Genomic DNA, 51845 nt, shown 5'->3' with positions numbered 1-51845 from the left:
GGTAGGGGGGCAGGGGGGCAGGGGAGAATATTTTTTCACATTACCAATTACCAATTACCAATTACCAATTACCAATTACCTATTACCCATTACCTATTACCCATTACCTATTACCCATTACCCATCACCTATTACCTATTTTGCAGCATTGCGATGCTTCTGCAATTCACTTCTTAATAGAGCGATTTCTGCCCTTAATTCGTCAATTTCTGTCTGTAAGTCTACTGGATCTCCACCAGATGAACTATTACCTGTGGTTGTACCAGTTGCAGACGATTCCGCTGCTCGATTAGCTCGTGCCATCACTTCTTCTGTAAACTGGCGTAGTTGCTCTTTAGTTTCAGCATCAAATTTGCCTAGTTCACTCAAAGCATCAGTCAAGGCGACTTCTACGCGCTCATTAATCACTTCAGCGACTGCTCTGCCTACGAAAAAGGCTTGCACAAGGGGATTACTCATAAATTTTTGTAAAGTTGCTCCGCAAAAAGAATTATAACCTGTATATAGCCCGTAATGCTTCTATCTGAAAGTTTTCTGAGGGGAATACAGTCACTGTGGAAACATGGCATTAACTGTCTTTACATTAGCGATCGCACAACTAAATCTACGTAGACAATGTAATAATATAGTAATATAAGTTGGGTGAAGTGATCGCACAACCCAACAAAACTTTTAATAATCCATTTTTTAATTATGTCTAGACTCCTGGTAACTCAATATCAAGCCGAAGTCGAAAAAATCATTCAATATGGTGGTTCTCGCAAAGAAACTTCTATTCGTGTGGCTTTTCAAAATCTCCTCAATGAATATTGCAAACCGAGAGATTTTTTACTGATTCCTGAATTAGATTATAGATTACCAAATGGTAAACTTGTTTATCCCGATGGCACAATTAAAGATGCTTTGCGGTTAGATTGGGGTTATTGGGAAAGCAAAGACCAATATGATAAATTAGATGAAGAAATAGAAAAGAAATTAAATAAAGGTTATCCCGATAGTAATATTTTATTTGAAGATTCCCAAACTGCGGTTTTAATTCAATCTAGCACAGAAACTATGCGGGTATCTATGCGCGACGCTGAGGCAGTAGATGGAATTATTACCAATTTTATTAATTATGTGCGTCCTGAAGTTAAGGATTTTCGGGAAGCGATAGAAATTTTTAAGCAAGATTTACCCACTGTATTAAATTCTCTCAGAGATTTGATAGATTGTCAAGGGGAAAATAACACATCTTTTCAAACTGCGCGGGATAAGTTTTGGGGAATTTGCAAAGAATCAATTAACCCAGAAATCAGTTTATTTGATATTCGGGAAATGATGATTCAGCATATTTTGACGGAAGATATTTTTATCAATATTTTTAATGAATCGCAATTTCACAGAGAAAATAATATTGCGGGAGAATTACAAGGGGTAATTTCTACCTTTTTTACGGGAAGCGTGAAGAAAAACACTTTGGGAACGATTGAAAGATATTATGCAGTTATTCGACGAACCGCGGCTAATATTTATAATCATCAAGAAAAACAGAAGTTTCTTAAAGCGTTATATGAGAATTTCTACAAAGCATATAATCCTAAAGCTGCGGATAGGTTGGGAATTGTGTATACTCCCAATGAAATTGTCCGGTTTATGATTGAAAGTACAGATTTTTTAGTTCATAAACATTTTGGGAAGTTGTTAGCAGATAAAGATGTGGAAATTTTAGATCCTGCGACGGGAACGGGGACTTTTATTACTGAGTTGATTGATTATTTACCAAAGCAGAGTTTAGAACATAAGTATAAACATGAAATTCATTGTAATGAGGTGGCTATTTTACCTTATTACATTGCAAATTTGAATATTGAATACACCTATAAGCAGAAAATGGGGGTGTATGAGGAGTTTGAAAATATTTGTTTTGTGGATACTTTGGATAATACATCTTTTGCGGGTAAGCAATTGGATTTGTTTGCTATGAGTGTGGAGAATACCGCAAGAATCAAAAGACAGAATGATAGAACTATTTCTGTGATTATTGGTAATCCTCCTTATAATGCAAAACAGGAAAATTTTAATGATAATAATGCTAATCGTTATTATACTGCTATAGATAAGTTAATTAAGGAATCTTATATTAAATATAGTAAAGCGCAGAATAATATTGTTGTTTATGATATGTATACTCGGTTTATTAGATGGGCTGCTGATAGACTAGGTAAAAATGGGATTATTGCGTTTGTTTCTAATAGTTCTTTTATAAATTCTATTGCTTATGATGGTTTTAGAAAAGTTGTAGCTAAAGAATTTAATGAAATTCATGTTATTGACATGAAAGGTAATGCAAGAACAAGTGGAGAAAGACGACGCAAAGAAGGTGGTAATGTCTTTAGTGATGAAATTAGAGTAGGTATAGCTGTTTATTTTTTAATTAGGAATGAAAACGCGGAAGGTTTCAAAGTTTATTATAATGAAATTGATGATTATACAGATTCAGATGAAAAGAAAAAATATTTTAGTTCCCAAAAATTTAGAGATTTAGGTTTTACTCATCTTAAACCGGATAATAATGGTAATTGGATTAATCAATCTGATAATGATTTTGATAGTCTTTTACCTTTAGTTGATAAGGATGTAAAAGCGGGTAAAGGAGAAGAAGCGGTTTTTAAGTTATTTTCTAGAGGTATAGCAACACAAAGAGATGAATGGGTTTATGATTTATCAGAAACTGCGTTAGAACAAAAAGTAAAATTTTTAATTGAAGTTTATCAAGAAACATTAAAAGATTCAAATTACCCGAACAAGGATACAATTAAATGGGATAGAGAATTAAATAAATATTTAGATAGAAGAATCAATAAAACTTTTCAACCTGAACAAATTATAAAAAGTTCATACCGTCCTTTTTATAATCAGTATTTTTACTTTGATAAGCATTTTAATGGAATGACTTATCAATGGTTTGATATTTTAAATGAAAACGATACAGAAAACAAATATATAGCTTTTTCAGCGTCAGGAAATACAAAACCCTTTCATTGTTTAGGTAGTAACACAATTATTGATTTACATTTAACCGGTGATTCTCAATGTCTCCCCCTCTACCGTTACGACAAAGAAGGAAAACGCATTGATAACATAACCGACTGGGGACTAAAACAAATTCAAACCCATTATCAAGATCCAACAATTACCAAAATAGACATCTTTCATTATACCTACGCAGTCTTACATAATCCAGCTTATCGCAGCAAATACGAACTTAACCTCAAACGCGAATTTCCCCGTTTACCATATTATGAAAACTTCCAAAAATGGGTTAACTGGGGTAAACAACTCATGGAACTACATATTAATTATGAAACAGTTACACCTTATAACTTAACCCGTCTTGATATTCCTTTAAAAGACAATCAAAAAACACCCAAAGCAAAATTAAAAGCCGATAAAACCAAAAATAGTATTATCCTAGATGATGTTACTACATTAGAAAATATTCCGAAAATAGCTTGGGAATATATGCTGGGTAATCGTTGTGCGTTAGAATGGATATTAGATCAATATAAAGAAAAGAAACCAAAAGATCCCACCATTGCGGAAAAATTCAATACTTATCGTTTCGCAGATTATAAAGAACAGGTAATTGATTTATTAATGAGAGTCTGTACCGTGAGTGTGGAAACAATGAATATAATTAAAGAAATGGAATAATCATGTATTCTGGTAGGTTGGGTTTCAGTCAGATCCCCGACTTCTTAAAGAAGTCGGGGATCTTGTAATTCGATGCTATAATCAACAAATAACGACTTGGTGTCATATTATGATGATTACTCAAGAATTAGAATGTAGAGAAAACATCTCTCAAGATGTGATTTTTCCCCCCAGTGATTTATATAGTGATGAACCTCCCGTGGAAACAGAACTACATTTAAGACAAATAATTCTCCTTTTCAAATGTCTAGAATGGTTGTGGAAAGATAGATATGATTTCTATGCTGCGGGAAATCTCACCATTTATTATAGTCCTAATCAGAAAAAATCAGAATATTTCCGAGGTCCTGATTTCTTTGTTGTGCTAGGAACAGAACGCAAAACTCGGAAAAGTTGGGTAGTTTGGAATGAAGACGGTAAATATCCCAATGTAATTTTAGAAATTCTCTCACCAACTACAGCGAATACAGATAGAGAATACAAAAAAGAACTTTATCAAAATACTTTCCGCACACCGGATTATTTTTGGTTTGATCCTTATACACTAGAATTTGCAGGTTTTCATTTATTAGATGGAAAATATCAACCTCTAGAAGCAAATGAAAAAGGACATTTATGGAGTGAACAATTAGATTTATATTTGGGAATTCATGAGGGATTATTGCGGTATTTCACACCAGAAGGAAAGCTAGTTTTTACCCCTGAAGAAACCGCAGAACGTTTAGCAGCAAAATTGCGGGAATTAAATATAGATCCTGATACAATTTAATCTAAAATCAAATGTAGGTTGGGTTAAGCGATAGCGAAGCGCTCCGCAGGAATCGCGCAACCCAACAAAAGTTTTAATAATATGTTTTAATAATATGATGTTGGGTTTCGTTCCGATTGCTCCGCGTTCACGCAGTGTCCCGCAGGGATACGTTTACGTTCCACAACCCAACCTACGGAACTAAACTCTGTTTTTGTAGCAAAAATTAATTATAACTATGCCCTACAGTGATTTTACACTAAAAAAAGTCCGTCAGGATTTAGCGATCGCCATCCATGAAGGAGGACGGTTTTTTCCAGATGTGCCTGTTGTAAAACCTGATGATTTGCTACGTCAAGAACTAGAAGAAGGTTTACCATTGGTACTTGCAAGGGGTAGTGAAAAAGCCCGTTCTGAATGGATTATTAGCCCTGTATTAACAGCAGTTCGACGATTATTAGATCGTCAAATTAGCCTTTTTTCTGGAGAAGATTTTACCGTTGATTCTAGTATTGGACTCAATGGTATTTGTGACTTTCTGATTAGTAAATCACTAAGCCAATTAGAAATTCAAGCTCCAGTAGTTATAATTATAGAAGCAAAAAAAGAAAATCTTAATGGTGGTTTAGGTCAGTGTATTGCAGAAATGGTAGCTGCCCAAAAATTTAATGCTGCTAATAATGTCAACATTCCCATAATTTTCGGTTCTGTCACCAGTGGAACTACTTGGAAATTTTTAAAACTGGAGGGTAATTCAGTCACTATTGATATTACTGAATATCCATTGCCACCAGTTGAGCCAATTTTATCATTTCTAACATGGATGTTATCAGTAAATTAATATTGTATTTGCTGGATGTTTGAATTTGCATATCAACCTCATATTTTTAAGATCAATTACCCAGGATAATGCTTGGTTAGAAATTCTTGTGCTTCCGCTTTATCCTTAATTATACCATCTACAGTAGCAGTTAATAAATCATCAAGCATTTGCTTATATTGGGGACTAGGTTTATAACCCAATTGTTTTAAATCATTCCCATTTAATAGCGGTTGAATATTTCCCCAATTTGTTAAATATTGCCAAATCCGTCTTCTGATTTTGCGGGGACTTTGTAAAGCAATTAAAATTAAAGTCTGCAAATCATATCTTTTGAGTAAATAAATAGTTTGACTGGGTTTTTCAAAAGTCGGTAATAATGTAATTATCTCAGCTTGAATTTGAGATAATTTCTCTAATCTGACAATACTATCATCAACTAATTGCAGATTTTTAGCTACTTTTACCCGATATTCTGGTTGTAAATAGGCAATTAATACTTCTAGACGCATTTGCCAATTTATTAAAGTTTGTTTTTTGTCAAACTTCCTTAAACAGTGTTTTAATAAATTTAATTGTCGAGAAAGTTCCACATCTAATTTTAAAGTAGGATGAATACATTGTAAAGCCCCCAAATTATCCAATAATTCTAAAGCTGATTGCCAATAATCTGCTGCTAATATATATTTTAATTCAGTTTTTAGTCGAGTTTGCAAAGCCGGAGTTTTACTATTTTCTTGACTAGTGCGATCATAAACTCCACTATTTATAGCATAACGAATATAAGTTTCTGTTTGTGGTTCTAGAGAAAATCCAAACCGCACTGCAAACCGCACACCGCGATAAATCCGAGTCGGATCTTCAATAAAACTATTAGCGTGTAAAATTCTAACTTGCTGATTTTGTAAGTCTATAAAACCACCAAAGAAATCTAATAATTCACCAGCACGAGGAGAAGTTAACCTTAAAGCCATGGCATTAATCGTAAAATCTCGCCGATATAAATCTTGCCGAATAGAACTAGCTTCAACCTCTGGATTAGCTGCTGGGTAAGGATAAAATTCAGTTCTAGCTGTGGCAATATCCACCCATAAGGAATCTAATACTAAATCTTTATGCCATAACAAAGCCGCAGTTTGAAAAGCACCATGAATTTCTAATCTGGCATTTTGATAAATTTGCTGTAAGGCTTTAGCTAATTCTACCCCTGCACCAACGTCTGCGGTTTTATGAAAACCATCAACGACTAAATCAATATCATTAATCATCAAACTGCGATTTTCCGCTTTTGATAATAGCAAATCTCGCACTGCACCACCAACTAAATAAAGATGCCAACCGCGTTTTTCTGCTTCTTGCGATGCTGTAGTCAGTAATTGCCAAAGTTGAGGAGTAAGACGTTTTTCTAATTCCGTACTTAGTCCTAAATCCTGAGAATCTTTTTCAGTTATTGATTCTAGATTTTGAATTGTTAATTGATGTAATTCTCTTAAAATATCGGTGCGGGTGACAATACCAACTAATTGCCCATTTTCTAATACTGGTAATCTGCCAATATCATAAGTCACCATTAAAGACTCAATTTCTGGTAAAGAGGTGTCAGGGGTAATTGTCTTTAAATTACTTGTCATATAACCTTTAACTGGTGCATGACTAAATCCATGATGTAAGGCAATATCTAAATCTCGACGGGAAATAATTCCAATTAATAAATCTTGGCTATTCACTACAGATAAACCTGAATGTCCATAACGTAATAAAATCCGCTGGGCTTCGGCTATAGTAGTATCAGGGCGAATTGTCCGCACTGGAGAAGACATCAAATCTCTAGCTGTGGGAGGATGGGGAATTTGGGCTTTTAAACCATCTAATAATTGTTGTAAAATTGGTTGTGAATCTGTAGTGCGAAGATTAAAAGATGCGGCTTGAGAATGTCCACCACCACCATGAGGTTGAAATAAGGAATTAAGATTTGTTTGGGGAATTTGCGTTCTGCCAATTACTGTTAAGCGCCAATCATTTTCACCTAAAGGATATTCATTTGCTAACAGTACAGCATCGGTTTCTGTTAAATCAATAATTTCGGAAGCTAAACCTGATAAACCAGGGACAAAACCATCGGTTTTTAGTGTTAACCAAGCAATGGTATATCCCCGCAAACAAAGATATTGTAAATCTTCTAAAGCTGCACTTAACAATTGTTGTAATTGTGGTGATAAACCAGGATCACGATAAGTAGAAATAACTGATAAATTTGCCCCTTGCTGCATTAGCCAAGCCAACGCTAAAGCATCTCTGGCTGTAGATTGTTTATAGGTTAATGAACCTGTATCCACATGAATACCCAAAGCCATTACAGTTGCTTGGGCAGAATTTAAAGAAATATTATTTTTTTGCAATTCTTCTACCATTAAGGTAGTTGTCGCCCCCACTTCGTCAATATATAATTGAGTGCTGGGAATGTCTCTTTCCTGTCCAAAATGATGATCGTAAACAATGATTTCTTGGACATTGGGTAAATCGAACCAGATAGCAGCTTTACCCAAGCGATCGCGCTTTTGAGTATCCACAACCATTAAAGAGCGAATTTTTTCAGGATTTACCGAACGTCTTTCAATTAGCGGATACTCGTCACGATGTAACGCTAAAAAGTCCCGCACAGGAGGATGTGCGCCCCCAGTCAAGACAATTTTACTCCCTGGTTTGAGACAAGTTAACCCCACTGCTGCCCCCAAAGCGTCAAAATCCGCAGTTGTGTGACAAAGAATTAAATCCATATATTTTTAAGATAGGAGTCAGGAGTCAGGAGAAAGAAGGAGTCAGGAGTCAGGAGTCAGGAGAAAGAAGGAGTCAGGAGTCAGGAGTCAGGAGAAAGAAGGAGTCAGGAGTCAGGAGTCAGGAGTCAGGAGAAAGAAGGAAGAAGGAAGAAGGAAGTAGAAGTTAGAGAATATAATTTTTATCTTAATCAATTTCCCAATCACCAATTACCAATCACCAATTACCTAAAGAAAAAACAGATTGGCGGATCAGAAGTGAGCAACTGTTACAACCAGACGTAAAATATTAATTGATCAGGTGATGCCTTATGAGTTCATAAGGTTCACTGAAAACCCTAGACTGTTTATACAGCAGCAGTTCTGGGAAAACTAAGATTTAGTTATGTTGGGAAAAACAAAATGAGCATAGTATTTCAAATCGCTTTAATATCATTAGTCTTGTTCTCCTTCGTGCTTGTGATTGGTGTACCTGTTGTTTACGCCACTCCTCAAAACTGGGTAGAATCTAAAAAACTACTCTGGGTTGGTTCGGGTATTTGGGCGGCTTTAGTCGTGTTAGTTGGTATATTAAACTTTTTTGTGATTTAGTTGAATGCTTTAATCATTCACTAACGCATACCATATACTCTATTAAGAGCAGAAAAGCTTAGGTAAAGAGTTAAACAGAAAAAATTTTCTTTTTCTAAACGACTTTTTCCTGATTGTGCTTTCCTGCTCTTCTATTTTGATGGCAGAAAAGTATATTGGTAAAGCAGTTATTGTAAATTTATTTAGAGGCAGTTATGGCAGTTTTTGAAGGAAATTTTCAGCACACCGAGTCTTTGCGCTTTGCATTGATCATTGCTCGCTTTAATGATCTTGTCACCATGAAACTCGTAGAAGGATGTAAAGATTGCTTAAAACGTCATGGTATAGATCCTGATCCAGAAGGACAGCAAGTAGACTATGTTTGGGTTCCCGGTAGTTTTGAAGTGGCCAATGTAGCCCGTCAATTAGCAATGTCTGGCCGTTATGATGCCATAATTTGCCTGGGTGCAGTCATCAAAGGACAAACACCGCATTTTGATTATGTATCATCGGAAGTTTCTAAAGGTATTGCTGCGGCCAGTTTCCAAACAGGTGTGCCGGTAATTTTCGGGATTTTGACCACAGATACCATGCAGCAAGCCCTAGAACGAGCCGGCATCAAGAGTAATCATGGTTGGGAATATGCCATGAACGCCATAGAAATGGCGACTCTCATGCGGCAATTACGCCCGAATTTAGCAGGTTAATTGGGTAATGGGTGATAGGTAATGGGTAATGGGTAATTGGTAATTGGTAATTGGTAATTGGTAATTGGTAATTGGTAATTGGTAATTGGTAATGACAACTGTACGGGCGAAGCATTTGGAGAACTATTTTTGGCAATGACCGATAATTTATCTTCCAAATGCTTCGCCCCTACTGACTTTACGGGCGAAGCATTTGGAGAACTATTTTTGGCAATGACCGATAATGTATCTTCCAAATGCTTCGCCCCTACTGACAAAAAAAGAATTTAATTTGGGGGTTGACAAAGCTGAATATATCTGGAATAATAAGTTTATTGGTGAGTTCGCGGGTGTAGCTCAGTGGTAGAGCGCAACCTTGCCAAGGTTGATGTCGTGGGTTCGAATCCCATCACCCGCTTTCTAGTTAAAGTTGATATATTAAAGTAACACTAAAGATTTTCCATCTCTACTAAATTGGTAGATGATGGATTTTTAGGTTAGGAGTTTGTTAGTAGACTTTCCCAGCTATATCATTAGACGTAATTTTAGAGTTTCCCATACTGATTTTCAGGAAAATTGGGGAATAATGTAAAAAACCGCCCAAGTTATTCATCTTGCTTGTGCAACCTCAAAAACCAGATAAAATTGACTTAAATACGGAATACGCTTGTCCTTGTCGTCGCAAGGGACATTTGATTCCTATCACGCTAACAGAAGCTTTCGGATGCGATCGCTGTCAGCAGATTTTTGTTGTCGAAGAAAATGGATATGTATTAGAGCAACTTTCTACTACCTATCCATATAAACGTGCTTGGCGTTGGAAAGGTAATAATTGGCAAATTGTTCAACCCGGATTAGGACAAAACTATTTGCCAGTAGCACTCAGCATTATTTTTGTGTTAGTGATTATATGGCTACCATTAGCTCTACGATTGGCTAATAGTTCCAATATCATAGCTTGGACAATTGTAGCAGTGCTATTGGTAATTCTGCCAGCACTAATGGTCTGGCTTACTTACAGACGTTAACTCCATGACAGGTGAAGTGATTGATGATTACCCCGAACCTATGACAAGTGCTAACCGCGCTTTTCAGGCTTCCCTGAAATTGGGAACGACTAAGGGGATAGATAGGAGTCGCGCTGTGTTAGCAATGGCACAAGCGATAGAAAGTGATTTTGATGAAATTCTCGAAGCTAATACTCTGGATTTAGAAGCAAGTCGAGAAATGGCAGTTCCCGAATTAATTTTGGACTGGTTGAAGCTAACTCCCTCTCGGTTGGAGAATACAATCAAAATTCTGCAACGATTGGGAGAATTATCTGATCCTTTACGACGGGTGAGAACTGCTGATTATCAACAGGAAGACTCTCAAAGCTATACTCAATTAATGCCTTTAGGGGTGATTGCCTTTATTTATGAGGCTTTCCCCGATTTAGGGGCGATCGCTGCTGGTTTTTGCATAAAAACTGGCAATAGTATTATTCTTAAAGGTAGTACGGAAGCTAGTAACTCCAATACAGCGATCGCTAACGCCTTGCAAACAGCCATTACTAAAGTCGGATTACCCGCAGGTTGTGTAGAATTAATCACCGCTGAACATGGTGCTTCAGTGCGAGATTTAGTTACCCAAGATCAGTATTTAAGTTTAGTTATTCCCTACGGACGTTCCAGTTTAATTCAACAGGTGGTCAGACAAGCAACCTGCCCAGTGTTAAAATCAGCAATGGGTAATTGTTATCTGTATTGGTCAATCAACAGTAGCTTAGAAATGATTCGCTGGATGATTATGGATAGCCATGAAAGCGAACCAGATCAAGTCAATGCCATTGAAAAAGTTTTAGTGCATCGTCAAGCCTTACCATCTTCCTTATCAGTGCTGTGGAGTAGTTTAAAAGAAAAAGGTTTTCAACTCAAAGGAGATGCAGAACTAGTTGCAGCATTTCCCCAATTGCAATTAGCCAAAGATGAAGAATGGGGAACACCGTATTTAACCAAAACAGTAGCTTTTAAGTTAGTAGATAGTTTAGAAAGTGCGATCGCTTGGATTAATCAATATAGTAGCAGTCATGCTGATAGTATTGTCACAGAGTCTTACCAAGAAAGTCGCCAATTTGCATTAGGAGTAAATAGCGCCTCCACCTACATAAATGCTTCCCCTCGTTTTTCTCGTCACTCCTCACGGGGAGAGGCTGTATTTTTAGGAATGTCCAATCAAAAAGGACATCGCAGGGGATTTATTAGTTTGGAAACATTGACGACGGTGAAGCATATTGTTCAGGGAAATGGACGGTTTTAGGGAAAATGTCTGAATCAGGATATCCAGGATTTAAAGATGAACAGGATTTTATTATTTTCATCTTCTTCATATTCTTCACATCCTGAAAATCTGAACACGGATTTAGCGAATTAAAGGATGAACAGGACTTTTAGGGAAAATGTCTGAATCAGGATTTCCAGGATTTAAGGATGAACAGGATTTCATTATCTTCATCTCATTCATATTCTTAATATCCTAAAAATCCTCAAATCCTGAGTATCCTGATTCAGACAAATTCACATCCTGAAAATCCTAAAATCCTGGAAATCCTGATTCAGACAAATTCACATCCTGAAAATCCTAAAATCGGTGGAAATCCTGATTCAGACAAATTCCTATCCTGAAAATCCTTAAATCCTGGAAATCCTGATTCAGACAAATTCACATCCTAAAAATCCTAAAATCCTGAGTATCCTGATTCAGACAAATTCACATCCTGGATATCCTGATTCTGACAATTAAATAATATATAGTAATTTACAGGTAAAAACCATGAATACACTGTACAATTCTGATTTTTATAGCTGGACAAAAACACAAGCACAACTACTCAAAGAAGAAAAATGGGAAACACTAGATAAACTCAACTTAATTGAAGAAATAGAAACATTGGGAAGACAAGAAAGAAGAGAATTAACCAACCGTTTAGCCTTGTTATTAGGACACCTACTAAAATGGCAACATCAACCAGAAAAACGTAGTAATAGTTGGTTAGCAACAATTCGAGAACAACGGACTCAAATCAACCGAATATTAGCAGATAGTCCCAGCTTAAAATCCTATTTAGAAGAAGCCTTTTTATTAAGTTATCAAGATGGAATTAACTTAGCAGTCAAAGAAACAAACCTCCCCTATGAAACCTTTCCAGAAAATTGTCATTATGAAATCACACAAATATTAGAACCTGAATTTTTACCAGAATTGTAACCTTCTAACCTTCTTCCTTCGCGCCTTTGCACCTTAGCGTCTTTGCGCGAAACAAAATTAACTCAACCGTTCCCGCAACCACAAAGCTAACAAAGGCATAGCTAAACGATAACCATGTTCAGCATCATAAATCAAACCCTTATGCTGTAACCCAGTTAACGCACCTTGCAGACTCCCACCCCGTGAAAGTCCATGCTTTTGAATATACTCCTTACTCTGAGGTTTATCAGTAGGATCAATAGCCAAAGATTCTAATAAATGTACCTGATTTGCAGGTAACAACATCAGCAAAGATTCATAAGTCATAGATAAATCTTTCAATAATCCTGCAATAGCCTTTTGAACATCTTCCTCCCGAATTAAACCATCTGCACAACGGGACGCAGATAACCGCCGAATAATCGCCATCCCATCGCCAATATGTCCCTGTACCGCCTCTAGAAATAGCTGTAAGGCTTGACTATGACAGTCAAAGGTGAAACCTTGCGTATGTAAAATTTCCCTCGCCCACAAGGCTAAAATATCCTTAGCTAAAGGGGCTAATTGGATAGTTTCTAGGGGATAATTAGTATCATCTGAATGTTGGCTAGACTCAGCAATGGTGGCTATTAGTACATAGCTAACATGAGGATAAGCCTTAACTTCTTTCCTAAATGTAGTTTCCCATAAACCATGACGATCCCAAGAACGAATATGGGGAAAACTTTCTAAAATCAGCAATATGCGGTGATTTAAATCAACCGCCATTATTTCCAATAAGTCTAACAAACTGGCGAAAGCTTGCCATAATTGTTCTTGTTCCAAAGAACGAATTAGTTTTAATTGAGTTTCAGAATTAAAGGTAAAAAATGCCGATGAATTTTCATTCAGCCAAGTTTGAACTTTCTCTGCTTCCCAGTTTTGACTAATCGCTTCCGCTAGTAATTGCACAAATCTCTCTGCTTCTGTAGCGCGAATGCAGTCTATTTCCAAGATAACTGTATTCACCTCCTGTGCTGCACCTCTCACTAAAGTGCGTCTCCCACTACCAGGGACTCCAGTAATTAACAAATCACCATCCTTTGCCAGTATTTCAATAATCCGCTGAAACTCTACAGAACGTCCAATTAATTGTAAGGGAGTAGACAAATTTAAATTCACTCGATTCTCGCTTTTGCGTAATATATTATAATAACTATTAAGCTAAATTTAAGGGCAACTATGGTTAGTACAATCACTAAACCAAACAATATTACCCCAGAAACTACCCCCGCAGAACAGCGAGTAGTTTTCCACAATATCAGTTGGCAAAATTATCAGCAAATTTTAGCAGCATTAGGGCAAAGTCGTTCCTCTCGACTTATCTATGATCAAGGGACATTAGAAATTACCATGCCTTTAGAAGAACATGAAAGTGCTACCAGATTAATTGAACGATTCATCTGCATTTTGGTAGAAGAAATGGGTTTAAAAATTAAAACAATGGGTTCAACTACCTTAAATCGTGATGATTTACAAAGAAGCGCTGAACCGGATAACTGTTATTACATTCAAAATCAACCTCAAGTAGTTGGGAAAAAAGTTGATTTAAATGAAGATCCACCACCCGACTTAATTGTAGAAGTAGATATTACTCATACTGACATCAATAAACTTGCTTTTTATGCCAGCATGGGTGTACCCGAATTTTGGCGTTATAACGGTGAAATAGTGCTATTTTATCAACTTCAAAATCATCAATATGTTGAAGGAGAAAAAAGTCCCACATTTTCTATAATCACCAAAGAAAAACTTTATCAATTTTTGCAAGATTGCCAAATAGATGAAGTGCAAGCTAGTAAATCCTTTCGTACTTGGGTACAACAGGAAATACAGAATTAGAAATAATTGCATAGTAGGGGCGGGGTTTTCCCCACCCTGACAATTTGCTTAACTAGCTAACAGTGTCTTTTCCAAAGGAGTCCAGCGGAAAATGCGATCGCCACCTCTCTCAATTACCACCTTAACCCGTGGTTCTAACTTAGGCAAATTCATCAAATACTCAACTTCCTGATCAGAAAGAATATTTCCCTCAATAATCCACAACACCAACCCCTTAGACTTAGGAGGTAATTGTGCCAAATGAGAACTGATCATTGGTGGTAAATAATATACATCACCCACCGCCGCACCACTACTATTGCTTCTTTTGCCTAAATGTGGTGGTCTGACACCATGAACTTGCATCAGATACGCAGCCACATCACCCAGTCCTCTCGCAGTAATATGCAATGCAACATAGCCAGTCGCCCGTAATCGGCGCAGATAGCGCCCTTCATAGCCCCCCTCCAGAGGAACATAAACACCCAACGCCCCAAATTTCTCCAAATTGCGGATGAAACCGTTGCCAGTGGTAATTAGTGCCATAGATTTTTCTCCTATCCCACTTAGATATCTCTATTATTCACTCTCTAGTGGTAGATTAAGTTAAATGAAGCAGGATATTTTTCCCAATCTTGAAAATTCGGAACCGGAATATGGGTAATTTTTCCTACCTCCGCCTCAGCATCCCATCATAAAGCAAAAAAATACTGGACAAAAAGTCATGAATAGTTTATATTATTAGATTGTGACCGAATAGTATAATTAGCTAGGCATCTTTCTTATTTAGAGTTTCTAGTTAGTCCTAGCATCTGAGTTTCTAGTTAGTTTCCCTAAAAGAATAAAACTGGCTGACTCCATAAGAGACTGCTAAACTAAAAAAGCTTTCAGGTCAAATCAAGAGCCAAATTCATATTTAAGCTCTCACACCAAATCACTCCCGTAAATCCTAAAAAAATTAGGCAAAATCTTAAACAATAGTTTAGGGTATGAAAATAAGTAGTTCCTTAGCAATAATGTTGGTTTCATGGCATTATGTTAAGACTAAGGAAAAGGATACTGAGGGTCAATAACCACTTAAGTCCTGCTACCACGGTAGAGTGCCAAAGCAACTGCTTGGACAAAAGCATTGCTGCACACAGCGCAAAGCCATCAAGCCTCGCATTGGATTCCAGAAGTAATACCTTCTCCATAGAGTAGGCACTTATTCCTGTTATTGTGATTGAGTAAGTGAAAATAAACAAATTCACTAAAGCAAAAGGGACAAAAATTGTTGCGTCGCCGAGAATTTGCACTGTTTAACGCCAGTCCAAATTTCAGAGGTAAAGTTTACACTCAAGCGACAGTGACAAAAGCTGTCCCCATTCGACTTCCAAAAAAATAGAACGAAAGGAGAACCAGTAACTGTGTCTGTAGGTATTCTCGGCACCAAGCTGGGCATGACCCAAATATTTGATGAAGCAGGAGTCTCCATTCCTGTTACCGTCATCAAAGCCGGTCCATGCACCGTTACACAAGTTAAAACGAAACAGACCGACGGTTACTCTGCCATTCAGGTTGGTTATGGCGAAGTTAAACCCAAGTCACTGAACAGACCATTGTTGGGACATTTGGCTAAATCCTCCGCCCCACCAGTCCGTCATCTGAATGAATATCGCACCGATAGCACTGGTGATTATGCTTTAGGTCAAGAAATTAAAGCAGATATTTTTAGTGCCGGTGAAATTGTAGATGTAGTTGGTACAAGTATTGGTCGCGGTTTTGCCGGTAACCAGAAGCGTAACAACTTTGCTCGCGGTCCCATGTCACACGGTTCCAAAAACCATAGAGCGCCAGGTTCTATCGGTGCTGGGACAACCCCAGGTCGTGTTTATCCCGGTAAAAGGATGGCAGGACGTTTGGGCGGTACTCGTGTCACAATTCGCAAACTGACAGTAATACGAGTAGATGCAGAACGCAACTTAATCATCATTAAAGGAGCTATTCCTGGCAAACCAGGAGCTTTAGTGAGCGTCGTTCCTGCAACTATAGTTGGCAAAAAATAGTCATTTAGTCATTGGTTAGGGGCAAAAAAAGACAACTAACAACTGACAACTGACAACTGACAAAGGACACAAAGATGGTAGAGAGTGTAATTAAAAATTGGCAAGGAGAGCAAGTCGGAGAGACAAGCTTCGACCTCCGGGTTGCCAAAGAAACAACAGCGGCGCATATCGTACACCGCGCCCTAGTCAGACAAATGACCAATTCTCGCCAGGGAACTGTCAGCACTAAAACTCGTGCAGAAGTTCGTGGTGGTGGTCGTAAACCTTGGCGGCAAAAAGGCACAGGTCGCGCCCGTGCTGGTTCTATCCGTTCACCATTATGGCGTGGTGGTGGTGTGATCTTTGGACCAAAACCCAGAGATTTCGACCTAAAAATGAACCGTAAAGAACGCCGTTTGGCATTGCGGACAGCATTTGTTGGCCGTGCTGAAGATCTAATAGTTGTTGAAGAATTTAGCAACGAGTTACAGCGTCCTAAAACCAAGGATCTCGTAGCAGCATTAGCTAGATGGGGTGCAACATCAGAACAAAAGACACTGTTGATTTTGTCTGAAATAGCAGAAAACGTGCTTTTATCAGCCCGTAACATCGAAAACTTAAAACTGATTCCCGCCGACCAGTTAAACGTTTACGACTTGCTCCACGCTGACAAAATTATCGTCACATCATCAACCCTAGATAAGATCCAGGAGGTCTACAGTGCCTAAAGTAGTTGCCACCCGTGATCTACCGGATTTAGTGCGTCGCCCCATTCTCACCGAAAAAGCGACCATGCTCATGGAACAAAACAAATACGTATTTGAAGTCATTCCTAAAGCCACTAAGCCACAAATTAGAGCCGCCATTGAAGACCTATTTGCAGTTAAGGTCGTCAAAGTCAATACCGCTAACCCTCCACGCAAACAAAAACGCGTAGGTAGATTTATTGGTTATAAACCCCAATACAAGCGAGCTATTGTCACCGTTGCTCCTGGGGACGAAGAAAAAATCAGAAAAGTTCTCTTCCCAGAAGTTTAAGAATTTTAGATTAGAGATTTGCAATTGGGCTAATGAATAATTGCCAAAAAACAATTAAAAATCGAAAATCGAAATCAAAAAAATTCTGAATTAAAAATTCAAAACTCCAAAATCACTTATGGGTACTCGTTCTTATCGCCCTTATACCTCCAGTACTCGCCAAGTTATCATCTCCGATTTTGCCGAAATTACGAAAACTGAGCCAGAAAAATCATTAACTGAATCAGTTCATCGTCCTAAAGGTCGGAACAATCAAGGGCGGATAACCAGCCGTCGTCGGGGTGGCGGACACAAACAACTATACCGCATTATCGACTTTAAGCGAGATAAGCGGAATATGTCCGCTACAGTTACAGCCATTGAATACGATCCTAACCGCAATGCGCGGATCGCTTTAGTGTTGTATGAAGATGGCGAAAAACGCTACATCTTGCAAACAAATGGCATGACTGTAGGCACAAAGATAATTGCTGGACCTGAGTCTCCTATCGAAGATGGTAATGCCTTACCTCTATCGAATATGCCCTTGGGTACTAGTGTTCACAACGTCGAAATGACACCAGGTAAAGGTGGTCAAATCGTGCGGGCTGCTGGTGCAGTAGCTCAAGTTGTCGCTAAAGAAGGCAACTATGTAACCTTAAAGTTACCTTCAGGTGAAGTCCGCTTGATTCGGCGTGATTGCTACGCCACCATTGGACAAGTCGGTAATACAGATGCCAGAAACCTCAGTGCTGGTAAAGCTGGACGAAATCGCTGGAAAGGCCGTCGTCCCAAGGTGAGAGGTAGTGCCATGAACCCAGTGGATCACCCACATGGTGGTGGTGAAGGTAGAGCGCCTATCGGTAGAGCCGGTCCTGTCACACCTTGGGGTAAACCTACTTTAGGGGCTAAGACACGGAATCGCAAGAAAGCCAGCACTAAATTGATTATCCGTCGTCGCCGCAAATCATCTAAACGTGGTCGTGGTGGTCGTCAGTCCTAACATCAAATTTGACAATTGACAATTAAGCATTATCAATTATCAATTGACAATAATCCCAAATCAAAAATTGAACTATGGGTCGTTCTTTAAAAAAAGGTCCTTTTGTTGCTGACCATCTGCTCAAGAAAATTGAGAAGTTAAACGCAAAAGATGAAAAACAAGTGGTTAAAACTTGGTCGAGAGCTTCGACAATTTTGCCCTTGATGGTAGGTCATACTATCGCTGTTCACAATGGACGGCAGCACATTCCCGTATTTGTCAATGAACAGATGGTCGGTCATAAGTTAGGAGAATTTGCTCCTACCCGTACCTACAGAGGTCATGGTAAAAGTGACAAAAAATCAGGGAGATAGATCAATTAAAAATTAAAAATTAAAAATTAAAAATTAAAACATGAGAACTTTTAATTTTTAATTCTAAATTTTTAATTGACAAACATAGAGTAAGTTATGAAAATGGCAACTGACACTACTGAAGTTAAGGCAATCGCCCGCTATATACGCATTTCTCCCTATAAAGTGCGCCGTGTACTTGATCAAATTCGCGGCCGTTCATACAGAGAAGCACTAATCCTGCTGGAATTTATGCCCTATGGCGCTTGTGACCCCATCTTAAAGGTTCTCAGAAGTGCCGCAGCTAATGCCGAGCATAATGCTGGTTTAGACAGATCCAGTTTGGTGATCAGTCAAGCCTATGCCGACCAAGGACCAGTGCTAAAACGGTTTCAACCCAGAGCGCAAGGTCGAGCTTACCAAATTCGCAAACCAACGTGTCATATCACTGTTGCTGTTTCCGCGGTTGCTACTGCTGAGTAAACAGCCATACAGGCACAAGAAAATTGCGTACAGTAAGAAATTTTAGAGGAAGCTTTTGTGGGACAGAAAATTCATCCAGTCGGCTTTCGACTGGGTATAACTCAAGAACACCAATCCCGTTGGTTTGCAGAACCTGACCGTTATCCAGAACTTCTCCAAGAAGACTACAAACTCCGTCAATACATTGAGCAAAAACTAGGTAGATACGCTCAAAATAACGCCGGTATTTCCGAAGTGAGAATTGAGCGCAAAGCTGATCAAATTGACCTAGAAGTCCGCACAGCTAGACCAGGTGTGGTTGTAGGTCGTGGTGGTCAAGGTATTGAATCATTACGGTTAGGACTGCAAGGAGCCTTGGGTGGTAATCGCCAAATTCGCATTAACGTTGTTGAAGTCCAACGAGTTGATGCTGATGCTTACCTGATTGCTGAATACATTGCTCAACAATTAGAACGTCGGGTTTCCTTCCGCCGAGTTGTGCGTCAAGCAATTCAACGCGCTCAAAGAGCAGGTGTCCAAGGAATCAAAGTTCAAGTCGGTGGTCGGCTCAACGGTGCAGAAATTGCCCGCTCAGAGTGGACTCGTGAAGGTAGAGTTCCTCTCCACACCTTACGCGCTGATATTGACTATTCTGGCTGCACAGCTAAGACAGTTTACGGAATTCTCGGAATTAAAGTTTGGGTCTTTAAAGGCGAAATTATTCCTGGACAGGAACAAGCTCCCGCTCAACCAGCTAAAGACCGTGAACGTGGAGATCGTGACCGTGAACGCGAACCCCGTCGCCGACAACAACAACGTCGTCGTCAACAGTTTGAAGACCGCTCCAATGAAGCCTAGTCAATGCTCATAGTCAGTGGTAAAAAAACTGACAACTGACAACTGACAACTGACAACCGACAACTGACAAATCATGTTAAGTCCTAGAAGAACTAAATTCCGCAAACAACAACGCGGACGCATGGAAGGTCTTGCCAGCCGAGGCAGTACCCTCAACTTTGGGGACTTTGGACTCCAAGCCCAAGAACCATCTTGGATTACCTCACGGCAAATCGAGGCTTCCCGTCGGGCAATGACTCGGTATATTCGCCGGGGTGGCAAAATCTGGATTCGGATTTTCCCTGACAAACCAATCACCATGCGTCCTGCTGAAACCCGGATGGGTTCTGGTAAAGGTAACCCAGAGTTTTGGGTAGCCGTAGTCAAACCAGGCCGGATCATGTTTGAAATTGGCGGCGTTACTGAAGAAATTGCCCGCGAAGCTATGCGATTAGCTGACAGTAAGTTACCAATTAAGACCAAGTTTATTACCCGCTCTCAACCACAGGAGCAGGAGTAGTTTATGCCTCTTCCCAAGATTTCAGAAGCTAGAGAATTAAATGACGAACGGTTGGCTGAAGAAATTGTCGCTGTGAAAAGACAACTATTCCAGTTGCGCTTACAAAAAGCCACTAGACAATTAGAAAAGCCTCACCAGTTCAAACACGCACGCCATCGGCTCTCCCAATTACTGACAGTAGAAGGAGAACGGAAACGGGCAGCGAGTCTTTCAGATCAAGAACAAAAGTAGGAGATTATGGCAGTCAAAGAACGAGTTGGCTTGGTAGTGAGCGATAAAATGCAAAAAACTGTGGTAGTAGCCATAGAAAACCGCGCTCCTCACCCCAAGTACGGCAAAATCGTAGTTCAAACCCGCCGCTATAAAGTTCACGACGAAGAGAATACTTGCAAAATAGGCGACCGGGTGCGGATTCAGGAAACTAGACCCCTGAGCAAAACCAAGCGTTGGCAAGTCAAAGAAATCCTGAACATTAAAGCTACTTAGTAAACAGTTGTACCATCAGCTACAACGACCCTAGAAGAGAGACCAGTTGTGATTCAACCCCAATCTTATCTGAATGTCGCAGATAATAGCGGTGCTAAAAAACTAATGTGCATCCGCGTATTAGGTGCAGGTAACCGCCGTTATGGTGGCGTAGGCGATAGAATTATCGCTGTTGTCAAAGAGTCTTCACCCAACATGGCTGTAAAAAAGTCAGATGTTGTAGAAGCAGTAATTGTGCGTACTCGTAAAGCTATTAGTCGTGACAGTGGCATGGCTATCCGTTTTGACGATAACGCCGCAGTGATTATCAATAAAGAAGGTAATCCTAGAGGTACAAGGGTATTTGGTCCGGTAGCTCGTGAACTGCGCGACAAAAACTTTACTAAAATTGTTTCTCTGGCTCCGGAGGTGCTGTAATGGCAAAGCGCCCACAACCCAAAGTTTTTCATAAAATGCACGTCAAAACCGGTGATACTGTGCAAGTCATCGCTGGCAAAGATAAGGGTAAAGTTGGGGAAGTGATTAAAGCACTACCACAATTGAGCAAAGTCCTTGTCAAAGGTGTCAACTTTAAAACCAAGCACGTGAAACCTCAACAAGAAGGTGAATCAGGGCAAATAGTCACCCAGGAGTACCCCATTCATAGCTCCAATGTGATGCTCTATTCCACCAAGCAAAACGTCGCTAGTCGCGTTTGCTACACTTTCACCGCCGAAGGCAAGAAAGTGAGAATGCTCAAAAAAACAGGTGAAATTCTCACCAATTAAAAATTAAGAATTAAAAATTAAAAAGTTCGCAATTTTAATTTTTAATTTGGCATTTTTAATTGGAGGAAAGCGACCCTGACCAAGCCCAGGGGATATAAGGACAAACACTATGGCGAAAACACGACTTAAAACCGTATATCAAGAGACAATTACTCCCAAATTGATTACTCAGTTTGAATACACCAACGTGCATCAAGTGCCTAAGGTGATTAAGATAACTATCAACAGAGGTTTGGGAGAATCTGCTCAAAACGCTAAATCACTAGAGGCATCTATCAGCGAAATTGCCCTGATTACTGGACAAAAACCTGTGGTAACACGGGCAAAGAAAGCGATCGCCGGCTTTAAAATTCGTCAAGGTATGCCTGTAGGGATTATGGTGACACTAAGAGGCGAACGGATGTACGCTTTCTTAGATCGTCTGATTAACCTGACACTACCCAGAATCAGAGACTTTCGCGGTGTCAGCCCCAAAAGCTTTGACGGCCGTGGCAACTACACTCTAGGTGTGCGGGAACAGCTAATTTTTCCAGAAGTGGAATATGACAGAATCGATCAAGTCCGGGGTTTAGATATTTCTATCATCACCACGGCAAAAACCGACGAAGAGGGCCGCGCCTTACTTAAGGAAATGGGAATGCCCTTTCGCGATCAATAAGTTCATCTAAAGAGGGAACGATGGCGGCTAACGACACAATTGCAGATATGCTGACGCGCATCCGCAATGCCAATATGGCAAGGCATCAAACTACGCAAGTACCAGCTACAAAGATGACTCGTAATATTGCCAAGGTACTGCGAGAAGAAGGCTTCATTGCGGAAGTTGAAGAAGCAGGAGAAGGAATTAAGCGGAACCTAGTTATTTCCCTGAAATACAAAGGTAAAAATCGCCAACCCCTAATCACTGCCCTAAAACGAGTGAGTAAACCAGGTTTGCGTGTTTACTCCAATAGAAAAGAATTACCAAGAGTGCTAGGCGGTATCGGTATTGCCATTATTTCTACATCCAGTGGGATTATGACTGACCGCGAAGCACGCCGCCAAAATCTAGGCGGTGAAGTGCTTTGCCACGTTTGGTAGTCGTCATTGGTCATTGGTCATTGGTCAGTGGCAAAACAACCAACAACTGACAACTGACAAAAAACAACTGACAAAGAACAAAAAATCATGTCTCGTATTGGTAAACGTCCAATTACCATTCCCGCCAAAGTGCAAGTGGCGATTGATGGTGTCAAAGTAGTAGTGAAAGGTCCTAAAGGCGAACTTTCCCGTCAACTACCTAAAAATGTCATAGTCTCCCAAGAAGGAGAAACATTGATAGTTACTCGTCGGGATGAAACCCGTACCTCCAGACAAATGCACGGTTTGAGCCGCACCCTAGTGGCCAACATGGTGGAGGGAGTATCCCAGGGTTTTCAACGTCGCTTGGAAATCCAAGGGGTTGGTTATCGCGCCCAACTTCAAGGCAGTAACCTAGTTTTAAATATGGGTTATAGCCATCAAGTCCAAATTGAACCTCCAGCAGGAATTCAATTTGCGGTAGAAGGGACAACTAATGTCATAGTCAGCGGTTATGACAAAGAAATTGTCGGCAACACAGCAGCTAAAATTCGTGCCGTTCGTCCACCTGAACCCTACAAAGGTAAAGGTATTCGCTATGCAGGTGAAGTGGTCAGACGCAAAGCTGGTAAGACTGGTAAGGGTGGTAAGAAGTAAATATGAAACTTACACGCAAAGAATCAAAACAACGTCGTCATCGGCGCGTTCGTAGCAAAGTCAACGGTTCCCCAGAACGTCCACGTTTGTCCATATTCCGATCCAATGAGCATATTTATGCTCAATTGATTGATGATGCCAAGCAGGAAACTATAGTAGCGGCATCAACCGTAGAACCAGAATTGAAATCTAGCATCGCTTCCGGTGCCAACTGTGACGCATCAGTGCAAGTTGGTAAACTGGTAGCTGTCCGCGCCCTAGAAAAAGGCATCACTAAAGTCGTTTTTGACCGTGGTGGCAACCTCTATCATGGTCGCGTCAAAGCCTTAGCCGAGGCGGCACGCGAGGCTGGTTTAGATTTCTAAGTCCGTCAGTAGTCAATAGTCAGTAGCAACTGACAACTGACAACTGACAACTGACAACTGACAACTAAAAGAGAGCATTGATTATGGTAACCGGTCGTCGTAAAGCAAGCCGTACAAAAAAAGAAGAAACCACCTGGCAAGAGCGAGTTATCCAAATCCGCCGGGTGAGTAAAGTCGTCAAAGGTGGTAAAAAACTCAGCTTCCGTGCCATTGTCGTCGTCGGTAATGAACGTGGACAAGTTGGAGTCGGAGTTGGTAAGGCATCAGATGTAATTGGTGCAGTTAAAAAAGGTGTCGCTGATGGTAAAAAACATCTAATTGACATCCCAATCACCAAATCCAATTCTATTCCTCACCCCATTGATGGTGTTGGTGGCGGTGCTAAAGTCATGATGCGCCCAGCCGCACCAGGTACAGGGGTAATTGCCGGGGGTGCTGTACGGACTGTATTAGAGTTAGCAGGAATACGTAATATTCTCGCTAAACAACTAGGTTCAAACAACCCTTTGAACAACGCCAGAGCAGCAGTTAACGCTCTATCTACCCTGCGAACATTAAGTGAAGTTGCTGAAGATCGCGGTATCGCCATTGAGAAACTCTATATTTAGTCAGTCTTTGTATCAGATTCTCAATCTAAAATCCAAAATCTAAAATCTAAAATCACAAACCAAAATGAGACTTAATGATGTTAAGCCCCAAAAAGGCTCTAAAAAACGCCGTAAGCGTGTAGGTAGAGGTATTTCTGCTGGACAAGGTGCTAGTGCTGGTTTAGGGATGCGTGGTCAAAAATCCCGTTCTGGTAGTGGGACAAGACCAGGTTTTGAAGGTGGTCAACAGCCATTGTACCGCCGGATACCTAAACTCAAGGGTTTCCCCCTGATGAACCGGAGAATCTACACTACGATTAATGTAGAGAAATTAAATGATTTACCTGCTAACTCAGAGGTAACATTGGAATCCTTAAAAGCAGCGGGGATCTTAACCACTGTTAAAGGCCAATTGAAAATTTTGGGGAATGGGGAATTGAATGTTCCTCTTCAGGTAAAAGCTGCTGCTTTCACAGGCCAAGCTCGAATCAAAATCGAGGCTGCTGGTGGAAGTTGTGAAGCTGCGTAAAAGTCTGAACTATGATTTTTATGATTAAGATGATTTATATGATTAGGATGATGAATGTGATTAGGATAATCATCTTCATCAAATAAATCACAAAAATCACAGTTCAGACGGCTTAATCATCTTCATCATCATGAATCACGTAAATCATAGTTAGGACTTCAAAGGTAAAACTCTATGATCAGTCGAGACAAAGCCCCAACAGCTCAAGAAACTTTTATGCAGATGGCGCAAGCAGCCGGACTGAGAGGTAGGCTGCTTGTCACTGTCGGTATTTTAATTTTGGTTCGCCTGGGTATCTTTTTGCCTGTCCCAGGAATTGATAGACCTAAGTTTGCTGAAGCTATATCGGGCAACAATTCCATCTTTGGTTTATTGGATATATTCTCTGGGCGGGGACTCTCTACTTTAGGTGTCTTTGCTTTAGGGATTTTGCCCTTTATTAATGCGTCCATTATTATCCAATTACTCACTTCTGCTCTGCCATCTTTAGAAAATCTCCAGAAAAATGAAGGCGAAGCAGGTCGGCGGAAAATATCACAAATTACCCGCTATGTGACTGTAATTTGGGCAATTATTCAAAGTGTGGCTTTTTCGGCATTATTTCTCCAACAATTTGCCAAAACACCAGGTCCGATATTCGTAGCAGAAACGGCGATCGCTCTCACTGCTGGTTCAATGTTCGTCATGTGGGCATCTGAACTGATTACAGAACGGGGTATTGGTAATGGTGCATCTTTGTTGATTTTTGTCAACATTGTGGCATCTTTACCCAAGTCTCTCGGCGATACCATTGACTTGGTACAAGTTGGTGGACGGGAAATAGTCGGGCGCGTCATCGTTCTTGTAGTGGTTTTTATGTTCACAATCGTGGGTATTGTGTTCGTACAAGAAGGAATGCGCCGCATCCCCATTATTTCTGCCCGTCGTCAAGTAGGTAGAAGAGTTTTAGCAGAACAGCGGAGTTATTTACCCCTACGTCTCAACTCTGGTGGGGTAATGCCGATTATTTTCGCAGCCGCAATCCTGAGTTTGCCACTTTTAGTCGCCAATTTCACTAAGAATCCCGAATTAGCAAACATTGTTAATACCTATTTAAGTCCAGGTGGTTCTGCACCTTGGGTATATGCTCTCGTTTACTTAACTTCCATTGTTTTCTTCAGCTATTTCTATTCTTCGTTGATTCTCAACCCAGTAGATGTAGCTCAGAATTTGAAAAAAATGGGTTCTAGTATTCCCGGTATTCGTCCCGGAAAAGCTACTAGTGAGTATATTGAACGGGTGACAAACCGCCTCACTTTTTTAGGAGCTATCTTTCTAGGTTTAGTGGCAATTATTCCCACAGCCGTAGAAAGTGCCTTAAAAGTTCCCACCTTTAAAGGACTAGGGGCAACATCTTTGTTAATTTTAGTCGGTGTGGCAATTGATACGGCTAAACAAATCCAAACTTACGTCATCTCTCAGCGTTATGAAGGAATGGTGAAACAATAGTGACGCGATTAATCTTCTTGGGACCACCGGGTGCTGGTAAAGGAACTCAAGCTCAAACCTTGGCTGCATTTTTGCAGATTCCCCATATTTCTACAGGTGACATTTTACGTCAAGCTATTCAAGAGAAAACAACTTTGGGAATGCAAGCCCAAAGTTTCATGGATAAAGGCGAATTAGTCCCCGACAAATTAGTAGAAGATATGGTGAAAGAACGCCTGCAACAATCAGATACTAAAACAGGTTGGATTTTGGACGGCTTTCCTCGTAAAGTTACACAGGCAGAGTTTCTAGCAGAATTACTGAAAAGTCTAGGACAGGGTGGTGAAAAGGTAGTTAATCTGGATGCACCAGATGAAACTGTCATTACTCGGCTACTAGGACGCGGACGAAAAGATGATACTGAAGAAGTGATTCGTCGGCGCTTAGAAGTTTACCGCGATGAAACTGCACCCTTAATTAACTATTTTACAGATCGCCAAAAACTCCTCACAGTCAACGGTAATCAGTCCCAAGAAGAAGTTTTTACTGATTTGAAAAATATCATAGCTGCTTAAAGAAACTCAGGGGCAGCGGTCTATGTCGGCAGAGAGAAAAAATTTTTCCATTGCCTTATTACCTCGCCCCTATCTTCCAAGCCAGGCGCGAGTCAAATCTTGTTCTTCTCACAAGTGATAAAATTTGACTGATAGGTGTAACACAAATTAAATGCACCAAAAGCAGCCAATCAAAAAAGTTAAAAATTATCTTCAAAAGTCCCTAGGGCATAGGGCTTTAAAGCTCAGTTAATGTCCTCGTAGAGGAGTCGCTGAGAAACCCATACTCACCTGTTCGCGCAAGCGTGCCCCAAGGCATAAGGGAGTGTGTGGAGTATGTCACCTAAGATGTATTAATAACTGTTGATATATTTCTCCAATTATGCTCTTTATGCCCATAAAAGTGTACAAGGACAATAGGAGATTGTTGAGTTGAGGAAAAAACTTGTCTAAGCAAGATTTAATTGAAATGGAAGGGACTGTCACCGAATCGTTGCCTAATGCAATGTTTCGTGTTGACTTAGATAACGGCTTTAATGTCCTGGCACACATTTCTGGGAAAATTCGCCGTAATTACATCAAGATTTTACCTGGCGATCGCGTCAAAGTTGAATTAACACCCTACGACTTAACCAAAGGTAGAATCACCTATCGCCTGCGGAAGAAATAAAATCAATAACAGAGAATCTTACCATACATAAATCAACTGGTCTTTTTCTAGTTACATAACTGAAATATTTCTTCTAGAAATGCTATAATTTACTATTTGGAGTCAATTTTAAAGGCATGAAAGTCAGAGCCTCAGTTAAGAAAATTTGTGAAAAGTGCAGCGTGATCAAGCGTCGTGGTCGCGTGATGGTGATTTGTGAAAATCCCAAACACAAACAACGCCAAGGATAGAAACTATCTATCAAAGCAAAGTTAAACCCGCGACCATGAAATGGCTAAAGCCACAAAATCGCACTTTGCTAACTGCAACTACGAAAACAATAGGGAGAGATTCATTGTGGCACGGATTTCCGGCGTAGACCTTCCCCGCGATAAGCGTGTAGAAATTGGTCTAACATACATTTACGGAATTGGCTTAACTAGATCACATCAAATTCTCGCAGCTACTGGCGTAAATCCAGATATCCGCGTAAAAGACCTATCTGATGCTGATGTAGCTGCCCTCAGAGGAGAAATCGAAAGCAACTATCAGGTTGAAGGAGATTTACGTCGTCTAGAAGGACTAAATATTAAACGTTTAGTTGACATTGGCTGTTACAGAGGGCGTAGACACCGCATGGGCTTACCAGTGCGTGGACAAAGAACCCGTACCAACGCTAGAACCAGACGCGGTAGAAGACAGACAGTGGCTGGTAAGAAGAAAGCCCCTGGCAAATAACTTTTCTAAACTTGCTGCAATTAGCAAGTTGTACCTTAAATTCACTAAAGAAATATGGCCAGACAACCAACGAAAAAATCCGGGAGCAAAAAGCAGAAACGGAACGTACCCAATGGGGTTGCCTACATTCAGTCTACCTTCAACAATAGCATTGTCACGATTACCGATCAAAATGGAGATGTTATCTCCTGGGCAAGTGCTGGTTCTAGTGGATTTAAAGGGGCAAAAAAGGGAACTCCCTTTGCTGCACAAACCGCTGCTGAAAGCGCAGCTAGACGAGCCACAGACCAAGGAATGCGGCAAATCGAAGTCATGGTGAGTGGTCCCGGTGCAGGTAGAGAAACCGCTATTCGGGCGCTTCAAGGTGCAGGATTGGAAATTACACTCATTCGAGATATTACCCCAATTCCCCACAACGGTTGCCGTCCACCCAAGCGCCGTCGAGTTTAAACAGAACCTATTGGGTAATCAAGCCAAAAGCTAGAACCCTTGGGAAATCATCAACAATGCCCTCTGTGGCTGGTAATTTTGAACTATTTTCCCCAAGCGAATACTTGTTGAATTTAGACGCGTGGGGTAAATAAGTTCGCTTTCAAGAAAATTTGAGAAGCAATTAATTTGTCTTCTAGCAGCACCTTAACAAGGGAGGCTACTCCGTGGCTCAGTTTCAAATTGAATGTGTAGAGTCTAATGCTGAGGAAAGTCGGAGCTATTACAGTAAGTTCGTTCTAGAACCCCTAGAGCGCAGTCAAGGGACAACTGTTGGTAACGCGTTGCGGCGGGTTTTACTTTCTAACTTAGAAGGGACATCAGTAACAGCGGTGAGAATTGCTGGTGTTAGCCATGAGTTTGCGACAGTTCCAGGGGTAAGAGAAGACGTACTAGAAATCCTCATGCGAATGAAGGATGTCATTCTCAAGAGTTATTCTTCTCAACCCCAAATTGGTCGCTTACTCGTGAACGGCCCAGCAACAGTTACTGTAGCGCATTTCGACTTACCTAGTGAAGTAGAAGTGATTGACCCGACCCAGTATATCGCCACCATTGCTGAAGGTGGAAAACTGGAAATGGAATTTCGGATTGAGAAAGGCAAAGGCTACAGGACTGTAGAACGAGGCAGAGAAGAAGCCACATCTTTGGATTTTCTCCAAATTGACTCAGTGTTTATGCCCGTACGGAAAGTCAACTATAGTGTTGAAGAAACCCGTGACGATGGTTCTTTGAAAGACCGACTACTGTTGGAAGTATGGACTAATGGTAGTATTTCTCCTCAAGAAGCACTATCATCTGCCGCTGGAATTTTGGTAGATTTATTCAACCCATTGAAAGATATCTCCTTAGAACCAACGGATACAGGTTCAGATATCCCAGATGATCCCACCGCGCAAATTCCGATTGAAGAATTACAGTTATCTGTCAGAGCTTATAACTGTCTCAAACGCGCTCAAGTAAATTCCGTAGCCGACTTATTGGATTACACCCAAGAAGACCTTTTAGAAATCAAAAACTTTGGTCAAAAGTCAGCGGAAGAAGTAGTGGAAGCTTTACAGCGTCGCTTAGGTATTACTTTACCTCAAGAAAGAAGCTCTAAGCCTAGCTAAATCAAAACCATTAATAATTCACTCTTTGCATTATTATGCGCCATCGTTGCCGAGTCAAAAAACTTAGTAAACCAGCGGATCAACGTCGCGCTCTTCTCAGAGCTTTGACAACAGAGTTGGTACGTCATGGTCGAATTACTACAACTTTAATCAGAGCTAAAGTTGTCCGCAGTGAAGTAGATAAAATGATTACCCTAGCTAAGGATGGCTCTTTAGCATCACGTCGAAAGGCGTTAGGTTATATCTACGACAAAACCCTGGTTCATGCACTATTCGAGCAAGCCCCAACTCGGTATGCTGACCGTCAAGGTGGTTATACTCGCATTCTGCATACCGTCCCCCGTCGCGGTGATCATGCTGAAATGGCGATTATTGAACTAGTTTAAAGTTATTAGTCATTAGTCATTGGTCATTGGTCAGTAGCAAATAAAAAACAACTGACAACTGACAACTAACGACTGACAAACAACTATGTTAGAAAGCAGCCAGCATAATTCTACTCAGCGAGTAGCCTTGGTTATTCAGTACATAGGTACTCATTTTCACGGCTGGCAAAGACAAAAAGGACAGCGCACTGTCCAAGAAGAGATAGAAACAGCTATAGCCACTGTTCTAGGGTATCATGTGACACTCCACGGAGCAGGTAGGACTGATTCTGGAGTCCATGCTGCCGCTCAAGTAGCCCATTTTGAAGCTACAGGTTCAATTCCTGCTCACAGGTGGGCAAAGGTTCTCAATGGCTATTTGCCCCCAGGGATATTAATCAGGGCATCAGCAGGTGTAAGTGAAAGTTGGCACGCTCGTTTTAGCGCAGTTTACCGACGATATCGCTACACTATCTACACTGAAAATTTACCGAATTTATTCGCGCAACCTTTCAGTTGGCATTATTATTATGCCCCCTTGGATGAAGCCTTAATTACATCTGCCCTGAAACCGCTACTGGGAAAACACCATTTATCTGCTTTTGAACGGGCTGGGTCAGCGCGATCGCATTCCTGGGTAGAAGTGCAAGCAGTAGAATGCCGTCGTAGTGGAGCATTTATCCATATTGAAATTCAGGCTAATGGATTTTTATATGGCATGGTGCGGCTATTAATCGGAATGGTAGTACAAGTAGGTTCTCGTCAGCGGACTCTAGATGACTTCACCGACATCTGGCAACAAGAACGCCGGGAAGAAGTGAAATATTCTGCACCTGCTCACGGGTTATGCTTGTTGAGAGTCGGTTATCCCGATTTTCCCTTTCCGCCAAAAATTTGGTATGACACCCAACCATACCTAGTCATGGGTCATGACAATTGACAACTAACAACTGACAATTGACAACTAACAACTGACAATTGACAACTGACAACTGACAACTGACAACTGAAAACTGACAACTGACAAAAAAAATGACTAAAACCTACCTTCCCCCTCAAGCATCTATTGAGCGCGATTGGTACTTAGTAGACGCTACAGATAAACGTCTGGGTCGTCTTGCTACCGAAGTTGCAATGATCCTCAGAGGCAAAAAGAAACCTGAATTTACACCCCATATGGATACAGGGGATTTTGTCATTATTATCAATGCTGAGAAAGTGGCAGTTACAGGTAAAAAGCGCACCCAAAAAGTTTACCGTCGTCATTCCGGCCGTCCTGGTGGGATGAAAACAGAAACTTTCGCTAAGTTGCAACAGCGCTTACCCGAAAGAATCCTTGAACACGCTATTAAAGGTATGTTACCTAAAAATAGTTTGGGTAAGCAATTATTTACCAAGCTGAAAGTGTATGCAGGCCCAACTCATCCTCATGCAGCACAACTACCCAAAGAAATCACAATTAGTACAATTCCTGGAGAAAATTAATGCAAGTAGCAGAAACTACTAGCGGTCGTGCCGTTTACTGGGGTACTGGTCGCCGTAAATGTTCAGTTGCTAGTGTCCGTCTAGTTCCCGGTGAAGGGAAAATGACTGTTAATGGCAAAGATGGAGATTTGTATTTCCAATTCAATCCCAACTACTTAGGAGCTATTAAAGCACCTTTGGAAACCTTGGGATTAGAAAGCGAATACGACATTTTGGTGAAAGCCGAAGGTGGTGGCTTAACTGGACAGGCTGATTCTATTCGTCTAGGAGTTGCCCGCGCTTTGTGTCAACTTGACCCAGATAACCGTTCACCGCTGAAAACTGAAGGCTATTTAACTCGTGACCCACGAGCTAAAGAACGGAAGAAATACGGTTTGCACAAAGCCCGCAAAGCACCTCAATACTCCAAACGTTAAGATAGGAGTCAGGAGTCAGGAGTCAGGAGTTCAGAAGGAAAAACTTTTACCCAGTCCCCAGTCCCCAATCCCCAATCCCCAGTCACAATTTATATAGATTCGCAACAAAAAAACAATGGCTAAACCTGATATTCATCCCAAATGGTATCCAGATGCTAAAGTCTACTGTAATGGTCAAGTAGTTATGACCATTGGTGCTACCAAACCCGAATTACACGTAGATGTTTGGTCTGGAAATCACCCCTTTTACACTGGTACTCAGAAAATGATTGATACTGAAGGCCGTGTAGAACGCTTCCTCCGTAAATATGGTATGTCCAGCACTCAAACTGAAACTGAAACTCAAACTGGCGACGATAATCAAAAGTAGCTGGTTGGCTGTAACTATTGATAGCATGGCGGAAGCCATAGACGACCCTGCATAGTGCTGGGTCGCTTGTCATTTAATGCAGTAGCCCACTTGTTATTTTTTAGGAGCTTATGTAGTCATCATGGCAGAAATATATTTACTGGATAAACTTAAATCTGTTGAACAAACATTTAATGAATTAACACGCCGTTTAGCCGATCCTGATACCGCTAGTAATCCTGATGAGTATCAAAAAATTGCCAAGTCTCGTTCTTCCTTGGAAGAGGTAGTTGATACCTATGAAACTTGGAAAACAACCCAAGATGAATTAGTAGGAGCGCGTCAGATCCTCAAAGAGTCAAATAGCGATCTAGAGTTGCAACAAATGGCAGCATTAGAAGTCAGCGAACTAGAGGAAAAGCTGGAATATCTGGAAAATCGCTTAAAAGTGTTGCTGATACCCCGTGACCCCAACGATGACAAAAACATTATGTTGGAAATTCGCGCTGGTACTGGTGGTGATGAAGCTAGTATCTGGGCAGGGGATTTACTGCGGATGTATTCTCGCTATTCTGATGTCCAAGGTTGGAAGGTGAAGCTGGTCAGCGAATCTTCGGGTGAAATGGGCGGGTATAAGGAAGTAATTCTAGAAATTCAAGGTGATAGTGTTTACAGTAAACTGAAGTTTGAATCTGGTGTACATCGTGTACAGCGCGTACCAGCAACGGAATCTGGGGGAAGGGTTCACACTTCTACTGCTACTATAGCAATTATGCCAGAAGTGGATGAGGTGGAAATCCATATTGACCCGAAAGATATTGAAATGAGTACGGCGCGTTCTGGTGGTGCGGGTGGACAAAACGTGAACAAGGTGGAAACAGCCGCTGATTTGTTCCACAAACCGACTGGGATTCGGATTTTCTGTACGGAAGAACGGAGTCAGTTACAGAATAAGGAACGGGCGATGCAAATTCTCCGGGCTAAGTTGTATGAGTTGAAATTGCGAGAACAACAGGATGCTGTGACTTCCATGCGGCGCTTACAAGTGGGTACAGGTTCTCGTTCTGAAAAAATTCGCACTTACAATTATAAAGATAGCCGGGTGACTGACCATCGTTTAGGTCAAAATTTTACCCTTAACCCTATTTTGGAAGGTGATATAGAGACGGTAATTCAATCTTGTATATCGCAAGATCAACAAGAACGGTTAGCAGAATTAGCCGCTTCTGGTTCTAGTAGCTAATTAACTTCATTAACTTCCTAAATATCTTAGAAAACCGCTTGTTGTTATTTTTTGCACTTACAGGCGGTTTTCTTATGGGAATGGGAAGGATTGATTGCTTTTACTCCTCATTTTCATTATTTATTGATTTATTGATTTATTGATTTATTGATTTATTGATTTATTGATTTATTTATTTATTTATTTATTTATTCATAAATAGCTATATGTAATACTTTTTTCTCTTTGAGAGTTATTGTTTCATTGAAAAGGTTGCTGGAAAAAGTATAATCACTTGTAAACTTCCTAAAAGCGGTATTGTAAAAACTACGAAGAATAAAGGATATAAAAGTATTTGGTGAAATGGGGGAACAAACAGGTATTCTACAGTTTTCAAATTGTCCTAGAGTTAAATGGCATTTCGGGTGATCTAACTCCTGATGGTTATCTGGATCATAATCAAATCTAATTGGTACAGGTAATATATTTCTTGCTATTATATCCGCATATATTTCTTCTGTCTCATAAATTTCAGGATTATTTTGAAAATCTTCTAAAAATGGTGAGGGTAAAAAGGCAAGCCTATGTGAAACCAATTCGGATCTATTATAAGTATACAAAAGTTGTATTAATGCACCATCAACCATCTTAAAATTGTAGTTTTTACCCTTGTCTAATTCCTGATATATTTGTTTGTACTCAATGTTTTTTAATGCTATTGAAAGATCCTGCATACCAGAATATGCAATCTCATAACTATCTTTACCAATAGATACACATGACGGAAAATTTTGTCGTTCAGACAAACTCATTTGTATTAGTTTTGTAGTAATAGTCTGAATTTCTTCAAGAATTTTTTGATGACTAATCATTTTTATGAAATAAGGTCTTTTAATTTTTCCATTTCCTCTTGTAAATCTTCCTTTTGTATCGCACCTGTTTCTAAACCTTGAACTAACTCTTTTATATTCCTCCGTTGCTTTGTGATATTTTCCCGTTCTTTAGAATTTATCTCTCTATTGATAACATTCATATTTTTTCGCTCATTGTCTGTAGGATAAGTAAATCCGAGGACAAAGTTTCTTCTTTTAACTTCTTCAAATTCTTGTACTAAACCTCTCATATCTTCACCGTAACCTAATACTCTGATCCAAGCTTTACTTCTGGTAATAGCAGTAAATAAAATATTTCTCTTTCTAGCAAGTTCTGAACCAGAGAAACATTCATGAGCATTTATAACATATACCATTGCAGCTTCATTTCCTTTTGCTCTATAGATTCCTGTAAAAGTAACTTCTTTATCACCAAAAAAATCATCTGGTGAACTTGCTACTCCAGTCAGTTTAGAGTTAATTCCTCTCTCCTTTAATAAAGCTCTAGGAGTTCCAACAGCACTACGGGTTGTAACCGGGTTACAGTGAATTATCATAATATCATCATATTTTAATTCATCTTCGCCAATATTTTTCTCTATTTCCTTTACTAACCATTCCATTTGCTCACGGTCGTTATTAAATGACTTAAACATAATTAAGTCGTTAATATCTGAGTGAGATTCTAGAAATTTTGGACTAGTATTTTCATTTCTAGCAAGCTTCACAGGTTTACCATCTTCTAAATTTCCTTCTTCTATTTCATAACCAATATCTGTCCACAATCCTGCATTATCAAACATTTGGATTAATCCCCCCTTTCTATATATTCCAAAACCTAATGCGTGAGCAGAAGTTAGCAGTGGACGAGAATTTCTATAGCATTTCTCTAAAATAATATCCTGTTTGGGTTCTCCTGATTTATTTTGAAGTTTAACGTAAGGATTACCATAACTGTTATTTCCAAAAATTTCTGCCGGTGACTCCATTGTTTTATTGCTAAGACTTTGTAGTTCATCATAAGCATAAATTAATCTTTTAGGTTGCTTTAAGATGTTGTAACAAAGTTGTAGAAAGTGTTTAGAAAAATCTTGCGCTTCGTCAATTAATATTGCATCAAAATACTGCTCAAAGCTGCTAATTTTATCAAGTGCTTCTTCACAAACTTTATCGAATTCTTGACCATATAAATTAGCCATTTTTTTAGCTGCATCTAGGTCTCTAAATTCAATATTATGCTTTTTACATATTTCATAATAAATTCCTTCCATTGAAGGACTTCCCCAAGCATGAATAATTTTAACTTTTTCCCAATCTGGTTCTTCACCTATCTGCTCAATAGAAAAAATTCTAATAAATTGCTTAAATTGATTTTTTGATGAACGAGTATTAAAGGTAACAGCAATATTCCAATCAGGATGTTTTGCGTGTAAATATGCAACTTTAAGAGCCAATACTATAGTTTTACCTGAACCAGCAAGACCTCTAATCCTCTGGACACCTTCAACAGTTTCAATCACAGCAGCACTTTGATAAGGATCTAAATTAGCAATAGAATCTTCAAGTCTCTTGAGTTTTGCACCTCTTGAATCTTCTCGTTTAACATAATTACGCTGGTTTCTTTTTCTAATAGTCGTTATAGCTTGTATAACTGAGTTAAGATGCTCAAAATATTGACTATTTTCCCAATGTTGGGAATTTAAGTAATCTTCTAATTCAGCCTCTTTAGTGACTACGATATAATCTTCTGAAAGATTATTTGGTTTATTAATCAATGTAGGTGCAAATGTGACTACATTTATAGCCACCATTAGTTTCCTTCCTTTATTAAGATTTGTGTTCCCCTTAAGTTTAGATTCAAGTTTGTTGAAACTTTCATCCTGTCCATTTTGTATTATATTTATGTCAGTATCAGTTCCTTCGATAATATTAAAAATAATCACGCCATGCTCTTTTGATACTAAAAGCGCATCGATTGGATAACCACCTTGAGAAGTGCCTATGATTGGATATCCTAGATATAAACTTCCAGTAATATCGCGTTTACTTTCAAAGTAGTTTGCTAGTCTTCTAGATGAAGCTGGCTTGTTATTTACATCACCTCGGATTACATTAACCATATTGTTGATCTCTATTATTTTTGAATTTGGCGTAATCATCCTGTTTTGTGGATGATTTTTTCTAACTAGATTCATTCTAACTAGACTGTTGAGTATAACACCGTGCTTATCTCCCTTCTAATTCTAACAATTTCTCATGACTCCCGATTCGCCTATTTTTTTTTGAGAACAGCTTCCTGTGCAGAAATTTCACCTCGAACTATACGCAGCCATGAGTTAGAAGGAAAAAAGATACAGTTGTAACTGTACCTACAGCAGCCCTGCTTTTAGATATATCCTTGTTGAACAGGGACAAATAGAAGAGTAGTGGTCTAACTCAGTTAATATCAGCCTTAAGGACTAAATACCTTAAACCACTTATTTAAAACTGTATTGATTGTTTGTTTAATTTGATGGTTGCGATTCCATTTTTGAAAGGCGATTTCGTAATCTTCACCTTGGGTTTGAAAAGTATTCCAAATATCTAAGGATATGGCTAATCCGCAACCTAGTAAGATATAAAGTGACCAAGAAAGACCGCCACTAATGGCATCCATTGCTAGGAAAAAAATATTAATAATTGCGTAATTTCCTAACCGTTTCTTAAATTTACTTTGACGATAAAGATTAAAAGTTTTACGTTGTTCAACTTCGCTTTGTTTGACTAACCAATCTCGTTCCGCTTGTTGCAATGTATCAGGTGATATTTGTAACTCTGTGGCAATTTCCACTATCTGCTGATAAGAAAATTCTTGATCATTATCGTCTACTTGACGGGCGATCGCTAATTGCAGAATTTGCTGGACATCATCTTGACTGTAGGAACGCAGGCTGTCAGAGTTAAATGCTGTCATAATTGTTACTCAAATAATAGTTTTAATAGAGAACCACGCTACCATCAGCAATATTTACACCATTTCTAGGTTAGCAAATTTAAACCAATCTGGTGTTCAATTAGTTATGGTTGGGAAAAAGATATATAGCCCTTATTAGATGAGGCAAGGGCGCAGGGGCTGCGCTCCTACGGGTTTTCAAGCAGCATTATTATGAAAACTTTTTTATTCATCTCCTGTGGAATCTAATTTAGCCACGCATAAGAGATTATTCAAGGCAATCGTTAATCATACATATATCCATTACCAAGAAGTCAAAAAATTCCATCCTTCTTTTTCGTCTCCTTCCTCTTCTCCTTTTGAAGTGTTGACATTTTCTCCTTGAAGTACATGATTGTATTCTCCTGAATCAACCCATTTTAATAATTCCCCTGTCCGCATAACTAACCAAGAAAGATTAGAATCTGAATAACTTAATATTTTCGTAACTTGATCTAAACTATCAACACTATTAGCAGCAAATTCGCGGGATTGAACGAGGAAATCTTCGATCACATGAGGAGTTAAATACTCTTCTGGCAAACCTGCAAGTTTCATCAGTGCGGTAGTTGCCACATCAATATCCTGACAAGCTAATAAACCAGCCCGGTCAGCAGTGAACTTTGCCATCATTACCCAATTATATAACGCTAATTCTACACCACTAGCTATCAATCCTCCTAACCCTAATGTGGTACTGCTTAACCACATTTTCAATGCTGGCATCACAATTGATATTTGATGATAAATTATATGCTGACTTTTAATGCGAGCAATTTCATATCCAAAAATAAACAGTAATTCATCATAATTTAACCATTCCATTGCTTCAATATTGATACCAATAATAGGTTTTTCTACGCCAATAATATAGGTTCTAATATGTCCTGTCCCTCGAAATAAATACAATTCAGGAATAGTTGTCACATCAAGAATTTGGCAAGCTTCTAATAATGGTTGATACAATTGGGGAAAATTTCGCGGTGTGACTCTGATTTCACTAGCAATACTTTGTAATCTCAGTAAACGATCAATACCATATTCGTTGACTTTTTTGAGCAAAGGAGAGATACCGGGCATACTTTGTAAAGAAGCTAAGGCTTTTTTATCGAAGGGGTGTTCGTAGGCTGTTGAACTAAGTCCAGTTAATATTTTTTTGGTCATGGGTAGTAATTTTAATTAAATCGGTTGATTCGATAGATTCGATAGATTTTATAAAAAAGATAAAATCCAGGGAATAAATTCCCTGTCTCATAGCTAAAGTCGGTTAAAACCGACTATTTTTTCTTTATTTATGCTATTGAGAACATGAAATTTGATTTTTAGTTATAGGACTTTCGCAAAACAGAATCAAATTGTAGGTAATAACCTGCGGGAAGCAAGCTACATGAATTACCCTTAGAGGATGTTTGAAAAGTTTTGAATGTATGGACTGACTGACCCCTCTCCAAACCTCTCCCCTGCAAGGGGAGAGGCTTTAAAACCCCCATTCCCTTGCAGGGAAGGGGGGTAGGGGGGTTAGGTTTTTGGAGATTACGGGTTTGATATAATACTTTTCAAACAACCTCTTACACAAGAATAAGGTTTATGGCTGCACCACGCAGGGTATTAGCCACATTTTACGTAATTCGTAAGTTAATTATAGTTTTTATTTTTAAAGGATTATTACCATATAAATTGCATATACTCAAAACGGCTTGATTGTTTGATTCTAAACGTAGGGGTTTAGCACTGCTAAACCCCTACACATCTGGGTTCTTTGTCATTTGGCAAAAGTTTAAATCTCACCCGTGTTTAGTATAATTGGTATTTTTGTTCATCTGTTCCCCGCAGTTGTTTTGATTGCAGTAGAGAAAAGGCTGTTTCTGATGAACCCAGTAATCTCAAGGAACGTACTGATGATGACCAGTTTTGCAGTAAGCTGATTTGGTTTTTTTTACGTATTTGTGCGTGTGCGGGAGAGGGGGTGGATATTACTTCAACATTGGTAGTAATTTCTCGCCAATCTAGATTTAATCTGCGACATAGTTCTTCAAAGTTGGCATAACTAACAGGTTTACCAGTCAGGAAGTTGCTAATTGTCGCTAAGGACAATCCGGTATCATTAGCCAAGGCTCTTTGGTGGGGATAGCCATTGTGCGTGAGTGCTATTTTAACTTTGTCAATGTGGTCATTATTAACGCATAGTGATCTTGACATTGCTTATCCTGGGTTAATTTATAACATCATCAGTATATATTGGATTGTCTAATTATATCTTACGTATATTCTCATCTTTATGCCGGTTAAAGATGTGGCATAGTGAATTATATTTTTAACTACGGACTATGTATTAATAAAGTTAAGTTATAAGTCACGATAAGTCAGTGCTTCTCAGTACGTAAGTCAGTATAAGGTTGGTTAGACTGGAGCTAGTGTGTTTTACTAGCAGTGCTTGGAAATAGCAATCGGATAATTTCATCTACCAAATTATTAAAGGAACATCATCTAATGTTTAACTACAATGGCAGCCAATATACTTTAACCAGTTATGGAACATGGCAAGAAGCTCAGGCTCAGGCACAGAGTTTAGGCGGAAATCTTGTCACCATTAACAATCAAGCAGAGCAGGATTGGTTAGTCAGTACCTTTGGTGTTAATCAAACGCTGTGGATTGGTTTAACAGATGAGGTGACAGAAGGCACATTCAAGTGGGTGAGTGGTGAAATATCTACTTATACTAACTGGCTTCCCGGTGAACCAAATAATGGCTGGGATGGAGAAGATTATGTAGAAATGAATTTTGGTTCTCCTGGTAAGTGGAATGATTCTTCGAGTAACCAATTCCGCAGAGGCATTGTTGAAATCACATCTCCCACTTATACCCCTATCGAATCAACTGGCAACACCAAACTAGTTAAAGATATAACAGATAAATACTTTACCCAAATAGGGACAAATACCCCAATCGCTATCAAAAACGGTGGACAACAAATCTTCCAAAATATTTACCCCGGATGGCAAACCCTAGCAGCGGAAACTGTAAATGGTGAAAACCAAGTTCTCTGGAAAAATACTGCTGGAAACTATCTGCATATTTGGCGTTTAGATAATAACTGGAATCGTGTTTCTTCTGAAGGACAATTTGCATTAAATTCTGCGGCAGCTTTCACTCAAGAAACTAATTTTGGCATAGATACCAATGGTGATGGTATTATTGGCAGTCCTTACACCACAATTGAATCATCAGGTAACACTAAATTAGTCAAAGATACCGCCAATAAGTTCTTTGCCCAAGTGGGAGAAGGTATCCCAACTGCTATTAACAATGGTGGACAACAAATCTTCCAAAATATTTACGCAGGATGGCAAACCCTAGCAGCGGAAACCGTCAATGGCGTTAATCAAGTTCTTTGGAAAAACATTTCTGGAAACTTCCTGCATATCTGGAATTTAGATAATAACTGGAATTGGGTTTCTTCTGAAGGACAATACGCATTCAATTCTGCGGCGGCTTTCACTCAAGAGACTAATTTCGGCATAGACGCTAATAGTGATGGTGTGATTGGTAGTCCTGCTGGCAATCCTTACATTCTCATTGAATCATCAGGTAACACTAAATTAGTCAAAGATACCGCCAACAAATTCTTTGCTCAGGTGGGGCAAGCTATCCCAACTGCTATTAAAAATGGTGGAGTACAAATCTTCCAAGATGTCTACGCAGGATGGCAAACCCTAGCAGCGGAAACCGTCAATGGCGTTAATCAAGTTCTTTGGAAAAACATTTCTGGAAACTTCCTGCATATCTGGAATTTAGATAATAACTGGAATTGGGTTTCTTCTGAAGGACAATACGCATTCAATTCTGCGGCGGCTTTCACTCAAGAGACTAATTTCGGCATAGACGCTAATAGTGATGGTGCTATTGGCAATCCCTCTAGTCTGACTTTGACAGGTACTAGTGGTAATGACTTCCTCGTCGGTGGTACAAATAATGATGTTCTCACTGGTGCGGGTGGTAAAGATACCTTGACTGGTGGTTTAGGCAGCGATAAATTTGTCTACCAAAATCTTACTGATTCTCTCCTAGCTAATTTTGATGTCATCACTGATTTCAACGCTACTCCAGGTAATGATTTGTTCCGTGTTTCTACGGCATTAGCTGGATTTGTGGATGTGGGAGCAGTTAATACTCTAGATGCTGCTGGTATTGGGGCAAAATTAGCAGCCTTTGGTTCAAATTACGCTGCTCAATTCAGTTTCGGGCAAAAAACCTTTGTGGCTATTAATGACGCAACCGCAGGGTTTAATGCTGCTAATGATGCCATCATTGAAGTCACAGGATTAACAGGAACATTGAATGTTAATAATTTTGTGATTGTTTAGGGGATATTCAGCAAACCATCCTGTAATTGATGCGATATGTGGGGGTTTAGCACTGCTAAACCCTTACATATATCGAAGTTAAGGTAATTCATGTTGATTTAACACTAAAATTAATAATATTGACAGGTTAACTATCACGTTTTCGTCAAATTGTCAATAGTAAATTTTTACTATCTCTCAAGTTAGATCATTTCTGAGCAAATTCATGGCTAAAATTGTTCAAGGAATAGCTATTAATTTTGTAAAGTTTTGTATCGGACTGGGAGATTGATTTCTGGAACTACTGTCAATAAAGGGTTTGAGACTAACATCTTTTTAAAGATCAAAAATTGACAATGGTAACCCAATTATGAAATTCTCCGAAATTATAGCAAATCGCGGAAAGTATTGCAACCTCGTTGATAAATAGAAAAAATTCTCAATTAATTATTAAGAAAATCTAAAGGCAAATTACTATAAGTTATAAATATCAAAAGTATTCTTAGTTTAGGATAATTTTAACTTATGATAAAGCGACGAAAACTGATATATCTGAGAAAGAACGCTGGGGATTAAACTATGAGCATATTATTGGATTATAGCGTTTGCAGTAGCGTCTCGTATCCCTTGCGAGAATTTCAGATCCCCGACTTCTTAGAGAAGTCGGGGATCTTATTGTTGAGCATAATACCGGGCATATCTCCCTTCTAAAGCTAATAATTCCTCATGATTTCCCGACTCGACAATTTGCCCTTTTTCCAATACTAAAATGCGATCGCACTTCCGCACCGTTGACAATCTATGGGCAATAATTAACACCGTGCGGTTTTCCATTAATCTTTCCAAAGCCTCTTGTACCAAAGCTTCTGATTCGGAATCTAAGGCAGATGTGGCTTCATCAAGGATCAAGATTTGCGGGTTGAGCAGGACTGCACGAGCGATCGCAATTCGCTGTCTTTGTCCCCCTGATAAATTCACACCTCGCTCTCCTACCCAAGTATGATAACCTTCCGGTAGTTGCTGAATAAATTGATCAGCATTAGCAATTTTAGCCGCTGATTCCACTGCGTTAATATCAAAAATATTTTGTCCAAAAGCGATATTTTGGGCAATAGTTCCCGAAAACATAATTGTTTCTTGAGGAACAATCCCAATCTGTTTTCTTAAACTATTTAAAGTCACATCTCGAATATTTACATCATCAATAAAAATGTCCCCAAATTCAGGATCATAAAATCGAGGTAATAGATTCACAAAAGTAGTTTTACCAGCCCCAGAAGCACCAACCAGAGCAATAGCTTGACCTGGCATGACTAATAAACTAATATTATTTAATACAGGTTCTCCTGACTTATAGGCAAAAGTGATATGGCAATATTCAACTTTACCATTAACAGATGGAAGTGTAATAGCATCTGGTTTTTCTAATACCGTTGGTTGAATTGCTAATAACTCAAAAACCCGATCAACTGATGCCTCACCTTGTTTAAATTCATTATAGTTATTAGTAGTATGACCAATAGGATCAATTAACAAAGCTGCTGCTGTTAAATAACTAAAAAATTCACCGACAGTTAAATTGCGTTGAGATATTTGCCAAGTTCCTACCATTAATAAAGATAACGCACTGAGAGCTTCTAAAAATCCGACAATGGGAATTTGAATAGCCTTTAATCTTTCTAATGAATATTTAGCTTTAAAACTGCGTTCTGCTTCATGACTAAATCGCTCTATTTCGTATTTTTCCGCAGCAAAAGCTTGAATCAATCGAATCCCGCTAAAAACTTCCGTTAAAATAGCGGATAAATCAGAAATACGACTTTGACTTTTGAGAGAATATTTCCGTAAACGTTCCCCAAACCAACCAATTAAAATTCCCATAATTGGAGCAACAATTACCGTCGCTAAGGTAAGTTGCCAATTTAAATAAATCATGTAAATGGGAATAGCAATTAATTGCAAAACACAGGGAGTAAAATCATGAAAAAGTTTATTAATAACTTCTCCCACCCTGTCAACATCTTCCGTGAGACGATAAGATAAATCTCCAGCTTTAGCAGTTTCAAAATAGCTGAGATTGAGTTTTTGTAAATGAGTATAAACCTGTTGCCGGAGATAAAAAGCGATTCTTAACGCTGCCTTAGCCATGTATAAATCTTGTACAGACTGAAAAAAGCCCCTGACAAGAAATATAGCAGCACTGATTCCGGCTAATTGAGCGATCGCTAATACATTACCATTCCCGAAGGGAACAGCCAACTTACCCGCGACATTAATCAGGGTTAAAGTTGCCAGTACATATCCCAAAATCCCGACAAAACCCTTAGCAATAGGTTGCCATTGGGTGCGGATATAGGGTAAAAGTTGCCAATAATTAGAACGTGTTTTCAAGTTGTCACATCCACAAAAAATATTTTCCTTTGTTTGACGCTACCAGCTTTTGGTCATATTTGGGAATAGGGATGGGTAAACTGTCATCAAAACAAAGCATTTGATCATTTATTAGCTCTATTTTCTTTAATTACATGAATAACAGATGGTAATAAAGAAACAACAACAATTAAGCCAATTATTGCTAAAAGATACTTATCTAACTGTTCCGCTGGCAAAGTTTTTCCCAGGAAAAATCCTAACAAAGTAATTCCAAATGTCCAAACAAAACCACCAATTAAGTTATAAGACATAAAAGACCGATAGTGCATAGCCCCAATACCTGCTACAATCGGCGCAAAAGTCCTCACAATTGGCATAAATCTAGCTAAGACAATTGTTTTTTTACCATGCTTTTCATAAAAATCTTGAGTTTTCACAATATGTTTTTTACGAAATAACCAAGAATCATCCTTCTCAAATAATTTTCTGCCAAATTTATGCCCTGTAAAATACCCGACATTATCACCTAATACAGCACAAAAAAACGCACCAAAAATCAGTACCCAAATATTTAGCAAGTTTTGAGAAGCAACAAATCCAGCCGTAAATAGTAAACTATCACCAGGGAGAAAAAACCCAATCAATAAACCAGATTCAGCAAAGATAATTCCCCATACTCCAAAATAACCCAGCGATTTAATTAATTCCGGTAAATTAAAGTGCATAAAATCCGATTTGCTTAAGAAGTTGCATTCAACATTTTAACGTTCATAAATTATAAAAATACCAAATAATATTAAGTTTAGATAAAATTATTTTATATTCAAGAGATATTGGGGTAAAGGCGAAAAATGGCAAGATATTTAAAAGTGTTGAGATTATTTTGGAGTGCTGCCATTGCGGCAGAAATGGAATATCGTATTAATTTTATCATTTCTGCTTTCAGTAGCTTAGGTAATTTAGTAGGTAGTATCTTTGGTTTGTTCCTATTTTACCGCACAGGCTACACTTTTACGGGCTGGTCATGGGACGCAGCTTTAGTAGTCTTAGGAATTTTCACCCTATTACAAGGCTTTTCGGCTACCTTCCTCGCTCCCAACTTAAATCGGATTGTGCGTCATGTTCAAGAAGGGACTTTAGACTTTGTATTATTAAAACCTATTCGTAGTCAGTTTTGGTTATCTATTCATACCCTTTCCCTCTGGGGAATACCAGATTTAATCTTAGGTTTGCTCATCATTGGCTACGCTGGTACAAAACTTAACTTAGGAATTGACAAATACTTACTGACTATTTTTCCCTTGGCTTGCGGTTTAGTCATTCTTTACAGCCTGTGGTTTATCCTCAGCGCAACAAGTATTTGGTTTGTTAAAATATACAACGTCACAGAAGTATTAAGAGGGTTTCTAGATGCTGGAAGATATCCAATTACAGCCTATCCGGCGGCTTATCGCTTCTTCTTTACCTTTATAGTTCCAGTAACTTTTTTAACTACAGTTCCAGCCCAGTCTCTGTTAGGTCAAATTCAGTTTACCTGGTGGCTAGGTGCGGGATTTTTAGCAATTGTCTTATTCTTTATTTCTACTCAGTTTTGGCGGTTTGCCCTCCGTTTTTATACCAGTGCTTCCAGTTGATTATACAGCAGGAGTGAGCAGGCAAAAATTAAGATCCCCGACTTCTGCTGTCATCATCTCCAGAAATTGTGATTTGTCCTGAGAAGTCGGGGATTTGGGAAACCTAACGATTACAAGATATCTGGATTTTCACCCAATTCTCGTAATCTGGCAGCCAACCTATCTGCTTTTGCCTTAGCCTCCTCCTCTCGTGATTTAGCTGCCTCTGCTTGAGATTTAGCTGCCTCTGCTTGCGATTTAGCTGCTTCCTCTGGTAATAGAACTAGATTACCAGCAGCATCATAAAACCGCGCCCAAATAGCAGTTTCCCTTTCTACCCTTCCTTCCCAAGTTCCCAACCATAAACCTAAACGTCTACTCCATAACCAACCATGTTCATTGGGGATTAACGGCTGGTACTTTTGATTATCATCTAAATGCCATCCTTGTAAAGAACGAGGATTAAATGGATCATAGACAAAATAATCCGAGGTACGAAAAGTCTGTTCATAAAGGTCTTTTTTAATACCTTTATCTATTGCTGCTGTAGAAGGTGACATTAATTCCACAATTACATCAGGATAGCGACCATTCTCGTCCCAAACCACCCAACCTTGTCGAGTGTTAGTACCATCAATATTGAGAACAGCAAAGAAATCGGGACCGCGAAAATCACGATTACGAACCTGGGTGCTGCTGTAATAAATAAACATATTGCCCCCAGTAAAATAATCATTGCGATCGCACCAAAGCTGCTGCAATGATCGGATAAGGACATTCATTCCAGTCCGATGTCTATATGATTCCAAGGGTTCACCATCATCAAATATTAAGTCTGTTGGTGGGTCATGGGTTTCACCATCGTCAAACACATAATAAGTGGATGAGTCATGGGCTTCCCTGTCCACAATGGCTAGATTCTTTTCGGTAGTCATGAGTGATTATCGCCTTTTTCATCAAGCCTAAACTTCTATAATAATCTGCCCAGAGCTTTCTCAAAGTCTTTGACTATAGCGGTAATTGCTTAAAATTTATCAAAATTTCCGATTTTATCCAGTAAAATTACAGACAAGCGTATATTATATAGTTAGTCAACTCCTTAAAAGACTTCACAGGTGCAAAATGAGTTCAGAATCTAATGTTAAATTCACAATTACTCTTGCCAATCCAGATTTAGATGCAGAGGAGCAGGAACGGGAAACACGGAATCTGCTGCGAGACATTAATGACTTAGATGTGGAAAGTGCTGGATTTGTAGAAGTGACAGAAATACCAGAAGGAGCTAAATCTGTTGGTGGTTTTTTGGTCGGGGCTTTACAGGCTGAGGTCACTATTAGTAATTGTTATAAATTGTTGGCATGGTTGGGCGGCTTGGGTAACAAAAGTATTGAATTGGAAGTTGAAGTCAACGGAAAAAAGGTGAAAGTGAAAGCCAATGGTCAGAAAGAACTAACAGCAGCACTGGAATTAGCACAAAAATTTATCGCAGCTATACTCAACACGGCTTAATTACTTGATTCTTCGGGTAGGGGTTTAGCACTGCTAAACCCCTACAAATCTGGGGTTTTCGTGATTTTATAAAAGTCCATGTCTCAACCGTTTTTAGTATAACTAAGAAATCACACAATATAAGGAAAGAATAACGAGATGGCGAAAATAGCCCTACTCATAGGAGTTAGTGAGTATGAGCCTGGACTGAATCTATTACCAGCAGCGACAAAAGATGTTGAAGCCATGCGGCAAGTTTTGGAAAACCCAGAAATTGGCGGTTTTGATGAGGTCAAAGTGCTGGTAAATCCTCTACGACAAGAAATGGAAGAAGCCATCGAAATATTGTTTGATAATCGTCAAAAAAATGACCTCTTGCTGCTGTTTTTCTCTGGTCATGGCATTAAAGATGAAGAGGGTAGGCTTTACTTTGCTGCTCGTAACACCCGCAAAAATGACAAGGGAGTATTACTTAGGGCAACAACAGTACCAGCTACCTCTGTCCATGAGGTCATGAGGAATAGCCGCTCTAAACACGAGGTAGTGATTCTTGATTGTTGCTTTAGTGGCGCGTTTGGTAAAGATTTGTCAGCGAAAGGTGATGGTTTTATAGATATCAAAAATCAATTGGGTGGAGAAGGGCGAGCTGTTCTGACTTCTTCAAGTTCCACTCAATATTCCTTTGAACTGCAAGGGGCAGATACCTCAACTTACACCCGCTACATAGTTGAGGGGCTGAAAACTGGTGCAGCAGACCGGGACGAAGATGGTTCGATTTCCGTTGATGAATTGCATGAATACGCCAAAAGTAAGGTTCAAGAAGCCACTCCAGGAATGAAACCGGAGATATATGCTGTCAAAGAAGGTTATAAAATTCAGCTTGCTAAAGCACCTATAGATGATCCCAAGCTCAAATATCGTCGAGAAGTTGAATATTGCGTAAGGGACGGTGAGATTGATAATCTTGGTCGTATTACTTTAGATAACCAAAAAAAAAGATTGGGACTAACACCTGACGAAGCGGCGACTATAGAGGCTGATGTTTTAAAACCTTATCAAGACTACAAAGAAAATTTACAGGAATATCAGAAAGCATTTCTCCAAACAATTAAAGGTAAATTCCGTGTTAGTGATAAAACTCGTGCTAAATTGAAACGTCTTCAGCAAGTGTTAGGACTTAGAGATGAAGATACAGCCAAAATAGAAGATTCTCACAAAAGAAAACTTAATCTAGGTAATCAATTTATAGAAATATTGAGTCTAGGAATTATTAGTTTTGCGGTAGCATGGTATATTAAGCCGGATAAAGAATGTCTTCCATGTAAGTTACCTCCAATAAAAATTACCAACCAATTTGCACAAGTTCACAATGTACCTAAAGGAAAATTTAACTACGGTGGCAGCACTTCCTGGAGTTTTATATACCCAACGTTAGAATCAGAAATTAAAAAGACTCATCCTCAATTTGATATCAACATAAAAAAGGAGTTCGTAAAAGGTTCTGGAATAGGTATTGAGAAGTTAATAGATGGTGAACTGGATTTTGCTCTATTATCTCGTGATGTTTCCTCTTTAGAGAAGGACAAAGCTGGAAAAAAGTATTTTAGTCTTAAAGCAATTCCGGTTGTTAAAAGTGGTGTAGCAGTAGCCGTTAACCCCAAATTAGAGATCAATTCTCTGACCAAAGACCAAGTAAGTGAAATCTTTAGTGGAAAGATTAACAACTGGAGACAGGCTGGTAATCCAGCAGATATCCCAATTAAGCTTTATGAGCGTGGTAATAATTTTATAAGCATGAATGAGTTTAGAAAAAGTTTAGGAATTATAGCTTTTGATGACAAAAATATTAACTATGTTAATACAACTAATGAAGGACTCCAAGAAATCACTAAAGAACCTGGGGGAATCTTTGTAGGACCTATCTCAGATATAGTACCACAGTGTGGAGTTAAGACTTTACCTATTATTAATAAGGGTAAAACTTTCTATCCATACCAACAACAAAACTTCGTGTCACCTGCTGAATGTGGACCTGGCAAGCGTAATAAGGTTAACATAGAAGCGATTTATAGTGGTGAATATCCACTCCCTGTTGATTTTTATGTAGTGGTTAAGGAAAATGGTCGAGAAGCACAGCAAGCTGGTGAAGCGTATGCAAATCTACTTCAGACAGAACAAGCTAAAAACATGATAAGACAGCTTCAAGAAACTGGAGGTCTTGACAAAAATAAATAGTTGCTAATGCTTCACTTTGCTGAATCTTCGTGCAAAGTATCTATTAAGCAATTACAATTTTTCAGTTGATGGTGCAACAGGAAAAATTCAGTTTTCACAATCAGGCGATCGCATAAACAATAGCATCTTCTTAATCAAAGTTCAACAAAAACCTGGAACTAATAAATACGAGTTTGTGCCAATTCCTTAATTTTACAACTTTACTAAATAGCGATTATACTAAACACGGGTGAGATTTAAACTTTTGCCAAATGACAAAGAACCCAGATGTGTAGGGGTTTAGCAGTGCTAAACCCCTACGTTTAGAATCAAACAATCAAGCCGTTTTGAGTATACAAATTATCCTTAACCCAACTCCTAAAATTCCGCATAGCCTGACTTCTCCCAATAGTTAAACACTGCCGTACATACTCATTAACTAATTCAATAATAGGAATATTAGGAAAATTAGGACTAGATTGAGATTTTATATATTTCCCTTCTTGTAACAAGAAAATCTCCAAACCTTGTTGTTGATATCGCCAAAATTCAGGAACTCCCAAAATCTCATAATTGTCAAATCGAGTCCGAGAAGTAATATCAATTTCAATAGCCAAATCTGGTGGTGGCTCTATATTTAAATCAATGCGATTTTTGCCAATTACAGCAGCTTGATTTTGAATATAAAAACTCGTATCCGGTTCTACAGCTTGTCTCATTCTTTCATTTTTAAGTGTTGTCGAACCAAAAGGCTCAAAATCAATTTCTAATTTATCTAATAAAATTCTGACTAATTCACCAAATATCTCTTTATCTTTTTCATGTTCAGGTAAAGGAACCATAATTTCTAACCAACCATCACTATAAGAAATACGTGCTGCACGCCTTTCTCCCATTTCTTCTAAAATATTTTCTAACTGCGGCCAACTAATATCCTTGAGTAACATTTGTTGACCAGGGTTGACAATAATTTGTTGCAGTTCTAAAAGCATATCGCCTCAGAGATTGTCAAATTTTTGAGAGTTACCTTTCTTTATAATACGATCACTCACCCCTAAAATTGGTATTTTCGCTAAAATCAACATCTAAGGATTGTTGAACAGGAGAAACCAGGCGTGCCTACACTCGGTGTAAATATTGACCATATCGCTACCATTCGCCAAGCACGGCGCACAGTAGAACCAGATCCCATAGCAGCGGCAATTCTCGCAGAACTAGCGGGTGCAGATGGCATTACAGCCCATTTGCGCGAAGATAGAAGACATATTCAAGATAGAGACGTGCGACTATTGCGGGAAACGGTGAGAACCCACTTAAACCTAGAAATGGCAGCAACCGCAGAAATGTTAGCCATAGCCCTAGATATCAAACCCGATTATGTTACCTTAGTACCGGAAAAGCGGGAAGAAGTAACCACAGAAGGTGGTTTAAATATTGTCGGACAAATTGCTAGAATAGGAGAGATAGTTGATAAGTTGCAAAATGCTGGCATTCCCGTAAGTTTGTTTATTGATGCCGAACCACCACAAATTGAGGCATCTGTCAAGGTAAAAGCCAAATTTATTGAACTGCATACAGGACAATATGCGGAAGCCAAAGACGAAACAACTCGCCAAAAAGAACTAGCTTTATTAGCCCAAGGCTGTGAACAAGCCATTAAAGCAGGTTTACGGGTGAATGCCGGTCATGGACTCACATACTGGAACGTTTACCCCATTGCTGCACTTCCAGGCATGGAAGAACTAAACATCGGTCATACTATCATTAGTCGGGCAGCTTTAGTAGGTATTGAAAGAGCAGTTCGAGAAATGAAAGAAGCAATGCGGGGTAATTGGTAATTGGTGATTGGTAATTGGTAATTGGTAATTGGTAATTGGTAATTGGTAATTGGTAATTGGTGATTGGTGATTGGTGATTGGTGATTGGTGATTGGTAATTGGTAGTTGGTAGTTGGTAGTTGGTAATTGGGAAATATATTCCCCCTACCTTTTGCCTCTTTGGACTAGTAGTTCGTCAAATTTATTTTGACGGGTAATGATCGGAAAAAACTTCTGTTCTTCCATCCCCCACATCCCCCACCTCCCCCACCTCCCCCACATC

General features: G+C 39.2%; 60 protein-coding genes and 1 tRNA gene. 47 read left to right on the top strand and 14 right to left on the bottom strand.

Annotated elements, in window-relative coordinates; translation table 11 throughout:
* Positions 1-135: 135 nt before the first annotated feature.
* Entirely contained in the window at positions 136-459 is a 324-nt protein-coding gene (locus tag FJR09_RS09260; protein ID WP_015079226.1) for a DUF6825 family protein, read from the bottom strand.
* 234 nt (positions 460-693) lie between these two features.
* Between FJR09_RS09260 and FJR09_RS09255 the strand changes: the two genes are divergently transcribed.
* From FJR09_RS09255 to FJR09_RS09245, 3 genes are all read left to right on the top strand, one after another.
* The gene (locus FJR09_RS09255; RefSeq protein WP_168653003.1) at positions 694-3696 is read left to right on the top strand and encodes a type ISP restriction/modification enzyme; all 3003 of its coding nucleotides are present in this window, start codon (positions 694-696) and stop codon (positions 3694-3696) included.
* Positions 3697-3805: 109 nt separating this feature from the next.
* Positions 3806-4465, top strand: a complete 660-nt coding sequence (locus tag FJR09_RS09250; RefSeq protein ID WP_015079224.1) for a Uma2 family endonuclease — start codon at positions 3806-3808, stop codon at positions 4463-4465.
* A 217-nt stretch (positions 4466-4682) separates the two neighbouring features.
* On the top strand, positions 4683-5285 hold the full coding sequence (locus tag FJR09_RS09245; protein ID WP_015079223.1) for a hypothetical protein: 603 nt from the start codon (positions 4683-4685) through the stop codon (positions 5283-5285).
* A 56-nt stretch (positions 5286-5341) separates the two neighbouring features.
* Here FJR09_RS09245 and FJR09_RS09240 read toward each other — a convergent pair whose 3' ends face one another.
* Positions 5342-8041 carry a CBS domain-containing protein gene (locus tag FJR09_RS09240; protein ID WP_168653392.1) on the bottom strand — a complete coding sequence of 900 codons (2700 nt, stop codon included), beginning with the start codon at positions 8039-8041 and terminating at the stop codon, positions 5342-5344.
* Here FJR09_RS09240 and FJR09_RS09235 point away from each other — a divergent pair.
* The 3 genes from FJR09_RS09235 to ribH all read left to right on the top strand — a co-directional run bounded on the left by FJR09_RS09235 (position 8017) and on the right by ribH (position 9315).
* Positions 8017-8208 (top strand): hypothetical protein, encoded by a 192-nt coding sequence (locus FJR09_RS09235; RefSeq protein ID WP_168653393.1) that lies wholly within the window; start codon positions 8017-8019, stop codon positions 8206-8208. The two genes, FJR09_RS09240 and FJR09_RS09235, sit on opposite strands and share 25 nt — an antisense overlap.
* A 232-nt stretch (positions 8209-8440) precedes the next feature.
* A complete protein-coding gene (gene psbZ / locus FJR09_RS09230) occupies positions 8441-8629 on the top strand; it encodes a photosystem II reaction center protein PsbZ (protein WP_015079221.1) in 189 nt (62 codons plus the stop codon).
* Positions 8630-8823: 194 nt separating this feature from the next.
* Positions 8824-9315 (top strand): 6,7-dimethyl-8-ribityllumazine synthase, encoded by a 492-nt coding sequence (gene ribH / locus FJR09_RS09225; protein WP_168633957.1) that lies wholly within the window; start codon positions 8824-8826, stop codon positions 9313-9315.
* Here the strand turns inward: ribH and FJR09_RS09220 are convergent.
* Positions 9312-9572 (bottom strand): hypothetical protein, encoded by a 261-nt coding sequence (locus FJR09_RS09220; protein ID WP_168654064.1) that lies wholly within the window; start codon positions 9570-9572, stop codon positions 9312-9314. The genes ribH and FJR09_RS09220 overlap by 4 nt on opposite strands.
* 68 nt (positions 9573-9640) lie before the next feature.
* Here FJR09_RS09220 and FJR09_RS09215 point away from each other — a divergent pair.
* The 4 genes from FJR09_RS09215 to FJR09_RS09200 all read left to right on the top strand — a co-directional run bounded on the left by FJR09_RS09215 (position 9641) and on the right by FJR09_RS09200 (position 12540).
* Positions 9641-9712: transfer RNA gene (locus FJR09_RS09215), tRNA-Gly, on the top strand.
* Between the two features lie 202 nt (positions 9713-9914).
* Complete coding sequence (locus tag FJR09_RS09210; RefSeq protein ID WP_015079219.1) at positions 9915-10322, top strand: hypothetical protein; 408 nt, start codon at positions 9915-9917, stop codon at positions 10320-10322.
* 4 nt (positions 10323-10326) lie between these two features.
* Complete coding sequence (locus tag FJR09_RS09205) at positions 10327-11592, top strand: glutamate-5-semialdehyde dehydrogenase (RefSeq protein WP_015079218.1); 1266 nt, start codon at positions 10327-10329, stop codon at positions 11590-11592.
* Between the two features lie 513 nt (positions 11593-12105).
* Positions 12106-12540 (top strand): DUF29 domain-containing protein, encoded by a 435-nt coding sequence (locus tag FJR09_RS09200; RefSeq protein ID WP_015079217.1) that lies wholly within the window; start codon positions 12106-12108, stop codon positions 12538-12540.
* A gap of 57 nt (positions 12541-12597) precedes the next feature.
* Here FJR09_RS09200 and FJR09_RS09195 read toward each other — a convergent pair whose 3' ends face one another.
* Positions 12598-13680, bottom strand: a complete 1083-nt coding sequence (locus FJR09_RS09195; RefSeq protein ID WP_174782906.1) for an ATP-binding protein — start codon at positions 13678-13680, stop codon at positions 12598-12600.
* Between the two features lie 60 nt (positions 13681-13740).
* On the opposite strand from FJR09_RS09195, the gene FJR09_RS09190 reads away from it, so the two are divergent.
* Complete coding sequence (locus tag FJR09_RS09190; protein WP_015079215.1) at positions 13741-14400, top strand: Uma2 family endonuclease; 660 nt, start codon at positions 13741-13743, stop codon at positions 14398-14400.
* A 48-nt stretch (positions 14401-14448) separates the two neighbouring features.
* Here the strand turns inward: FJR09_RS09190 and FJR09_RS09185 are convergent, their stop codons facing one another.
* A complete protein-coding gene (locus tag FJR09_RS09185; protein ID WP_015079214.1) occupies positions 14449-14925 on the bottom strand; it encodes an NAD(P)H-quinone oxidoreductase subunit N in 477 nt (158 codons plus the stop codon).
* An 860-nt stretch (positions 14926-15785) separates the two neighbouring features.
* Here FJR09_RS09185 and rplC point away from each other — a divergent pair.
* From rplC to prfA, 31 genes are all read left to right on the top strand, one after another.
* Positions 15786-16424 carry a 50S ribosomal protein L3 gene (gene rplC, locus FJR09_RS09180; RefSeq protein WP_148762861.1) on the top strand — a complete coding sequence of 213 codons (639 nt, stop codon included), beginning with the start codon at positions 15786-15788 and terminating at the stop codon, positions 16422-16424.
* Between the two features lie 74 nt (positions 16425-16498).
* Positions 16499-17131, top strand: a complete 633-nt coding sequence (gene rplD / locus FJR09_RS09175; protein WP_015079212.1) for a 50S ribosomal protein L4 — start codon at positions 16499-16501, stop codon at positions 17129-17131.
* Entirely contained in the window at positions 17124-17441 is a 318-nt protein-coding gene (locus tag FJR09_RS09170) for a 50S ribosomal protein L23 (RefSeq protein ID WP_148762865.1), read from the top strand. The genes rplD and FJR09_RS09170 overlap by 8 nt, the downstream gene beginning before the upstream one ends.
* A gap of 118 nt (positions 17442-17559) precedes the next feature.
* The gene (rplB, locus tag FJR09_RS09165) at positions 17560-18423 is read left to right on the top strand and encodes a 50S ribosomal protein L2 (RefSeq protein WP_015079210.1); all 864 of its coding nucleotides are present in this window, start codon (positions 17560-17562) and stop codon (positions 18421-18423) included.
* Positions 18424-18497: 74 nt separating this feature from the next.
* The gene (rpsS, locus tag FJR09_RS09160; protein WP_015079209.1) at positions 18498-18776 is read left to right on the top strand and encodes a 30S ribosomal protein S19; all 279 of its coding nucleotides are present in this window, start codon (positions 18498-18500) and stop codon (positions 18774-18776) included.
* Positions 18777-18878: 102 nt separating this feature from the next.
* Positions 18879-19238, top strand: a complete 360-nt coding sequence (gene rplV / locus FJR09_RS09155; RefSeq protein ID WP_041458279.1) for a 50S ribosomal protein L22 — start codon at positions 18879-18881, stop codon at positions 19236-19238.
* Between the two features lie 57 nt (positions 19239-19295).
* Positions 19296-20075: a 30S ribosomal protein S3 gene (rpsC, locus tag FJR09_RS09150; RefSeq protein WP_015079207.1), complete on the top strand. Its 780-nt coding sequence runs from the start codon at positions 19296-19298 to the stop codon at positions 20073-20075.
* Positions 20076-20148: 73 nt separating this feature from the next.
* Positions 20149-20574 carry a 50S ribosomal protein L16 gene (rplP, locus tag FJR09_RS09145; protein WP_015079206.1) on the top strand — a complete coding sequence of 142 codons (426 nt, stop codon included), beginning with the start codon at positions 20149-20151 and terminating at the stop codon, positions 20572-20574.
* Positions 20575-20577: 3 nt separating this feature from the next.
* Positions 20578-20805, top strand: coding sequence for a 50S ribosomal protein L29 (gene rpmC / locus FJR09_RS09140; RefSeq protein ID WP_015079205.1), 228 nt, complete (start codon positions 20578-20580; stop codon positions 20803-20805).
* A gap of 6 nt (positions 20806-20811) precedes the next feature.
* A complete protein-coding gene (rpsQ, locus tag FJR09_RS09135; protein ID WP_015079204.1) occupies positions 20812-21060 on the top strand; it encodes a 30S ribosomal protein S17 in 249 nt (82 codons plus the stop codon).
* A gap of 48 nt (positions 21061-21108) precedes the next feature.
* Complete coding sequence (gene rplN / locus FJR09_RS09130; protein WP_015079203.1) at positions 21109-21477, top strand: 50S ribosomal protein L14; 369 nt, start codon at positions 21109-21111, stop codon at positions 21475-21477.
* Positions 21477-21827 carry a 50S ribosomal protein L24 gene (gene rplX, locus FJR09_RS09125; RefSeq protein WP_015079202.1) on the top strand — a complete coding sequence of 117 codons (351 nt, stop codon included), beginning with the start codon at positions 21477-21479 and terminating at the stop codon, positions 21825-21827. Before rplN ends, rplX begins: the two co-directional genes overlap by 1 nt.
* Before the next feature lie 109 nt (positions 21828-21936).
* The gene (rplE, locus tag FJR09_RS09120; protein WP_168633950.1) at positions 21937-22485 is read left to right on the top strand and encodes a 50S ribosomal protein L5; all 549 of its coding nucleotides are present in this window, start codon (positions 21937-21939) and stop codon (positions 22483-22485) included.
* A gap of 20 nt (positions 22486-22505) precedes the next feature.
* Positions 22506-22907, top strand: a complete 402-nt coding sequence (rpsH, locus tag FJR09_RS09115; protein ID WP_015079200.1) for a 30S ribosomal protein S8 — start codon at positions 22506-22508, stop codon at positions 22905-22907.
* A gap of 87 nt (positions 22908-22994) precedes the next feature.
* On the top strand, positions 22995-23543 hold the full coding sequence (gene rplF / locus FJR09_RS09110; RefSeq protein ID WP_015079199.1) for a 50S ribosomal protein L6: 549 nt from the start codon (positions 22995-22997) through the stop codon (positions 23541-23543).
* Between the two features lie 2 nt (positions 23544-23545).
* On the top strand, positions 23546-23908 hold the full coding sequence (gene rplR / locus FJR09_RS09105; RefSeq protein WP_015079198.1) for a 50S ribosomal protein L18: 363 nt from the start codon (positions 23546-23548) through the stop codon (positions 23906-23908).
* A gap of 83 nt (positions 23909-23991) precedes the next feature.
* Complete coding sequence (rpsE, locus tag FJR09_RS09100) at positions 23992-24516, top strand: 30S ribosomal protein S5 (RefSeq protein WP_148762875.1); 525 nt, start codon at positions 23992-23994, stop codon at positions 24514-24516.
* Between the two features lie 64 nt (positions 24517-24580).
* Positions 24581-25024, top strand: a complete 444-nt coding sequence (gene rplO / locus FJR09_RS09095) for a 50S ribosomal protein L15 (RefSeq protein ID WP_015079196.1) — start codon at positions 24581-24583, stop codon at positions 25022-25024.
* Positions 25025-25198: 174 nt separating this feature from the next.
* Positions 25199-26512: a preprotein translocase subunit SecY gene (gene secY / locus FJR09_RS09090; RefSeq protein ID WP_015079195.1), complete on the top strand. Its 1314-nt coding sequence runs from the start codon at positions 25199-25201 to the stop codon at positions 26510-26512.
* Positions 26512-27066, top strand: coding sequence for an adenylate kinase (locus tag FJR09_RS09085; protein ID WP_015079194.1), 555 nt, complete (start codon positions 26512-26514; stop codon positions 27064-27066). The genes secY and FJR09_RS09085 overlap by 1 nt, the downstream gene beginning before the upstream one ends.
* A gap of 424 nt (positions 27067-27490) precedes the next feature.
* The gene (gene infA / locus FJR09_RS09080; RefSeq protein ID WP_006276978.1) at positions 27491-27715 is read left to right on the top strand and encodes a translation initiation factor IF-1; all 225 of its coding nucleotides are present in this window, start codon (positions 27491-27493) and stop codon (positions 27713-27715) included.
* A 116-nt stretch (positions 27716-27831) separates the two neighbouring features.
* Complete coding sequence (gene rpmJ / locus FJR09_RS09075) at positions 27832-27945, top strand: 50S ribosomal protein L36 (RefSeq protein WP_015079193.1); 114 nt, start codon at positions 27832-27834, stop codon at positions 27943-27945.
* 106 nt (positions 27946-28051) lie between these two features.
* Positions 28052-28432 (top strand): 30S ribosomal protein S13, encoded by a 381-nt coding sequence (gene rpsM, locus FJR09_RS09070; protein WP_015079192.1) that lies wholly within the window; start codon positions 28052-28054, stop codon positions 28430-28432.
* 54 nt (positions 28433-28486) lie between these two features.
* Positions 28487-28882, top strand: a complete 396-nt coding sequence (gene rpsK / locus FJR09_RS09065) for a 30S ribosomal protein S11 (RefSeq protein WP_015079191.1) — start codon at positions 28487-28489, stop codon at positions 28880-28882.
* Positions 28883-29088: 206 nt separating this feature from the next.
* Positions 29089-30033 (top strand): DNA-directed RNA polymerase subunit alpha, encoded by a 945-nt coding sequence (locus FJR09_RS09060; RefSeq protein WP_015079190.1) that lies wholly within the window; start codon positions 29089-29091, stop codon positions 30031-30033.
* A 35-nt stretch (positions 30034-30068) separates the two neighbouring features.
* Complete coding sequence (gene rplQ / locus FJR09_RS09055; RefSeq protein ID WP_015079189.1) at positions 30069-30419, top strand: 50S ribosomal protein L17; 351 nt, start codon at positions 30069-30071, stop codon at positions 30417-30419.
* A gap of 85 nt (positions 30420-30504) precedes the next feature.
* A complete protein-coding gene (truA, locus tag FJR09_RS09050) occupies positions 30505-31338 on the top strand; it encodes a tRNA pseudouridine(38-40) synthase TruA (RefSeq protein WP_168653394.1) in 834 nt (277 codons plus the stop codon).
* A gap of 92 nt (positions 31339-31430) precedes the next feature.
* Positions 31431-31883: a 50S ribosomal protein L13 gene (gene rplM, locus FJR09_RS09045; protein ID WP_015079187.1), complete on the top strand. Its 453-nt coding sequence runs from the start codon at positions 31431-31433 to the stop codon at positions 31881-31883.
* Positions 31883-32299, top strand: coding sequence for a 30S ribosomal protein S9 (gene rpsI / locus FJR09_RS09040; protein WP_015079186.1), 417 nt, complete (start codon positions 31883-31885; stop codon positions 32297-32299). Before rplM ends, rpsI begins: the two co-directional genes overlap by 1 nt.
* 115 nt (positions 32300-32414) lie before the next feature.
* A complete protein-coding gene (gene rpmE / locus FJR09_RS09035; RefSeq protein WP_148762885.1) occupies positions 32415-32669 on the top strand; it encodes a 50S ribosomal protein L31 in 255 nt (84 codons plus the stop codon).
* Positions 32670-32790: 121 nt separating this feature from the next.
* On the top strand, positions 32791-33891 hold the full coding sequence (gene prfA / locus FJR09_RS09030) for a peptide chain release factor 1 (protein WP_015079184.1): 1101 nt from the start codon (positions 32791-32793) through the stop codon (positions 33889-33891).
* 188 nt (positions 33892-34079) lie between these two features.
* Here prfA and FJR09_RS09025 read toward each other — a convergent pair whose 3' ends face one another.
* From FJR09_RS09025 to FJR09_RS09005, 5 genes are all read right to left on the bottom strand, one after another.
* On the bottom strand, positions 34080-34742 hold the full coding sequence (locus tag FJR09_RS09025) for a DUF2290 domain-containing protein (protein ID WP_168653395.1): 663 nt from the start codon (positions 34740-34742) through the stop codon (positions 34080-34082).
* A gap of 2 nt (positions 34743-34744) precedes the next feature.
* Positions 34745-36937, bottom strand: a complete 2193-nt coding sequence (locus tag FJR09_RS09020) for a DEAD/DEAH box helicase (protein WP_217357036.1) — start codon at positions 36935-36937, stop codon at positions 34745-34747.
* 257 nt (positions 36938-37194) lie between these two features.
* Positions 37195-37695, bottom strand: coding sequence for a 2TM domain-containing protein (locus tag FJR09_RS09015; protein ID WP_168653396.1), 501 nt, complete (start codon positions 37693-37695; stop codon positions 37195-37197).
* Positions 37696-37977: 282 nt separating this feature from the next.
* Complete coding sequence (locus FJR09_RS09010; protein WP_015079182.1) at positions 37978-38877, bottom strand: M48 family metallopeptidase; 900 nt, start codon at positions 38875-38877, stop codon at positions 37978-37980.
* Between the two features lie 630 nt (positions 38878-39507).
* Positions 39508-39912 carry a helix-turn-helix transcriptional regulator gene (locus FJR09_RS09005; RefSeq protein ID WP_015079181.1) on the bottom strand — a complete coding sequence of 135 codons (405 nt, stop codon included), beginning with the start codon at positions 39910-39912 and terminating at the stop codon, positions 39508-39510.
* A gap of 291 nt (positions 39913-40203) precedes the next feature.
* Between FJR09_RS09005 and FJR09_RS09000 the strand changes: the two genes are divergently transcribed.
* Positions 40204-42078, top strand: coding sequence for a bluetail domain-containing putative surface protein (locus FJR09_RS09000; RefSeq protein WP_015079180.1), 1875 nt, complete (start codon positions 40204-40206; stop codon positions 42076-42078).
* Positions 42079-42729: 651 nt separating this feature from the next.
* Here FJR09_RS09000 and FJR09_RS08995 read toward each other — a convergent pair.
* Both FJR09_RS08995 and FJR09_RS08990 read right to left on the bottom strand, forming a co-directional pair.
* Positions 42730-44448, bottom strand: coding sequence for an ABC transporter ATP-binding protein (locus tag FJR09_RS08995; RefSeq protein ID WP_168652652.1), 1719 nt, complete (start codon positions 44446-44448; stop codon positions 42730-42732).
* A 104-nt stretch (positions 44449-44552) separates the two neighbouring features.
* Positions 44553-45155, bottom strand: coding sequence for a DedA family protein (locus FJR09_RS08990; protein WP_015079178.1), 603 nt, complete (start codon positions 45153-45155; stop codon positions 44553-44555).
* 126 nt (positions 45156-45281) lie between these two features.
* Here FJR09_RS08990 and FJR09_RS08985 point away from each other — a divergent pair, with 126 nt between their 5' ends.
* Positions 45282-46064, top strand: coding sequence for an ABC transporter permease (locus FJR09_RS08985; protein WP_015079177.1), 783 nt, complete (start codon positions 45282-45284; stop codon positions 46062-46064).
* A gap of 110 nt (positions 46065-46174) precedes the next feature.
* On the opposite strand, the gene FJR09_RS08980 is transcribed toward FJR09_RS08985, so the two are convergent.
* Positions 46175-46978, bottom strand: a complete 804-nt coding sequence (locus FJR09_RS08980; protein WP_174783277.1) for a Uma2 family endonuclease — start codon at positions 46976-46978, stop codon at positions 46175-46177.
* Between the two features lie 187 nt (positions 46979-47165).
* Between FJR09_RS08980 and FJR09_RS08975 the strand changes: the two genes are divergently transcribed.
* Both FJR09_RS08975 and FJR09_RS08970 read left to right on the top strand, forming a co-directional pair.
* On the top strand, positions 47166-47552 hold the full coding sequence (locus tag FJR09_RS08975; protein WP_168652653.1) for a hypothetical protein: 387 nt from the start codon (positions 47166-47168) through the stop codon (positions 47550-47552).
* A gap of 138 nt (positions 47553-47690) precedes the next feature.
* Positions 47691-49766: a substrate-binding domain-containing protein gene (locus tag FJR09_RS08970; RefSeq protein ID WP_168652654.1), complete on the top strand. Its 2076-nt coding sequence runs from the start codon at positions 47691-47693 to the stop codon at positions 49764-49766.
* Positions 49767-50074: 308 nt separating this feature from the next.
* Here the strand turns inward: FJR09_RS08970 and FJR09_RS08965 are convergent, their stop codons facing one another.
* Positions 50075-50737 carry a Uma2 family endonuclease gene (locus tag FJR09_RS08965; protein WP_168651688.1) on the bottom strand — a complete coding sequence of 221 codons (663 nt, stop codon included), beginning with the start codon at positions 50735-50737 and terminating at the stop codon, positions 50075-50077.
* 123 nt (positions 50738-50860) lie between these two features.
* Between FJR09_RS08965 and FJR09_RS08960 the strand changes: the two genes are divergently transcribed.
* Complete coding sequence (locus FJR09_RS08960) at positions 50861-51583, top strand: pyridoxine 5'-phosphate synthase (protein WP_015079172.1); 723 nt, start codon at positions 50861-50863, stop codon at positions 51581-51583.
* Positions 51584-51845: the final 262 nt, after the last annotated feature.

This window comes from Dolichospermum sp. UHCC 0406, assembly GCF_009712025.1.
Classification (GTDB): domain Bacteria; phylum Cyanobacteriota; class Cyanobacteriia; order Cyanobacteriales; family Nostocaceae; genus Dolichospermum; species Dolichospermum lemmermannii.
This window is presented reverse-complemented; position numbering and strand designations above follow the sequence as displayed.

Bases quoted from the DNA above. Each gene is read 5' to 3' on its own strand.
- FJR09_RS09260 (WP_015079226.1), bottom strand. From the start codon at position 459: ATGAGTAATCCCCTTGTGCAAGCCTTTTTCGTAGGCAGAGCAGTCGCT.
- FJR09_RS09255 (WP_168653003.1), top strand. From the start codon at position 694: ATGTCTAGACTCCTGGTAACTCAATATCAAGCCGAAGTCGAAAAAATC.
- FJR09_RS09250 (WP_015079224.1), top strand. From the start codon at position 3,806: ATGATGATTACTCAAGAATTAGAATGTAGAGAAAACATCTCTCAAGAT.
- FJR09_RS09245 (WP_015079223.1), top strand. From the start codon at position 4,683: ATGCCCTACAGTGATTTTACACTAAAAAAAGTCCGTCAGGATTTAGCG.
- FJR09_RS09240 (WP_168653392.1), bottom strand. From the start codon at position 8,041: ATGGATTTAATTCTTTGTCACACAACTGCGGATTTTGACGCTTTGGGG.
- psbZ (WP_015079221.1), top strand. From the start codon at position 8,441: ATGAGCATAGTATTTCAAATCGCTTTAATATCATTAGTCTTGTTCTCC.
- ribH (WP_168633957.1), top strand. From the start codon at position 8,824: ATGGCAGTTTTTGAAGGAAATTTTCAGCACACCGAGTCTTTGCGCTTT.
- FJR09_RS09205 (WP_015079218.1), top strand. From the start codon at position 10,327: ATGACAGGTGAAGTGATTGATGATTACCCCGAACCTATGACAAGTGCT.
- FJR09_RS09200 (WP_015079217.1), top strand. From the start codon at position 12,106: ATGAATACACTGTACAATTCTGATTTTTATAGCTGGACAAAAACACAA.
- FJR09_RS09190 (WP_015079215.1), top strand. From the start codon at position 13,741: ATGGTTAGTACAATCACTAAACCAAACAATATTACCCCAGAAACTACC.
- FJR09_RS09185 (WP_015079214.1), bottom strand. From the start codon at position 14,925: ATGGCACTAATTACCACTGGCAACGGTTTCATCCGCAATTTGGAGAAA.
- rplD (WP_015079212.1), top strand. From the start codon at position 16,499: ATGGTAGAGAGTGTAATTAAAAATTGGCAAGGAGAGCAAGTCGGAGAG.
- rplB (WP_015079210.1), top strand. From the start codon at position 17,560: ATGGGTACTCGTTCTTATCGCCCTTATACCTCCAGTACTCGCCAAGTT.
- rpsS (WP_015079209.1), top strand. From the start codon at position 18,498: ATGGGTCGTTCTTTAAAAAAAGGTCCTTTTGTTGCTGACCATCTGCTC.
- rplV (WP_041458279.1), top strand. From the start codon at position 18,879: ATGGCAACTGACACTACTGAAGTTAAGGCAATCGCCCGCTATATACGC.
- rplP (WP_015079206.1), top strand. From the start codon at position 20,149: ATGTTAAGTCCTAGAAGAACTAAATTCCGCAAACAACAACGCGGACGC.
- rpmC (WP_015079205.1), top strand. From the start codon at position 20,578: ATGCCTCTTCCCAAGATTTCAGAAGCTAGAGAATTAAATGACGAACGG.
- rpsQ (WP_015079204.1), top strand. From the start codon at position 20,812: ATGGCAGTCAAAGAACGAGTTGGCTTGGTAGTGAGCGATAAAATGCAA.
- rplX (WP_015079202.1), top strand. From the start codon at position 21,477: ATGGCAAAGCGCCCACAACCCAAAGTTTTTCATAAAATGCACGTCAAA.
- rplE (WP_168633950.1), top strand. From the start codon at position 21,937: ATGGCGAAAACACGACTTAAAACCGTATATCAAGAGACAATTACTCCC.
- rpsH (WP_015079200.1), top strand. From the start codon at position 22,506: ATGGCGGCTAACGACACAATTGCAGATATGCTGACGCGCATCCGCAAT.
- rplF (WP_015079199.1), top strand. From the start codon at position 22,995: ATGTCTCGTATTGGTAAACGTCCAATTACCATTCCCGCCAAAGTGCAA.
- rplR (WP_015079198.1), top strand. From the start codon at position 23,546: ATGAAACTTACACGCAAAGAATCAAAACAACGTCGTCATCGGCGCGTT.
- rpsE (WP_148762875.1), top strand. From the start codon at position 23,992: ATGGTAACCGGTCGTCGTAAAGCAAGCCGTACAAAAAAAGAAGAAACC.
- rplO (WP_015079196.1), top strand. From the start codon at position 24,581: ATGAGACTTAATGATGTTAAGCCCCAAAAAGGCTCTAAAAAACGCCGT.
- secY (WP_015079195.1), top strand. From the start codon at position 25,199: ATGATCAGTCGAGACAAAGCCCCAACAGCTCAAGAAACTTTTATGCAG.
- rpmJ (WP_015079193.1), top strand. From the start codon at position 27,832: ATGAAAGTCAGAGCCTCAGTTAAGAAAATTTGTGAAAAGTGCAGCGTG.
- rpsK (WP_015079191.1), top strand. From the start codon at position 28,487: ATGGCCAGACAACCAACGAAAAAATCCGGGAGCAAAAAGCAGAAACGG.
- rplQ (WP_015079189.1), top strand. From the start codon at position 30,069: ATGCGCCATCGTTGCCGAGTCAAAAAACTTAGTAAACCAGCGGATCAA.
- truA (WP_168653394.1), top strand. From the start codon at position 30,505: ATGTTAGAAAGCAGCCAGCATAATTCTACTCAGCGAGTAGCCTTGGTT.
- rplM (WP_015079187.1), top strand. From the start codon at position 31,431: ATGACTAAAACCTACCTTCCCCCTCAAGCATCTATTGAGCGCGATTGG.
- rpsI (WP_015079186.1), top strand. From the start codon at position 31,883: ATGCAAGTAGCAGAAACTACTAGCGGTCGTGCCGTTTACTGGGGTACT.
- rpmE (WP_148762885.1), top strand. From the start codon at position 32,415: ATGGCTAAACCTGATATTCATCCCAAATGGTATCCAGATGCTAAAGTC.
- prfA (WP_015079184.1), top strand. From the start codon at position 32,791: ATGGCAGAAATATATTTACTGGATAAACTTAAATCTGTTGAACAAACA.
- FJR09_RS09025 (WP_168653395.1), bottom strand. From the start codon at position 34,742: ATGATTAGTCATCAAAAAATTCTTGAAGAAATTCAGACTATTACTACA.
- FJR09_RS09020 (WP_217357036.1), bottom strand. From the start codon at position 36,937: ATGAATCTAGTTAGAAAAAATCATCCACAAAACAGGATGATTACGCCA.
- FJR09_RS09015 (WP_168653396.1), bottom strand. From the start codon at position 37,695: ATGACAGCATTTAACTCTGACAGCCTGCGTTCCTACAGTCAAGATGAT.
- FJR09_RS09010 (WP_015079182.1), bottom strand. From the start codon at position 38,877: ATGACCAAAAAAATATTAACTGGACTTAGTTCAACAGCCTACGAACAC.
- FJR09_RS09005 (WP_015079181.1), bottom strand. From the start codon at position 39,912: ATGTCAAGATCACTATGCGTTAATAATGACCACATTGACAAAGTTAAA.
- FJR09_RS09000 (WP_015079180.1), top strand. From the start codon at position 40,204: ATGTTTAACTACAATGGCAGCCAATATACTTTAACCAGTTATGGAACA.
- FJR09_RS08990 (WP_015079178.1), bottom strand. From the start codon at position 45,155: ATGCACTTTAATTTACCGGAATTAATTAAATCGCTGGGTTATTTTGGA.
- FJR09_RS08985 (WP_015079177.1), top strand. From the start codon at position 45,282: ATGGCAAGATATTTAAAAGTGTTGAGATTATTTTGGAGTGCTGCCATT.
- FJR09_RS08980 (WP_174783277.1), bottom strand. From the start codon at position 46,978: ATGACTACCGAAAAGAATCTAGCCATTGTGGACAGGGAAGCCCATGAC.
- FJR09_RS08975 (WP_168652653.1), top strand. From the start codon at position 47,166: ATGAGTTCAGAATCTAATGTTAAATTCACAATTACTCTTGCCAATCCA.
- FJR09_RS08970 (WP_168652654.1), top strand. From the start codon at position 47,691: ATGGCGAAAATAGCCCTACTCATAGGAGTTAGTGAGTATGAGCCTGGA.
- FJR09_RS08965 (WP_168651688.1), bottom strand. From the start codon at position 50,737: ATGCTTTTAGAACTGCAACAAATTATTGTCAACCCTGGTCAACAAATG.